The organism is Porphyromonas levii, from assembly GCF_018206105.1.
Taxonomy (GTDB): domain Bacteria; phylum Bacteroidota; class Bacteroidia; order Bacteroidales; family Porphyromonadaceae; genus Porphyromonas_A; species Porphyromonas_A levii.
The window spans coordinates 1-41981 of record NZ_JADRGN010000020.1 but is presented as its reverse complement, the minus strand read 5'-3'; the positions used below and the strand labels follow the sequence as shown (position 1 = coordinate 41981).

The window sequence follows — 41981 nt, the reverse complement described above, 5'->3', positions numbered from 1 at the left end:
ATTATTAGATCCAAATGCGCCACAGAATAATATTAACCGTAGCTACAATGATATTTTCTTTGTTGGGAAGATAGCTGGAAAAATGGGAATGTCGATGCATAATTTCAGCATTACTTCCGGGACACGCAGACCAAGTTTGGAAGACTTAAGCAATAATAGTTATTATTCTAACCAATTTGTGTCGTCAAATTCGAATCCGAACTTATTGCCTGAGAAGAATTACCGAATAGGGTATGAGTTTATTTACAGGATCCTTTATCTTGGTGTAAACTATCAATACTCGCGGGATCATATTGATAATTACATTCAGAAAAAGGATGATTCAACACCAGGTTATATCATATCCAAAACTAATTTTGATCATCATCATAGAATCCAACTAATGGGAAATATTGCTAAGAGTTGGGGCTGGTACTCCTTGAACTTATTGGGAATGGTCCAATTGGAGCAACTTGATGGTCGAAAATACGATTTGAATATTAAGCAAAAACCGTTATTCTATACTCGACTAACTCAAACGTTTACTGTACCTAGGTGGTGTGATATAGAGTTAAATTATTCATATCAAAGTCCGCTGACATCTGGAATTTTTGAAGCTGGACAGAAACATCAATTGGATCTTGAATTACGAAAACAATTTTTTGGAGGGAAAATGGATATTTCTATTCTTGGAACGGATCTCTTGAAAACAGCTTGGGATATAGGATCGACCAAAATAGAGGGGATTAGATTGTATGATAAGACTTACAGAGACACACGTAGTGTATCCATTCAGATCCGTTATCGATTTAATCAAAAGAATGTCCGCCAAAGGAAGAGTACTGCAATCGAATCGATAAGTCGACTCAATATGTAATATGAAAATATTATCTCAATAAGATGCTATGATTTGTGGACCATAGTGTTTAGCAATGATAACTAAACATATTGATCTACAGCTAATATCTAAGAGATACGGCGTGCTGTGCATTAACCAAGGAGCGAGACGCACTCCTTGGTTAATGCACAGCGGTTGAATCAATTGGCGTCAAAACAATCAGAGGAGAATCGAGGTTCAAGATGAACTTCCAGCACTACCAAACAGGTACTTTAGGGGATTACTCGTGCAGCACTGTAGATCAATGGCTTCTCGCCCGACATCATCCTTGAGTTGACTAGAGCGCATAAACTCCTGCAGCTTTTGCTTCTTGGCTTCTATCACTTTTGCAAAGTCTTGAATATTCATTGTTTGGTCATATTAAATTGTTTACGTACCTTTGTGGTGCGGGAGGTAGACCTGCGCAAGCAGGAGCGTCCCGTTCCAAGAATAAGCCACCTAAGTTAAGGTGGCTTATTTGATTATTACAAGCTCACTATCTATAATCACATAAATAGATTCAAATTCCAGATATTGCCTTGGGTCATCTTTAAGACCTTCATACAATAATAGCCCCCTTACAAAATCAATCTCTGAGTATTTAGAAGCATCTGGATAATATATTACTGCTACTTTTGTCTCTCGCTTAGATGCGCAATGCTTGAGTTTTTTTCTAATATTTTTAGCTGTGCCTGTCTCTGCAGCAGCTATTTCAAACTTTTTGCCGTTCCAAGTTCCCTCTGTAAACCTCTCACCAATATTTCCAAATTTCTCATTCTCCAAGATGACTTCATGCCCAGCTTTATAACCGACCTCTTGAACCTTCTTTTCGTACCAGCCCTTTTTGCGGTCAAAGTTGTGACCTATATGCGTTGCTTTTAGAGCTCCATTATTTGGATTAAATTCCACATTTTTGTAATCAGAATTCTTAATCAGCTCCTCATGTTTCTGTTTGCGATCTTTGATAAGTTTTGCGAGGTCTGTGTATTGCTCAGCCCTCTTGTGCATTTGGCATAGCTCGTCACCAGTGCCACCTGATGCTAGCCCCTGGCGGCGACACTCAGGGCAAGAGGCGTGACCTTGGTTTTTGGTGTAGGGGTGCTCGCTGAGCTTCACGAACTCTGCAGTCTTGCCGGGATTGTTTTGGAACACAGGAGGCACCTCCTCAGTGGTGATAGGCACATCGGTAGTGGGCTTATCGGTTGGTCTCCAGCTGCACTTGCAGTTCCACTCTACTGGTGGCAGGTGGGTATCCCACCACGGGTGATCGATAGGTAGGATCGTACCGACGAATTCGAGGTGCTCCTTGCGCTTATCCCTCGCAATGCTTTCGAGGTACTCGATATTTGGGTACATATCCTTAGAGCGGAGTGCGTCACGATAATTAGCTGCAGAGCGTGCAGAGCGCACCGCAGTGTTGTACTCCGTGCGTAGCCACTGCTCGTTCCACTGCACATTCACCCCTTTTACAGCCTTGCGGAATTGAGCAAAAGAGCGCAGGAACTTCTGTCGCTTTTCGCGTTTTGCTCCCAACACTATTGTGAACTCCTGAATACCATTGTTCGCTTATATCGAATAGTTTACGTACCTTCTTCGTGCGGGAGGTAGACCTGCGCAAATAGGAGCGTCCGTTTCGATGATGAGCCATCAATTAAGATGGCTCATTTGATTTTAGGAAGCACATCACCAACTATTGCATATTCTTCGAAGTAAGTAATAGTATGACCTTGCACCATTATTCCTATTTTCCTTTACTTTGATCTATGGGCGTGTCTTTGGGGAATTGCATACCTGTTGTCAGTGCCTCGCCTGAGGAAAGAAAGTCCCTCTGGGGAGGGACTCCAGTTCCTCCCCATATAAACTCCAGTTCCTCGCGGGAGAGACTCTTTGTAGACTAGGTAGGAGCAACTTGTCCTCTCCTAGTAGCTGCTAATTCTGTTCCCTATTTCGGTGATATCCTTATGTCTGTAGCGGATCTATTTCAACTCCCTTTTTGTATTGAGATATAGCGACTTCGAAGATTGATATATTTGGATAATTGAGGAATGTTTAGTACCTTTGTGCCTAATCAAAGTGTTGAGTGGCTTCACTGTGGTACTTCTCGAGGGTGCTAATGGTGGTAGCTAGTCAATGTTTTGTGGCTAGAGCAGCGGCTCTAGTTCTAGGGAGTTGCCCATTTGCCTATAAGTGGAAAAACGTACAGCAAGGGGTGCTTCGTGAGAAGTAATGAGTGTAAATATTGTCTGAGGTGCGGGCTAGAGAAGATGTATAGGCTCGACTTTCAGATTAATTTAACCAACTTTTTTATGACAGATCCAATTTCGGACTATTTGACTCGCCTGCGCAATGCTATCATGGCAAAGCACAGAGTGGTAGAGATACCTGCGAGCAACATCAAGAAGGAGATGACTAAGATCCTTTTTGAGAAGGGGTACATCCTCAATTACATGTTTGATGAGAATGGCCCACAGGGGAGTATCAAGATTGCGCTTAAGTATGATGTCGTATCTAAGCAGAATGCAATCAAGCATCTCGAGCGAGTTTCTCGCCCGGGACTTCGTCGTTATGTAGGCTACAAGGATATGCCACGTGTGCTCAACGGCCTCGGTATCGCTATCCTATCTACTAGCCAAGGTGTGATGACTAATAAGGAGGCAGCTGACCGCAAGATTGGTGGTGAGGTGCTTTGCTACATCTACTAATCACTTAATAGGAAAGGAACAGAAGTTATGTCAAGAATAGGTAAAATGCCAATTTCTATCCCTAGCGGTGTGACTGTTACTATTAAGGATGATGTAGTAACCGTAAAGGGACCAAAGGGTGAGCTAACTCAGAAGGTAGATCCACGTATCAAGCTGAACCTTGAGGATGGTGTGCTAACCCTTGAGCGTAGTGTAGATGAGAGAGAGGAGCGTTCGCTTCATGGCCTCTATCGTTCACTGCTCAATAATATGGTAGTCGGTGTGTCTGAGGGTTATACCAAGACACTTGAACTAATCGGTGTTGGATTTAGGGCTTCAAATGAGGGTCAGCTCCTAGAGCTTGCTGTAGGTTACTCTCACCCTATCTTTATTCAGCTACCAAGCGAGATTAAGGTAGAGACTAAGATGGAGCGTAACAAAGCACCACTAGTAACCCTTTCGTCTGCTGATAAGCAGCTTCTTGGTCAGGTGTGCGCTAAGATTCGTTCATTCCGTAAGCCTGAGCCATACAAGGGCAAGGGTATTAAGTTTGTCGGTGAGTACATCCGTAGGAAGTCAGGTAAGTCGGCAGCTAAGTAATCACACTTTTGGAAGGATAAGTAATCTATGATAACTAAGAGAGAAAGAAGACTAAAGATCAAGGCTCGTGTGCGCAAGCATACTTATGGTACAGCAGAGCGCCCAAGGCTCTCTGTATTCAGGAGCAATAAGCAGATCTATGCTCAGGTGATTGATGACGTGAATGGCAAGACCATCGCAGCATATAGCTCAAAGGGTATTGAGGAAAAGCTCACCAAGAGCGAGCTCGCTAATAAGGTAGGTGAGGGTGTAGCTCAGAAGGCTATCGCTGCAGGCATTGAGAGCGTGGTATTTGACCGCAATGGCTATCTTTATCACGGTCGTGTAAAGGAAGTAGCTGAGGGCGCTCGCAAGGGTGGATTGAAATTCTAATACTGACCATAAATAGTAAGTAATATGAAGAGAGTAAACTCCGTAAATGGCCTCGAACTGAAGGAGAGGCTAGTGGCGATCAACCGTGTGACTAAGGTGACAAAGGGAGGTCGTACCTTTACGCTTGCTGCTATGGTAGTGGTAGGTGATGAGAATGGAATCATTGGCTACGGTCTTGGTAAGGCTGGTGAAGTAAGTGTTGCTATCCAGAAGGCTACTGAGGCTGCTAAGAAGAACCTTGTAAAGGTGGCTGTGCACAAAGGTACTGTACCTCACGAGCAGGAGGCTAAGTTTGGTGGTGCACGTGTTATCTTGAGACCAGCATCAGAGGGTACTGGAGTAGTAGCTGGTGGTGCTATGCGTGCTGTGCTTGAGAGCGTGGGTGTGACCGACGTGCTTGCAAAGTGCCAGGGCTCTAGCAACCCACACAACCTTGTGAAGGCTACAATTGAGGCACTATCAGAGATGCGTGATCCTCTTGAGGTAGCTAAGGTACGTGGTATCTCGGTAGAGAAGGTATTTAAGGGATAATTGTAAGAGTACATATATTATATATGGAGACTATAAAGATTAAGCAGGTGCGTAGTCGTATCCGTTGCCCAAAGGATCAGAAGGCAGCGCTAGATGCACTAGGACTGAAGAAACTCAATAGGGTAGTAGAGCTCCCTAAGAATCCGGCTGTACTCGGCAATGTCCATAAGGTACGCCATCTAATTGCTGTAGTAGAAGATTAATCGAGTGAGCGACCGTGGGAGCTTCTACTCTCCTGATAAGCGAGTCGCTTGCGAATTTAGATCAAAAGAATTAAGACATTATGAGCCTAACAAATTTGAAGCCAGCAGCTGGTTCTACTAAGACTCGCAAGAGAATTGGTCGTGGTCCAGGTAGTGGTCTAGGCGGTACCTCTACAAGGGGTCACAAGGGAGCAAAGAGTCGCTCTGGTTATAAGCAGAAGTTCGGTTTTGAGGGAGGTCAGATGCCTCTTCAGAGGAGATTGCCTAAGTTCGGTTTCCGCAATCCTAATAGGGTTGAATATTCTCCTGTAAACCTTGGTAAGCTTGAGGAGCTAGCACAGAAGGGTATCACTGAGATTGGTGTTACTGAGCTTGTAGCAGCTGGTCTTGTGCACAAGGATGCTCGTGTAAAGGTGTTGGGTATGGGTGAGCTTACCAGCAAGGTGAAGCTTTCTGTACACGCAGCTTCTAAGAGCGCTAAGGAGGCGATCGAGAAGGCCGGTGGTGAGCTGGTGATTCTATAATAACTGAGTAGAGAGAGTAACCGATGAAATTAGTTCAGACACTCCGGAATATCTGGAAGATAGAGGATCTCAAACAGCGTATTATCACTACGGTGTGGCTGATTATTATCTATCGTCTGGGTACTCACATCGTTCTTCCTGGGATTGATACTTCTGCGCTTGTTAGCCTGAAGAGTCAGACTGCCGGAGGAGTGATGGCGCTTCTGGATATGTTCTCCGGAGGTGCGTTTAGTAACGCTTCTATCATGGCTCTTGGTATCATGCCATATATCTCTGCATCTATTGTGTTGCAGCTGTTGGCTATCGTGGTACCTACCATCCAAAAGATGCAGAGAGAGGGAGAGAGCGGCAGACGTAAGATCAATCAGTGGACTAGGTACCTCACCATTGCAATCCTTTTGGTGCAGGGACCAGTGTATTTGATTAACCTAAGCCATCAGTTGGCTGCTGCAGGAGCTTCTATGCCAAGCGGTTTTTGGTTTAGCTTCTCTAGCACCATCTTCATGGCTGCTGGTTCGATGTTCGCCCTTTGGTTGGGTGAGCGTATTACTGATAAGGGTATTGGTAATGGAGTTTCCTTTATCATCCTTGTAGGTATTCTAGCTCGTTTCCCATCTGCAGTGGTGCAGGAGTTCACACTTCGCTTCAATAACCCTGGTGGTATTTTCCTATTCATTATAGAGATATTAGTACTGCTATTGGTGATTGCTGGTGCTATCATGCTTGTACAGGGTACACGTCGCGTGCCTGTCCAGTATGCTAAGCGTACTGTGGGCAATAAGATGTACGGTGGCGCACGTCAGTATATCCCTCTTAAGGTGAATGCTGCCAACGTGATGCCTATCATCTTCGCTCAGGCAATTATGTTCATCCCTGTAACACTTTTCCCATCGATGACATCTACCTCAACCTTTTGGCAGGGCTTCGTGACTGGTCAGAGTTTCTGGTATAATTTCATCTTTGCATTCCTCATCATCGTCTTCACATACTTCTATACAGCGGTGACCATTAATCCTGGTCAGATGTCCGATGAGCTTAAGCGCTCAAATGGATTTGTCCCTGGTGTGAAGCCGGGTAAGGCTACCAAGGAGTACCTTGATAGCGTGATGAGTAAGATTACTTTCCCTGGAGCTATCTTCCTAGCGGTTGTAGCTATTCTACCAGCTTTCGCAAGGCTTTTCGGTGTGTCGGCAGGATTTAGTCAATTCTTCGGTGGTACATCTTTGATCATCCTTGTAGGTGTGGTATTGGATACCCTACAGCAGGTAGAAAGCCACCTTCTACAGCACCACTATGATGGTCTGTTGGAGACTGGTAGGATTAAAGGACGCTCAGGCAATCTGTATTGATAAGATGTCTAAAAAGGCAATTCATAAGCTATGATAGGACGTAGAGAGATATACCTAAAGAGTGCTGAGGAGATTGAGAAACTAGCAAAAGCTAATCAGCTTGTCGGCATGACTCATGGAGAGCTCGCTAAGCATATCAAGCCAGGAGTATCTACTAAGGAGTTAGATAAAATAGCGCACGAGTTTATTCTTGATCATGGCGCTAAGCCTGCCTTCCTTGGTTACAGTGGTTTCCCTGGTAGCTTATGTACTTCTATCAACGAATATATAGTGCATGGTATCCCCTCCGATAAGGTAATCCTTAAGGAGGGTGATATCATCAGTGTAGACTGCGGTACAATCCTTGACGGCTTTGTAGGCGATAGTGCCTTTACTTTCCCTGTGGGGGAGGTATCTGAGGAGGTAAGAGGTCTTCTGCGTACTACCTATGAGTCACTCTATGTGGGGATAGAGGCAGTGCAAGTTGGTCGCCGTATAGGTGATATTGGCAATGCTGTTCAGACCTACTGTGAGAAGCGTGGTTATAGCGTGGTTCGTGAGTTTACCGGTCATGGTATCGGTAGGAGTATGCACGAAGCACCTAATGTGCCCAACTATGGTAGGCGTGGCACTGGTGCCAAGATCGAAGAGGGTCTTTGTATCTGTATAGAGCCTATGATTAATCTTGGCAGTAAAAATGTAGTGATGTATGATGATGGTTGGACGGTACGCACCAAGGACCGTAAGCCATCGGCACACTTTGAACACTGTATCGCAGTCGTTGATGGAAAGGCCAAGCTTATGAGCACCTTCGACTATGTGGAGGAAGCCCTAGGAGGAATGCCTTTCTGAGAGACAAGTCTGTCAGTAATTAAATTATTTGAAGAGAGTAAAGAAAGTATATTTATGGCAAAACAACCCGCTATAGAGCAAGATGGAGTGATATTGGAGGCGCTTTCCAACGCTATGTTTAAGGTAGAGCTAGATAATGGGCATCAGATCACCGCTCATATTTCTGGCAAGATGCGTATGCACTACATCCGCATTCTCCCTGGAGATAGAGTGAAGGTGGAGATGTCTCCCTATGATCTTTCTAAAGGTCGCATCTCGTATCGCTACAAGTAATCATCTCAGAGCAGGTGCCATAGTACCTTGTGCAGAAGAGAGTTTCTCTCTTTTGGCTGATTAAGATAATAGAAAAGAGTAATACACACCTTTAGTGAGAGCTGGGGTATAGTACAAGAGTGAGAGAATATGAAAGTTAGATCATCACTAAAGAAGCGCACTGCAGACGACAAGATCGTTCGTCGCAAGGGACGCCTCTATATCATTAACAAGAAGAACCCTAAGATGAAGCAGCGCCAGAAGTAAGTATTACTTCTCGTGGCTAGCTTCCCTGAGTTTCTTCGAAGTTTTAGAAAGATAACGTAAGAGAGTTACACGTAACTAATAACTAAGTTTTATATGGCAATAAGAATTGTTGGTGTCGATCTCCCACAGAATAAGCGTGGTGCTATCGCCCTTACCTATATCTATGGTATTGGTCGTAGTGCAGCAGCTACTATTCTAGACAAGGCAGGTGTAGACCCAAACATTAAGGTGCAAGATTGGACTGACGATCAGGCTGCTGCTATCCGTGAGATTATTTCTACTACTTATAAGGTAGAAGGGGACTTGCGTAGCGAGACACAGCTAAATATCAAGCGCCTCATGGATATCGGTTGTTACCGTGGTATCCGTCACCGTAATGGTCTTCCTTTGAGAGGTCAGAGTACCAAGAACAATGCACGTACACGTAAGGGTCGTAAGAAGACTGTTGCGAATAAGAAGAAAGCTACTAAGTAAGTAAAGGAAGAAAGTATGGCAAAGAAAACTGCTATTAAGAAGAGGAAGGTGCAGGTGGATCCTATCGGGCAAGCTCATATCCACTCTTCCTTCAATAACATCATTATCACCCTTACCAATAATCAAGGTCAGGCAATTTCTCAGTCTAGTGCGGGTAAGATGGGCTTCCGTAGCTCTAAGAAGAATACCCCTTATGCTGCTCAGATGGCAGCGCAGGACTGTGCTAAAGTTGCTTTTGACGCTGGTCTAAGGAAGGTGACTGTGTATGTAAAGGGTCCAGGTAATGGTCGTGAGAGCGCAATCCGTACGATCCACGGTGCTGGCATCGAGGTCATGGAGATTGTAGACGTTACACCACTTCCACATAATGGATGTCGCCCTCCAAAGCGTCGTAAGCCTTGATTCCCTCAGGTACATACAGAAGAGAAATATATTAGAATGAGGCTGCTACGCAGTATCACTAATGGATGCACCACTCTGATGGTATTCCGACGCAGCTGTGCGTAGTGAGGCTTCATGGTTACTAAGCAAATTTCAATATTTTACAATGGCAAGATATACAGGTCCTAAAGCCAGAATTAATCGTAAGTTTGGCGAGCCTATCTTTGGCAATGCCAAGACTAAGAAGAATTACCCTGCTGGTCAGCATGGCAACTCACGCCGTGGCAAGACATCTGAGTATGGGTTGCAGCTGCGCGAAAAACAGAAGGCGAAGTACACTTATGGCGTTCTAGAGCGTCAGTTCCGCAACCTATACGAGCGTGCTTCTCGTATGCCAGGTGTGCGTGGTGAGGTACTTTTGCAGCTTCTTGAGCGTCGTCTTGACAACGTTGTTTACCGTCTCGGTCTAGCTCGTTCGCGCAATGCTGCTCGTCAGCTCGTTAACCATGGTCATATCGTGGTTGATGGTCAAGTAGTTGATATCCCATCTTACACAGTTTCAGAAGGTCAGACTATCGGTATTCGCGAGCGCTCTAAGTCGCTTGTTGTCGTTACCGAGGCTGTACAAACTTTCTCTCACAATCAGTATGCATGGCTCTCTTGGGATGCTGCCTCTATGAAGGGTACATTCCTACATATCCCAGAGCGTGCTGATATCCCAGAGACCATCAAGGAGCAGCTCATCGTTGAGCTTTACTCTAAGTAATGATGCCCCTTTTTACAATTAATTTTACAGAAGAGATATGGCTTTAATTGCATTCCAAAAACCAGAGAAAGTGGTGATGCTCGAGAATACTCCAACTCATGGTAAGTTTGAGTTCAAGCCTCTCGAGCCAGGCTATGGCATGACTATAGGTAATGCTCTTCGACGTATTTTACTATCCAGTCCAGAGGGTTTTGCAATCAATAGTATCAAGATTGATGGCGTAGAGCACGAGTTTGGAACTGTCCCTGGTGTGATTGAGGATGTAACTAATATCATCCTCAACCTCAAGAAGATTCGTCTCAAGCAGGTGACACCAGGTGAGGTCGCAGAAACCGCAGTAATCAAGGTGAGTGGTAAGGAGCATGATATCTTTACCGGCAAGGAGATTTCTGAGGGGCTTAAGAACTTTGAGGTGCTCAATAAGGAGCAGCTGATTTGTCGTCTTGATAAGTCGGCTACCTTCAATATCCAGCTAACAATCGACCAGGGTCGTGGTTGGATTCCCGCCTCAGAAATCGCTGAGACTTTCGATGATCCTATGCAGATTGCAATCGATGCCATCTATACTCCTATCACTAATGTAAAGATTTCGGTAGAGAATACTCGTGTAGGTCAGAAGACCGACTATGACAGGCTTCTCATCGAGGTGGATACTGATGGCTCTATTCAGCCAAAGGAAGCTCTCAAGGATGCTGCAAATACAATGATGCAGCACTTGGTTCTTTTCAGCGATGAGAATATCGATGTAGAGCTAGAGAGCGAGCAGGAGGATGACTCTTTTGACGAAGGTATGATCATGACTCGTCAGCTACTTAAGAATAGACTCTCTGAGGTAGACTTGTCGGTTCGTGCTCTCAATTGCCTCAGGTCTGCCGACGTTGAGACTATTGGAGACCTAGTGAAGTGCAGTCGTAGCGAGCTACTTAAGTTTAGAAACTTCGGTAAGAAGTCGCTAAATGAGGTTGATGATCTACTTGATCGTCTCGGTCTCACCTTTGGAATGGATGTTTCTAAGTACAAACTAGACAACGAGTAATTATAGACAATGAGACATAATAAGAAATTCAATAGCCTTGGTCGTACGGCTTCACACCGTCAGGCTATGCTCTCAAATATGGCAAATTCGCTTATCCAGCATAAGCGTATTTTCACCACCCTTGCTAAGGCTAAGGCACTAAAGGTATATGTAGAGCCTATCATCACTAGGGCAAAGAATACCGAGAGTGTACATGCTCGTCGCGTGGTATTCCAAAAGCTTCAGAATCGCGATTCTGTAGTAGAGCTATTCAGCACTATCGCAGAGAAGGTAGGTGATCGTCCTGGTGGTTATTGCCGCATCTTGAAGACTGGACGCCGTCAGGGTGACGATGCTATGATGTGCCTTATCGAGCTTGTTGACTTCAACGAGAACCGTGTGAAGGAAGATAAGAAGGCAGCTAAGGGTAGCAAGACCCGTCGTACCCGCCGTAGCAAGAAAGCTACCGAGGCACCTAAGGCAGATGCACCAGTAGTAGAGGAGACACCAGCAGAGTCTGCTGAGTAATAATCTCTACGTGTAACTCCTACAAAGGCTGGAAAGAATCTCGGAAGATTCTTTCCAGCCTTTCTCGTATCTTGTGGAGCCATTGTAAGTATAAATGACATAGTAACTTCAGGCTCATATTGAGTTTTTTAGTAGATTTGTAGCTGAATGATTGTGTACAAATATATAGTATAATTTCCCATGGAAAACTTTGTTCGTCGTATAGCATTAGGCGTAGTCGTTTTGGCTACTAGCGTAGTGAGCATCTATGCTCAGAACTCTTCTTCTAGGAGCGTTTCTATTTCTTGGAGCGGTAGCGACAATAGCGCTTATGAGCGGTTGGTGAGTCGACCACACGAGGTTAAGCTCAACTTGCTGAGCACTGCTTTACTTTTTCATCCCGAGATTGCCTATGACTACACCCTAAACCCCGATATTTCCTTCGGAGGACGTATGGCATATAGCTTTGATATAGTAGGCGTGCCTAATAGCCAGATGGGTAAGTTCACACTATCGCCCTATGCGCGTTGGCACTTCTATAAAGAGAGTAGAGGCAATTCCCTTAGAGGCTTCTTTGTGGAGGCCAATCTTGCATACAATTACTATGATAGTAGTTTAATGCTCAAGAGTGTCTATGTTGATGGCGAACGTGTTGCTTTGGAGGAGGGGCAGAAGGGTGGTGTTTCAGCCTTCGGTCTAGGTGTCGGTCTTGGTTATAGGTGGGTCACCACTAGAGACTGGACATTTGAGTTGGGCTGCATATTAGGTCGTAATATCGTGCATTCCGATCCTGTATCTATCTATGGTAACTTCGTCTTCTCTATAGGTAAGAGATTTTAGTACGATATGATAGGAGTTATTACTTGGACTCTAGATCCAATTATCTTTCAATTTGGAGGCATTAGAGTCGGATGGTACGGCGTACTGTTTGCTGTCGGACTTATTGTCTTCGGGGGTGGCATCTTAGGGAAGATGTGGAAACACGAGGGTCTTAGCGAGCAGTCCTACAATTGGCTTGTGGTCTATATTCTTGTTGCAACGGTCGTAGGAGCTCGCCTTGGGCATTGCCTTTTCTATGAACCAGCGTATTACCTGGCCAACCCTTTGGAAATCCTCCAGACTTGGAAGGGTGGTCTTGCTAGCCACGGAGGTGTAATAGGTATAATGGTTGCCGTCTATCTGTATTCCAAGAAGGTGAGCAAACAAAGTATGCTATGGACTTTTGATCGTCTTTGTGTCCCTACTGGGCTAGTCGCAGCGATGATTAGGCTTGGGAATCTTGCAAATCATGAAATATATGGGCATGCCACCGACGTGCCTTGGGCATTCCGATTTATCGAAAATATCCCACAGTGGCAGATGGGTGCAGAGCCTATCTTCACAGCACCCTCGCATCCGACCCAGTTGTATGAGGCATTGACATACCTCCTTACATTCGGAGTGTGCATGTGGTTGTACTGGAAGAAAGATGCCTACAAGCACGAAGGCCTTATCTTTGGAGTGGCTATGATTATGATCTTTGTGGCTAGGTTCTTGATTGAGTTCGTGAAGAATGATCAGGTAGGCTTCGAGGCCGATATGAGTCTCAATATGGGACAGTGGCTCAGTTTACCATTTATCCTAATTGGTATCGCTGCTGTTGTATTTAGCCTCAAGCGCCCAGTAAAAGAGTGTCAGCGTGGCGGCAATAGCATCTATGAGAAGAGATAATTTTTGAAACAGTTTACTATATCGTAATGAAGTATAATCTGAAGATTAATGAGTCGACCTACTTCTTTGGTCAAAATGATAGAACTAAAGCTTTCTTTGAGCACCTCTATCCACTACCACATGGTATGGCGTACAACAACTACCTCATCAAGGATGAGAAGAATGTATTGCTCGATACCGTGGATGTGGATATGTCTGAGCGCTTCTTCGGGCAGCTCGAGAGTGCCCTTGATGGTGAGCAGCTTGATTATCTGATTGTGCAGCATATGGAGCCTGATCATTCGGGTTCTATCGGTCTTGTCAAGATGCGCTACCCCAACGTAGTCATTGTGGGTAACAAGAAGACCAAAGGGATGCTCGAAGGTTACGGAGTATCTACAGAGGATTTCTTGGAGGTAGACGAGAAGACACCGCTTAATATCGGTAGCCGTGAGCTACACTTCGTCTTTGCTCCTATGGTACACTGGCCAGAGGTAATGGTGACTTATGACCCCAAAGAGAAGGTACTCTTCTCTGCCGATGCCTTTGGCGCTTTTGGCGCTATCGATGGTGGTTTTTGGGATTACCAGCATGACCTTGCTACATTTATGCCCGAGGCACATCGTTATTATACTTGTATCGTGGGCAAGTACGGTAGCTTTGTTCAGAAGACGCTTGATAGGGCGCTTCAGCTTGATATCGAAGTTATTGCTCCTGTGCATGGCGTGGTATGGAAGAAGCATATCCCTGAGATTCTTGAGCTGTACCGCAAGATGGCAACCTATGAGGCAGAGCCAGGTGTAGTGATGATCTACGGCTCTATGTATGGTAATACCGATGAGCTGGCCGAGATTATCGGTCGTTCGCTCGGAGCTCATGGTGTGGATAGAGTAGTGATGCACCACATGGGGCACTCCAGCGCTAGCCAAGTTATCTCCGATGTATTCAGGTACAAGGCTGTGATAGTGGGTTCACCTACATATAACAATGGTATGTGGCCAAGGGTTGAGGATGTGCTCCATCAGCTCAGCGAGCGTCAGATTCCTGATAGGCTATATGCAACATTTGGCTCAGGTACATGGAACCCCAATACCATTAAGCCTCTCGAAACATGGTGTGAGAAGCAAAAGAACTGGACTAAGGTGGCAGAGAGCCTCAAGATAAGCCAAGCACCTAGTGCCGAGGATAAGGATAAGGCTTGGGAGATGGGTCGTATCATTGCCCAAGCAGTGTTAAATAATTAAGACATAACGAAGAATATTCATAAGTATGAGACTGATTATTCAAGAGAATAAGGAGAAGTTGGCTACATGGGCAGCCAACTATGTGGCAAAGAGGATTAATGATGCTCAGCCAACTGCAGAGCATCCATTTGTTCTTGGATTGCCAACAGGTTCTACACCCCTTGGTATGTACAAGGAGCTAATCCGCCTCAATAAAGAAGGCGTAGTGACCTTCGAGCATGTGGTGACCTTCAATATGGATGAGTACATCGGCATCCCTCGCGACCACGAGCAGAGCTACCACACTTTTATGTGGGATAACTTCTTCGGGCATATTGATATCAAGCCAGAGAATACCAATCTCCTCGATGGCAATGCTAAGGACTTTGCGGTAGAATGCCAGAGGTATGAAGATAAGATAGCCAGTTACGGAGGTATTGACCTATTTATCGGTGGTATTGGTGAGGACGGTCATATCGCTTTCAACGAGCCAGGTTCATCGCTTACGTCTCGTACACGTGTCAAGACGCTTACCACCGATACTATAGAGGTCAATTCTCGCTTCTTCAATAACGATATCTCACTTGTCCCCAAGACGGCTCTTACTGTAGGAGTGGGAACCATTATGGATGCTAAGGAGGTGATGATACTAGTGAATGGCGCCAAGAAGGCTCAAGCACTGAAGCAAGGTGTGGAGGGTAGTATCAATCATATGTGGACTATCTCAGCCCTTCAGCTACACCGCCATGGTATTATCGTAACCGATGAAGCAGCGTGCGCTGAGCTCAAGGTGGGTACCTACCGCTACTTCAAGGATATTGAGAAGGACAATCTGTAACGAATGCGTGTGATGACGAAAAGACTATATAGTTTACTACTGATTATTAGCTTATTCGCCACCTCGGCAATGGCGGTAGAGAGTGCCAAAGTATACCCATCACGCCGTGGGGTGATGGCGGGTATGCGGCACTGCACCCTTGTCGCAATCCAGCTAGATAAGCCACTCAATAAGGGCGAGATACTACAGATTGACTATACCATCCCTCTCGAGAGCCAGAGACTAATTAAGGGAATGGAAGTGCTCGTGTCGGATTCTCTTGCCGTGCGTGATCTTGATGATTACAAAGGGCGAGTGAGCTATAAGAGCCTCCCGCTCAATAGTTGGCAAAGTGCTACAATTAGTCAGAAGGATATAGAGGAGCGTACCACTCTTTATATTGTGGCGAATCTTGCTACACCCGATCAGTTCAATATCCATGATATCCTTCGCTTCCGCATACATAAGGTGTCGGTCAATGGCGAAGAACTTAGTGTGGAGCAGGTAGGCGACGAGACTTTCCGCCGTTTCTTCAGAACTTACACTCCCCTCTTTGTGCCTGGTGATGGCGATAGTAAGAACTATCGTATCCCAGCCATTCATAAGACCCACAAGGGGACACTAATTGCATTGGCAGATAGGCGCAAGTTCAACCAGACCGATATCCCTGAGGATATTGATATCATCCAGCGTCGTAGCTTTGATAATGGTCGCACTTGGAGCCAGCCAGAAATCCTTATTGCTGGTACAGGGAAGGGCAAGGGCTTTGGAGACGCAGCGATAGTCCAGACCAATACTGGTAAGTTGGTGATGGTATTTATTGGAGGTCCCGGTCTGTGGGGTTCGCGTCCGGATGCGCCACAACCTACCTACATGAAAACCAGTGATGACGACGGAGCCACTTGGAGCGAAGCGGTAGATATTACTCACTTCCTGTATGGTAAGGATTGTGCCGATCCTATCCGGCGTAAGTGGTGGAGCGCTTTTTGCGCATCAGGACAGGGCGCGGTGACTAAGGATGGTCGAATCATGTTTGTCGCTGCCTTCCGTGTCAATGACCAGTACAAGCTCGATAACTACTTGATTTACTCCGATGATGAGGGAAAGACATGGAATGTCTCTGAGCTCGCTTGCAAAGGTGGTGACGAGGCTAAAGTGATTGTAATGCCCGATGAGTCCATACTCATGAGTGTGCGCAATCCTTCCAAGGGCGATCGTATCTTCAGAGTAAGCCAGGATAAAGGCATTACATGGCAACCTACTGCAGACTTCTCAGGTCTTCACGATCCAGCGTGTAACGGGGCGCCACTATTTATGCAGCAGAATGGCATGCCTATACTCCTGCACTCCTTGCCTTTCGGTCCTAAGAAGCGTTGGGATGGAGCTGTCTACGGTTACAATCCCTATACTAAGAGCTGGAGCGATGCCGTGATTATCAACCACGGAATGAGCGCCTACAGTGATATGATCGATCTTGGAGATGGTGCCATTGGCTACTTTGTAGAGGAAGACAACGAGATGTCTCTTGTCTACATCGTCTTTACTCTCGAGGATCTCCAAGCCATGCAGAGAGAAGAGTAAGAATCTGCGAGAGTCTCGGAAACTGGGCTCCCCTTTAATATTTAGCTAGATCTCCTCTATAGAAGCAAATAGCCTTCTATAGAGGAGTTTTTTTATTTCAACTATATAGCGCATTAATGCTTATAGAGACTGTTGCACGGTGGCGGACTACTGCGTTACTTTCGACATTCGGCTTCGGTCACGTACGTGAGTACGCTCCCGTCAGCCTCAGTCTCAGTGCCTTGTATTTCACCACCGTGCAACGTCTCAGCCGATTTGCTTACAAATCGGCGAGAATGGCACTTCGTGCAACATTCTCTTATAGCGAGCAGCTTTCGTGGCTCGCGCGAGCACCTAAATTTATTCCTAGGAATATATTTATTTTTCTGTACAAATAAATATATTTATCTCTAGGAATAAAATTATTTATTCCTAGGAATAAATTTTCCTGCTCGCCGTCTTTATTTTGTGTTATTACGCTACTGAAGGTGCGTTGTATTATGATTGGTTTGTGTCAGTGTGCATAGGGTGTAGTTCAAACTTTTTAGAAACGTAAAAGTCAAGTCGTGTAGACTTTGTTTTTTCATAGTTAATAAAAATATTTATTAATAATATCTTGGGTTTTAATGAAATATTGTAGTAGATTTGCAGAGCTATTATAAAAGGATTGATCAGCAGTTATGCCCTTATGTGGTGCAAGGTCTACGTTTGGAAGTAGGTATGCATGTGGAAATCATTTGCAGATTCTAGAATAGGGGAGGACAGACCACAATAAGTGCTTGCAATATTCCTTGAAGCGATGAGGATGTATAGTAAGAATGTGATTTGATATATATTATTTGTTGAACCAGGTATGAATTTATCTCAAAAAAGTTGGCTGAAGGGCATGTGCATATTGCTCCTAAGCCTATTGGCACCTGCGGCTTTTGCACAGACCATTACCGTTAAGGGAGTGGTTACAGATGCGACTCACAATGAGCCAGTAATTGGTGCCACTGTTATGCTAGTGCAGGATACCTCAAAAGGTATGCTCACCAATTTGGACGGGGCTTTTACTTTGTCAGGTGTGCCCTCCAATGGTACTCTTCGTGTGTCCTACGTAGGATACAAGACAGTTGAAGTTCCAATTAATGGCAAGACAACCATCAATATTGTCCTGCAGGAGGATAGTGAGCTTCTTGATGAGGTTGTCGTAACGGCTCTCGGTATCAAGCGCTCTGAGAAAGCACTATCTTACAATGTGCAAAAGATCAAGAGCGATGCGATTAACTCAGTAAAGGATGCTAACTTCATCAACTCTCTTAATGGTAAGGTAGCTGGTGTAAATATTACTAAGTCCTCTGCCGGTATTGGTGGTGCCACCAAGGTGGTCATGCGCGGTAGCAAGTCTATTACAGGTAATAATAATGTCCTCTACGTGGTAGATGGTATGCCTATCGGTAACCAGAATATTGCAGGAGATGGAGGTGCTTTTAGTGCTCCTGGAGGAGGAGAGGGTATCTCCGACTTCAATTCAGACAATATTGAGTCCATCTCTGTGCTTACTGGTCCTTCAGCGGCAGCACTTTATGGTGCAGCAGCAGCAAATGGAGTGATCATTATCAATACAAAAAAAGGCGAAAAAGGGGCATTGAAGGTTAACTTCTCCTCTAATACTGAATGGCTTAGCCCTAGTATTATGCCAGAGTTTCAGAATAAGTATGGTTCTGGTGGAGGAACCTACATGAGTTGGGGAGAGCTGTTGAAAGCACCATCTAGCTTTGACCCTAAAGCCTTCTTTAAAACAGGTTTTTCTACAATTAATACGATTAACTTTTCGGGAGGAACAGAGATGAGTCGTACTTTTATGTCTGTAGGTACTACTCACTCTAAGGGCGTTATTCCTAACAACGAGTATTATCGTTATAACTTTGATGGAAGAAATACCTCTTCATTTTTTGATGATCGCCTACATGTTGATCTCAGCGCAAGCTATGTTATTCAGGGTGACCAGAACATGATGTCGGGAGGTAGGTACTTCAATCCCCTTGTGTCTCTCTATCTTTTCCCTCGTGGGGATGATTTCGAGAATGTAAAACGCTGGGAGCGTTTTAGCCCTGAGCGTAAGATCTATCTGCAATATTGGCCTTATGGGGATGGAGGTATTGATTTACAGAATCCTTATTGGATTGTGAATCGTAACCTATTCTACAATAATAAGCATAGATATATGTTTAATGCACGTGTTCAGTATGATATCTTTGATTGGATGAATATTGCTGGTCGTGTTAGGATAGATAATTCTTATACAACCATTTCACGTAAGCTTTATGCTTCAACACCTTCTCTTCACGTAGGAGATACCGAAGAAAGACCAATGGGTAGCTTTAGATTGAATGAGGAGAAATATAAGCAGACTTATGCTGATGTAATGCTTAATATTAATAAGCCACTTGGTGAGGATTGGTTCCTCACAGCTAACATCGGTTCTTCTTTTGATGACCATTATACCACAGGTGTCATTGTGGGTGGGACACTCAGTCTTATCCCGAACTTTTTCTCAACGAACAATGTTGTGAAGTCTACAGCACCGAATGGTCAAAATTACAAGCGTACTCGTAATGTTGCAATTTTTGCTTCTGGTGAGCTCGGTTGGAAAAGAATGATGTATCTGACACTAACGGGGAGATCTGATTGGGCTTCTCAGTTGGTAAGTAATGGTAAGACTCCAGCTATTTTCTACCCATCTGTTGGTCTTTCAGGAGTTATTTCTGAGATGGTTAAGTTGCCAGATTGGTTTTCTTATCTTAAGGTTCGTGGTTCTTTCACTGAAGTTGGTTCTCCTATATCTATGACAGGAGTAACTCCGGGTACTATTACCTATACCATGGAGCCTTCTAAGATTAATCCTATAGCACTATACCCATTCCCTGAGTTCCGTCCAGAGCGAACCAGATCCTTTGAGGTGGGACTTAATGCGAAGTTCTTCAACGGAGACCTTTCTATTGATGCAACACTCTATCAGTCTAATACTCATAATCAGACATTTTTACAAGAACTGTCAGGTGGCTCAGCATACACAGGGTTCTATGTTCAGGCAGGAGATATTCGTAACCGAGGTATAGAAGCTGCAATTGGGTACCAACATACTTGGGGGGACTTTTATTGGGGTTCCAATCTAACCTATACACGTAATGTAAATAGGGTCATGCAGCTAGCGAAAGGTTATACTAATCCAATTGATGGTACTACCTTTGATATTGATCTTTTATCTAAGCCAAAGAGGATGAGTGTAGGAGATTCTATGGACGATATTTTTGTTCAAGGGATTCTTCTTAAAGGTCCTGATGGTAAATTGATAGAGGAAGGCGATGGCTTTAAGGTAGATCGTACATCACAAATTATCAAGGTTGGAAAGTCAGCTCCTGATTTTATGATGGGTTGGAGCAACAACTTTGCGTATAAAGGTGTAACATTTAACTTCCTAATTAATTCCCGCTTCGGAGGAGTCGTTACTTCAACTACACAAGCCATGCTAGATGCTTATGGTGTATCTAAGGTGTCAGCAGATGCACGTGATGCCGGAGGCGTGGTTGTTGATGGTGTGACTTATGATGCTGAGCGTTATTATAAAACGATAGGTGGAAAGTCTCCTCTATTGGCATACTATCTTTATGATGCAACACAAATAAAGCTTCAAGAACTATCTGTGGGGTACAGCTTGCCAAAGCAGTGGCTGGGAAATTATGTTAATAATGCTCACATTGCACTCATTGGAAGAAATCTATTTACGATTTATCGCGCTGCTCCATACGATGTTGATATGTCAGGAGGTGTTGGTACTTACTCTGGAGGAAGTGATAATTTTATGCCGCCGAGCACTAGAAGTCTTGGCTTTAGTCTAAAGCTAGGATTTTAAATAGTGGCGTCAATTAAATTTATTGAGAAAATATGAAGAGTATATTTATGAAGAGTATATTGAAAATAGCACTCATAGCATTTTCGCTAAGTAGCATACTTCTTATGACTTCATGTACTAAGGATTTTGAGAAGATTAATACTAATCCACTCTATCCTACAGATGATGAAATCATTAGAGATGATATTGCTAAGCTAGGAACTCATTTGCCTGCGCTCCAGATGGAGGTAGTGTTCCTTGAGAGTGCGAGTAACACTACAGGTCGAGTAAACGACTATCAGATCTTAAATAACCTTACTGCTGAAAACTGGGTGGGTTATATGGCTCCTGGTGAGAATAAGTGGCCTGGAAAGAGTCTGACTCAGTACTACTTTGATACAGGTTGGAATAATATGGGGTTCAATTGCCTTGTCCCTAGAATTCTTAATCCATGGATTCAGATAAAAAATGAGACCATGGTAGGTGATGCAAAGAATGAAAAAGTTTTTGCTATCGCACAGATTTCAAAGATTATGGGATTGCACAAAGCTACAGATATGTTTGGTGCACTTCCTTATTCAAAGGCAGGAAGTGGTTCGTTTACTGTAGAGTATGATTCTCAAGAGGAGATCTATACTTCTTTTCTTAAAGAACTTAAGGAAGCTGTAGACGTACTTTCTAACCTACAAGGTGCTACTGTACGTACAACAGATTATGTTTATTCTGGAAACTCTACCAAGTGGGTAAAGCTCGGGAACTCTCTTATGCTTCGTTTGGCAATGCGTATAAGTTATGTAAAACCAGAGCTAGCGAAAGAGTATGTTGCTATGGCATGTAATCACCCAGTAGGACTCATAGATAATGTCGCAGATCAAGCTCAAATAACAACTTTAGGGGAGGGAGGCGATTCATATAATGCATTGTCTCATATTGTAGAGAAGTATGGCGTGGATGCTCGTATGGGAGCTTCTATTCAGTGTTATCTAGCAGGGTATGGAGACCCTCGTCTTCAAAAATACTTTACTGGAAACGTCAATATAGCCATTCCTCCTGCTGTTCCATCAGTATCTCCAAACTATGAAAAGGCAGGAAAGCCTAATATCCCAGAAAAAGCGCCGACTGTCTGGATGCGTGCGTCTGAGGTGGCTTTCCTTAAGGCTGAGGCTATCTTAAAAGGATTTATTTCAGGGTCTGTTAAGGCGGAATACGAGAGGGGTATTAAGCTATCTTTTATTGAGCAAGGGGTAGATGAGTCTTTATATGAGTCATATATCGCATCTGTTAAAAAGCCTGCTGAGTTCAAGGATATAATTCATCCAAAGTATAGTTCGCCAGCACCGTCAAGTATTACTCCAAAATGGGATGAAAGCGCAGATGATGAAAAGAAACTGGAGCGTATAATCACGCAGAAGTATCTGGCTTTATTCCCTAATGGTCAAGAGGCTTGGTCGGAGTGGAGAAGAACCGGATATCCATTGTTAGTTCCCTCTGTTTCTACTATCTCAAACTACGGTGTCATAAAGTCTGATGGGCATAAGGATGGCGTTCGTTGCTGGCCTTACCCTCCTGTGGAGTTCAATTTGAATAAGGAGAACGTTCAAAAAGCAATCAGCCAATACAAGGGTGGTTCTAATGAAGCCAATGTCAATGTTTGGTGGGATGTGAAAGTAAAGAATTAATATAAGGTTGATTAATAGATATGAAAAGAATAATATTTCTTTCCCTGTCATTGCTCTCGATGTGTTTTGTAGCAGCATGTACACATCTTGCCGATGGCACAGGAGACTCCCCATATTTAGATAAGGAACAGGGTACGGATAATGGGGCCTACATGGAGAACATAGACAAGACTGGCTATGTCGAAGCTTACGTTCCAACTGGTAAAGGTGGGTTTGCTACGATTACACCTCGTATTGCTGCTCCGATCGACAAGGATGTGACAATAAAGGTAATAGCGGATCCTACTGTTGTCGCCTCTAACCCAACAGCGGTTAATATCAAGGCAAAAGGAATTCCTGCAAAGGATGTTGTGTTTATTGGTCAGGATGGAGCTGAACACAAAGGAGAGATTACTGTAACTATTCCGAAAGGCTCTGTGGCTGCACCTATTAAGTGTGGAGTAAGTGAACTTAATCCTGACAACTACCCTTTTAGGGATAAGTGGGCTGTAGGTGTTCGTATTATTTCTGTTGATGGAAGTGTCCCTTTGCTTTCAGAACCATTATCTACAGTTATTAAGTTCAATAGAGAGGTTAGAGTGGTTACTTCAGTAGCGGAGGTGACACTAGGTGGTTGGGGATTGAATATTCTTACGAATGAGCCCTTTACTAAAGAGTGGGATGAGTGGACAATCCAAATGAGTGTTGTCTTTCATTACTTAAGTGGTGAGAATATTAGTACTGGCTGGTTCTTAGAGCCTGCACCGGGATCTTCTATGTATACACGTATCCATTGGATTAAGGGTATTCAGATTAAGAGCTTGCACGAGAGGGAGGATTCATGGACAAATAAGCCTCTCAATACTGATGAGTGGATCAATATTAGCTATGTCTATACTCGTGATGGTGGAGCAGGTAAGATGAAGGTCTATGTCGATGATGAACTGCAAAATGAACTCGTTACTACCCCAATCTCATTCGCTGTAAACTCTACCAATACAGGTTGGAGTATAGGTAATAGTAACTGGAAACAAAACTATTTGCGTGAAGTTCGTATTTGGAATAAGGCTCTATCACAAGCTGAGATTAAGGAGAATCTAGAGCTTCCAATGGAACTTGATACTGATGGACTGGTTATGTATATGCCATGTACAAAGGAGTACTTCGATGAGGAGAATGGACTACCTAAGGTTGCCAAAGGTAATTGGCGTGTAGAAAAACCTAAGAAGGAGGGAGAACGGACCAAGTTCAATTTTATTGATAATGTGGTTTTCCCTAATAAAAAAGTGGTTATTGAGAAGCCAGAAACGAGTAACTGATAAGAATGGATTATGAATATCATGTATAAATACCTTGTTGCGGTTTTTGCAACTATTATAATAGCCTCTTCGTGTACCAAGGTTGTGCCATTAGATGTAGATGATGTGGCACAAGAAGAGCTCCTTACGAGGGATATGAAGCGTTGGGCAGAGGAAAAAGAGCTACAGAAAAAGCAAGACGAGTCTGATGCTGAATATCGCCAGAGAGTAGCTAAGATGTATGATGACTATTATGCTGCTTTGCGTGAGTATAAAAAGAATCCTGACCATAAAATTGTTTATGGATGGTTTAGGTCTGAGATGTGGAAAGCGATAGACAGCGAGCCCGGATCCTTTCTATTTAACCTTGCAGATAGTATAGATGTTGTATCTATTTGGGGAGGTATTCCTCAAGAGTTTGGTGAGGATGACCCTCGGTGGAAAGACCTCAAGCTTGCGCAAGAGGTAAAGGGCTTAAAAGTATTGTTGTGCTGGCAGACTGGCAGGTCTGGACTTGGATTGCCAGGTGGTGCACCAGCTTTTGATAAGCGTCATGAAGGTAAAAATAGCGTTGAAAAAGCTAAGGCATATGCACAAGAGCTTACCGAACATATCAAGCGTCTTAACCTTAATGGTTATGACATTGACTGGGAACCAACTGTAGGTGATCACAATAGAAGAGAGTGCGCAAATCTTTATAATAATTGTGATGATCCCTCAGGTGATTCAAGTGCTCCAATACGTGCATTTATAACCGAAATGGGGAAGAACTTCGGACCTAAGCAAGAAACAGATTATAATCCTAGAGGCACAGGTACTATGTTCTTGTTTGATTGCCAAATGAGAGATATGGAAGAGCGTTTCCCTGATCTAGGCGATTATTTTGATTACTTTGTCGAGCAGAACTATTGGCGAGTAGGCTCTAGTTATGAAAGCGGCACTAAGATTAAGGGCTGGAGCAATAAGAAACTTCTCTTGGCTGACGAGTTTGAAAGGTATGATGGCTATAAAACTGGAGGTGGTAAATATGGCAATGAGGCCAATTGTATTGCTAAAGCAAAGTATATAAAAGATAAAGACTTTGGAGGTTGGGCATGTTATCATATTGAACTGGATCCAGAATATAAGTGGTCACGCCAAGTAATCCAGATTATGAACCCTACTACAGCCTTTTTCCCAAAGGAGAATACCAAAAATAATCTTTTAGATAAGTAATAAGTATGAAGTCTATTTATAAAATTGTTGCATACTCCATCGGAGCAATACTTTTTGCTTCTTGCGCGAGAACAGAACCTGTTATTGTGGAGTCTGATTACAGTTATACTCCTACAAAGCCTAAGAAAGAGGATCGGAGTAAAATTACTCTACCCCAAGTGGATGTTTCTAATCAGTATATCTATTTTAAGGATAATGATCAGAAGAGAAAGCTTTATGTGATCGTAGGAGATGAAGGTAAAGAGGTGAAGCCTCTTGAGGATGTGACTGTTAAGGTGTCAACAGCTTTCCCCGTAAAAGAGGCTTTTGTGGCAGAGTTGCAGCTAATGACCAAAGAGGAGTACCCTAAAACGTACGCTCAAGTTGTTATGGAAGGTGCTCAGTTACTTTCTGAAGAGATGTTTAATCTTGAGGAAAAGAGTTTGGAATTTGCTGTCGGCGATCAAGTGAAGTCAGTAACTATTAAGTTTAATAGTGAAAAGATGGAGAACCTTAGTAATGAGGTGACTTACGTTATACCTTTAGTAGTTAAGGTTCCAGAGGGAAAGAGTGTTGGGCAGCATAATTTCTTCTTAGTAACTATTAATAAACAGGAGTTGAAGCGTATATCAGAAGGTGATAATATCGAGCTTCTAAAAAGACTTCCTAGTGGGATTGAAACTTTCCCTTCAGCCGCACTTACTTTCGATAGTAATACTTGTAAAGATAAATTGAATGGGTTAAAAGATGGTATACTTTATGATAGTTCATGGTGGTCAAAAAATCCTACTGATTATTTAACTGTCAGCTTTGACTATGCTTTAGTTGAGGGTATATATGTGTATGGTGTATACAGAAAAGAAATCAAGGATATCGAAGTACTTGTTACCATAGATGGTATTAACTGGGTTAGTCAAGGGAAGGTGACAAATGAAGGAAATCGTAACTTGCCAATTAAGTTTATCAGCCCTTTATCTATTCAAGGGATAAAATTAACGGGTATGACTCCTTACCAAAAAAATGAACCTTATGTTGATATAGCTGAAATTTCCGTGTGGAAATTCCAAAAACAATAGTAGACTCGTAAGTAATTATGTAAAACAGGAGTTAGTATTAGCTAGCTCCTGTTTTTATTTCTTTTTCGTAACACTCCCAAAACGGGGTGCTTTGTAACTCTCCCAAAACCGGCGTATTGCTGTGTTTTATTATTGTAGTCATATTTGCGATTAAAAGTTTTACGTATTAGCTGGCTGCGAATTTTGTTTAGTAACTCTATCATTACTATGCCCGTTTTTGGAGAGTGCCCTTCAGTATACTCCATTCCTCTAAGGGGATTATATTGTAAAGGACAACTGCTACCATCAAGCTTTTAGCTTGTTGGTAGCAGTTGCTTTAGTGAGTCGAGAGGGGGGCTATCAATAAAAAAGAACACTTCTCTCCATTATGATGTTTTTACGCACCCTCCAGTAGTGGCGTTTAGTTTAGAGTCGTTAGTCTGCTCCTTTGGCATCGGATTTATTCATCATGCTTTTAGGTTGGAATACCTGTCTATCCTTTATATTGACGACTCTCTTTGAGATGTTTACAAAGTACTATTCCAGTATTCCGTAACCTCTTTCCCATTCCTTCCTTTGAAATTATGCTTTTCGGTACGAACTACTTTCCCATTGCGCTTTCCTGTGAACACCCAATAACCACTTGCACTACTCTTCAAAACCGTAATTTTAACTCTAAATTCGCGTGCGCCTTGAGTTGTGATACTGTAGACCTTATGATCGCCTTTTTTGATGCTGGCATCATATTGCCTCGTATTATGAACTTTATCGCCGTCTTTGATTTGTGTAGCATCACCATCAGAGCTCGTAATAAAACTCAGGTTTGCATCGCCATCTGTTGCAAACACATCGAAAGTATATTCATAATTGTTTCGAGAACCTTGCTTTGGCAGATCGGCGTTGTGACAGCTCTGTATGGTGATAGCTATGAGGGTCACCATTACCCCAAAAAACATCTTTGTCATATCTATTCAATCTTTTAATTTAACAATTGTACGTTACAAAGGTATGATTTAAATCTTACTTGACTATGCAATGAATGTTAAAGTGTGTTTTATACGTGGTAAATAAAACACAAACACTACTAAAGAGCTAAGCTCAATAATAGTGCCTGTGTTTTTGAATTATTTGGGCAGAGATGTCAAGCGTGATACTAATGTACTTTTACTGCAAGTCTTGAGATTCTATCATTATCCTCTTTACACTTCTGAGCCTTGTTTCATGTACTCTCGCACACGCTTAATGCTTCTGCGCAAAGGTTCGTGTCTTACTCAGCTTTGTTATCGCTACCGAGTACGTTCTTGATCTTGTGGATATAGAGCTGCTTGAGGCTCTCTCGTGCTGGACCGAGGTACTTACGTGGGTCGAACTCAGCTGGGCTATCTACGAATACCTTACGAATTGCAGCAGTCATAGCAAGGCGACCATCAGAGTCGATATTGATCTTACATACTGCAGACTTAGCGGCACGGCGTAGCTGCTCCTCTGGGATACCTACAGCGTCCTTTAGCTTACCACCATGGGTATTGATGATATCTACCTGATCCTGTGGCACGCTTGATGAACCGTGAAGTACGATAGGGAAGCCTGGGAGCTTCTTCTCGATCTCCTCTAGGATGTCGAAGCGTAGTGGAGGTGGTATAAGGTGACCATTTTCGTCGCGTGTGCACTGCTCAGGCGTGAACTTATTAGCACCGTGGCTGGTACCGATAGAGATAGCTAGTGAGTCTACACCAGTGCGGGTTACGAAGTCGATAACCTCCTCAGGCTGTGTATATACGTGCTTCTCTGCTGATACCTCATCCTCGATACCTGCGAGTACGCCTAGCTCACCCTCTACTGTCACGTCGAACTGGTGTGCGTAGTCTACTACCTGCTTTGTGAGCTTGATATTCTCCTCGTATGGAAGGTGGCTACCATCGATCATTACGCTAGAGAATCCCATCTCGATACAGCTCTTGCAAGTCTCAAAAGTATCACCATGGTCTAGGTGAAGCGTAATCTGAGGTGCCTTAGCGCCTAGCTCCTTAGCATACTCTACAGCACCCTGAGCCATGTAGCGGAGGAGTGTCTGATTGGCATAGGCACGAGCGCCCTTAGATACCTGTAGGATCACAGGAGACTTGGTCTCCACGGCTGCTTGGATAATAGCCTGGAGCTGCTCCATATTATTGAAGTTGAATGCGGGGATAGCATAACCGCCATCTACAGCCTTTGCAAACATCTCACGGGTGTTTACTAGACCCAAATCCTTGTAGTTTACCATGTCTAAAATTGATAAAATGTTATCGTAATCTATTCTTACCACTACAAAGATACAAATATTTTCCTTTCATGGTTAGGGAAAATGAAAGTTCAGGCTCCCCTTGATTTATTGGTTGGTACCCTTGCTATATATAGGCACTGAATGATCTTCTACTGGCATGAACGGGTACCCAAATATGAGAGATGGAGGGGAAGGTACTATGGGTGGATGATATGGTACTGGAAAGGGCTATTGGGGGTGCACCAGCGGGCAAAGAAGTTGGACTGTTGGCGGGCGTAGACACGGCTGTTCTTAGCTATTTGTTGCCCCGCTTGCTCTAGAGTAATGTTACCATCCAGATAAGCGAATATTTCTTTGTAGCCGATGGTATTAAGAGCATTGAGGTGACGATAGGGGTGTAGGGCTTGGACTTCATCTACTAACCCACGTTCTACCATAAGCGCCACGCGGCTATTGATTCGGCGGTAGAGTTCCTGTCGAGGGCGATCTACCAAATGCAGCTCTACTTCAAAAGGGAAAGTCTTTGCTTCTGGCGTAGTATGATAGCTACTGAATGGGCGCCCGGTTGTTTGCCACACCTCCAGCGCACGGATGATACGCTTGTGGTTGTTGGCGTCGATGCGCTCAAGATATTGAGGATCTACTTTTAGGAGATCTGCCCTAAGTGGCTCCACTCCTTCCTCTTCAAATAGTCTCCAAAGTGCTTCTCGCACTTCGGGCTCTGGAGCAGGCACATCGTCCATTCCATAGAGAAAGGCCTGCAGGTACATCATGCTACCACCCACCATTACGAGCGTAGGATAGTGCTGCATCAAGTTCTCTATCAAGCCTAATGCCTCAGTTGCCCATTCCGAAGCACTATAGGGGTACTCTACATCACGGCTCTGTATAAAATGATGAGGCACCAATGCCCGTTCCTCTAGGGAAGGGGCATCGGTGCCTATCTCCATCCCTCGGTAGACTTGCCGACTGTCTGCCGAGATGATATGTGTATGGTATTGTCTTGCTAGCTGGAGGGCGTATGCAGATTTGCCTACTCCTGTAGCGCCAATCACTACGATTAGCTTACCCATAGTGTGTTAGTCAAGACTATCCTCAGAGATATCAAAACCCTCAATGTCTAGTTCGTTGATATCAAAATCGTCCGAACCGAATTCATTGATATCGTCGTCATCTTTGGTAGGAGCGGGTGCTTTGGCTGGCTTCTTGGGCTTAGCGGGAGCTTCTAGTATCTCCATGACGTCAGAGAGTTGCTTAGGGGCATCTCCCTTTTTGCGTGTACACTGTGGCTTGGAGAGCTGTTCCCCTAGGATAACTTCCTTGAGCTCTATATAGAAATAACGGTCTCCAAGTTGGTCGAACTGGAAGAGTAGCCTATCTCCTGCATCTTCCAAGAAGTCATCAAGATAGGTATCGTCCATAAGATAATACTCCTCGTCCGTCCCATGCAATCCCATATCTATTAAGAGGATCTCCTGCTTGGGCTTCCAAGATTTGTCTGAGATAAAGAAGCTCGTAATCTGATCGTTCGAGAAGCCAACGGCATCGAGGATGGCATCCTGTAGCTCACGGAAAGTGGCCGTACCATCGATCCTTACCTCTCTAAGGAAGTTGGGAGCCTCATCGCTCACCATTACAAAACGGTATATCATATTCTTTAATTGCTTTCAGGTGTTAGTCTACCGAACCGCCACGCACAATCCCTCTCTGAGAGTTGCGGAGGAAGTCGAGGATAATTTCCTTTTCGGGCATCTCTTCGTATTCCTCTTGGATAACCTCAATCGCTTTAGTGTTATTCAGTCCACGGTTGTATAGCGTACGATAAATATCATTGATGAGGTAGATTTGCTCCTTGCTGTAATTGCGACGTCTTAGTCCTACGATATTGATACCGCAATACATAGCTGGCTCGCGACCGATAAGGGTGTAAGGAGGGATATCCTTGGTCACACGAGTGCCACCTTGAATCATTGCATGAGCACCTATACGGACAAACTGATGGACAAGCGTGCCACCACCGAGAATCGCCTGGTTGTCGATCTCCACTTCGCCTGCCACCTGGCTCGCATTGCCAATAATAACTCGGTCGCTCACCTCACAATCATGTGCCACATGGGCGTATGCCATAATTAAGACATCGCTGCCCACTTTGGTAAATCCTTTGGAAGCAGTACCGCGGCTAATGGTTACATATTCACGCAAAGTAGTGCGATCACCTATGATAGCTACTGAGTCTTCGCCTTTAAACTTGAGATCTTGGGGTTCACCACCGACTACAGCATAAGGATGGATGGTACACTCCTTACCGATTCTAGCGCCATAGCGTAGGATGGCACCGCTGAGGAGCTTTGTACCGTCGCCAACCTCTACATTGTCCTCTACTATACAAAAAGGACCTATCTCAACTCCATTGCCAATCTTGGCATTGGGGTGCACAATCGCTAGAGGGCTAATACTATTATTATTGCTCATAATCAATTACTGTGCATTTCTTACAATCTGCGCCATGAACTCTGCTTCACAGACTAGTTTCTCCCCTACAAATGCCAAGCCCCTCATGTTGGCAATACCACGACGTACAGAGCCAAGGAGGCTTACTTTTGCTACCAAAGTGTCGCCTGGTACCACTTTATACCTAAACTTGACATTATCTATTGTGAGGAAGTAGGTAGAGTATTCCGATGGGTTTTCCAACTGATTAAGAATCAATACGCCACCAATCTGTGCCATGCACTCCACCTGAAGTACACCTGGCATAACAGGTTCGTCGGGGAAGTGTCCGATAAAGAATGGTTCATTGTGGGTCACGTTCTTAACTCCTACGATATGGTCTGGTCCAATCTCGATAATCTTATCGACAAGGAGCATAGGATACCGGTGTGGGAGTAAAGACTTGAGGTCTTGAATCCTGAGCACTGGCTCTTCATTTGGGTTATAGACAGGCGATTGGCTTTCATTAAGGCGGATATCCTTACGAATGAGCTTCGCCATCTTGGTATTGATAGAGTGCCCCGGACAAGTAGCAATAACGCGCCCCTGTAGCTGTCGACCAATGAGAGCAAGGTCTCCAATCAGATCAAGGAGCTTGTGACGGGCAGGCTCATTATTATACTTAAGCGGCTTATTATTGATGTACCCTAGTTCGTTGGCTGGCTTGCTTACCGTACCCATATTAGCCGCGAGCTTATCCATCTTGTCTTGGGAAAACTCTTGGTCGTAGATAACGATAGCATTATCGAGGTCTCCGCCCTTGATTAAGTCATTGTCTAATAGAGACTCAATCTCCCTCACAAATACAAAGGTGCGCGCTGGTGCAATTTCATCGGCAAAGTCCGCCACATCCTGAAGGGTGGCAAACTGATTGGAGAGGACTTTGGAATTGAAGGAGATCAAGACGTGTACGCCAAAGGAGCTATCAGGAAGTATGGTGATCTGAGAGACACCCTGCTCATCCTTGACCTCTATCTTAGACTTGACGACATAGACTTCGCGGACAGCATTCTGCTCTTTGATTCCCACCCTGCGGATATGCTCTACATAGATAGATGCGCTACCATCGAAGATGGGCAGTTCTGGGGCATTGACCTCGATGAGACAATTATCCACCCCCATAGCGTAGAGCGCTGAGAGAGCATGTTCTACAGTGCTTACTTGTAAATCCTTATTGGAGAGTACGGTACCGCGCTGTGTCTTGGTTACAAATTCCGCAAGAGCTGGGATAGTGGGTCTATTGGGAAGGTCTACACGGCATATCTTGACACCATGCCCCTCGCTAGCTGGGCTAAACTTTACTTTAATGCTCAATCCCGTATGCAGCCCCTTACCTTCTAGTTCAAACGAACTAGCTAGTGTTTGTTGCTTCTGGGCTCCGTCACTCTTATTACTCTTCGCCATGTTTCTTTATATTATTAATTTCAGCTTTCAGAGCGTCTAATTCTCGTCTGAGAGCATAAATCTCTTTGTCCATTTCGGGCAATCGTATAAACTTGGCAGAGGCCTTCATCGCCTTGAGATGTGGCTGAGCCGGATAGCCAAACCATACGCTTCCCTTCTCCTTGATGTCGCTTAGCACGCCTGTCTGTGCCGCTAGCGTCACATGATCCGTCGTCTTGAGGTGACCTGCGATACCTACCTGCCCTGCTAGCACGTTCCAAGCGCCTATCACAGTGGAGCCAGCTACGCCGCTCTGAGCTGCAATAGCAGTATGCTCCTTCACCTCACAATTGTGTGCGATCTGCACAAGGTTGTCTATCTTCACCCCCTTGCGAATAATCGTAGCATCCATTACTGCTCTATCGATGCAGGCGTTGCAGCCAATCTCTACGTCGTCCTCAAGGATAACCTTACCCGTTTGTGGTATTTTGTGGTAACCATCGGCATCTGGAGCAAAGCCAAAGCCGTCACCACCTATTACTGCGCCTGAGTGAATGACACAGCGAGCACCCACTTCACTACGATCACACACAACTGCCATAGGGTATACGCGGCTGTTTGCCCCTATATACACCTCCGCTCCTACGTGCGCTTGTGGATAGACCCTCACACCTTCAGCTAGGACAGCATCACGCCCAACAAAGGCTAATGGACCCACATAGCATCCTTCTCCGATCTGAGCCGTAGGGTCTACTACAGCCAAAGGTGAGATGCCGATAGGCTTCTCCTTGCCAGCATTCCTTAGCTTGAGGAGCTCCGCAAGAGCGGTATAAGCATTGGGCACCTTGATCAGTGTCGTATGCACCTCCTGCGAGGGAGTAAAATCATGATTGACAAGAACAGCACTACTCTTGGTACTATAAAGGTACTCCTCGTACTGCATGTTGGAAAGGAAAGAAAGAGCGCCTTCATGCCCTTTCTCTATACTACTAAAATCACTGAGTAACACATTGGGATCACCCTCAACTGAGCCCCCCAAATAGTTAGCAATCTCTGCTGCTGTAAACTTCATGCAAACTCTCTTTCAAATACCTGCATATTGGCTCAGGTAGCCACTCATCTCTTCTTGTAGTTCGCGTGCCTTGGCGCCTGCTACTTCGGCGAAATCCTCACCTTGACTAGTGAAGATAATCCCTCGAGAACTATTGACGAGCAAGCCGCACTCTGGTGTCATTCCATACTTCGATACCTCCTCGAGCGAACCGCCCTGAGCACCTACACCTGGCACCAATAGGAAGTGGTCAGGTACAATCTTGCGGACATCCTCTAGAAATTCAGCCCGTGTGGCTCCCACAACATACATCATGCTCTCTTTGGTCGCCCACTTCTGAGACGTACGCAACACCTGCTCGTAGAGTTTACCACCCTCAATCAGATCTAATTGCTGAAAATCAGACGAACCGCTATTGCTCGTAAGCGCAAGCAGTACCACCCACTTCTCGGGATAGCCAAGGAATGGCTCCACGCTATCGATTCCCATATAGGGTGCCACGGTAATCGCATCTACACCCATCTGCTCAAAGGCAGCACGAGCATAAAGCCCCGAGGTATTGCCGATATCACCACGCTTCGCATCCAAAATCACCATACACTCTGGATAGTGGTTCTGCAGGTAAGCCACAGTCGCCTCTAGAGCTTCTATCCCTTTGCTCCCCATTGCTTCGTAAAAGGCTGCATTGGGTTTATAAGCCACAGCATAAGGCGCAGTGGCATCAATTATCGCTTTATTGAATGCTAGCACCCCATCACTATCTTGCGCTATGTGCGCAGGTAACTTGAGAGGGTCGCTATCAAGCCCTACACAGAGGAAACTCCTCTTCCTCCGAATTTCAGAAATAAGCTTTTGTCTATTCATTAGCTATCTTGGTTGGTTCCGAATAATCGTGCAAATATCGCCATTTTTACTCAGATAGCTTCAATGCTGCCCCAGCCAAAGAATAAATGCTGGGTGGCTCACCTTCAAGCCTGCGCCTTGAATAGGCGTCAGTAGCCCAGTAGAGGCATCACGCTGATAAAACTCTACTTTATCCCCTCCTCTACAAGCTACAGCAAGCACGCTTCCGTCTGGACTAATGGTAAACTGGCGTGGCTTCTTGCCTACCTTTTGCTTGCCTACTTGGGTCAATGTGCCGTCTCCCTTATCTACCTTAAAGATAGAAATCACATGCTCCCCATCGGTGTGGGAAGTATATAAGAATCTGCCATCGTCACTTAGCGCTATGTGCTGTCCGTGAGCGCCTGAAGCGAGACGAAGACCGACTTCTTGCACAAGCTCCAATGCGCCATCGTGATGCTCGTAGACGAAGATCTTTGGGACCTTCTCTGCAATCACATAGGTATATTTGCCCGACCTATCCATTATTATATGCCTTGGTCCTACACCAGAAGGCAAACTCGTAGTATTTATTCCAATCGTAATTGGAGGGTTGCTATTGGCGTTTACGTTGAAGTGAAACACCTTATCCATCCCGAGGTCTGTAACAAAGAGTTCTTTCCCGTTTGGGCTAAAGATGGCAGCATGAGGATGCGAAACCCTCTCTTTCCCGAGCACGATGCGCCAATCTGGTTGTCCTAGCTCTCCTTTGGCATTAACCTCGAATAGGGTAATAGACCCTCCGCTATAATTAGCCGTCACTACCTTATTCTTGCTATCGGTGGCAATGTAAGCGGGACCATCGCCTAGTGTATACGAGCTATTGATCGCAGAGAGCCTCCCATTGCGTGTATCCAGTTGAGCGGAGGTCGCCATTGGATGTTCGTTATCTTCGTTCGCAATGTAGACAATTCGTTTGCCGCCATCATACGCTAGGTAAGTGGGGTTCGGCGTGATAAAAGTACCTGTATGCTTAAACTCCAAACTTCCGATCTCTGCAGTGTAAGAATATACTCCCTCCGAACCAGCATCTGTATAAGTGCCAATCAGCATTATCTGCTTATCAGTAGGTACACCCTCATGTGAGGTATTACTGCCCCATGCACCTCGCCCCATAGAAAGCAAACCACAAGAAGAGGCCAAAAGAGCTACTACGGCAGTAGCTATGGCTGAAAATAAATATCGTTTCGACATAATTCTTTCATCTACAACATTCTATTTCAGTGCAAGATAATAATTTCCTACCATACCTCCAAGAATAGACTCACAATACCTAGGCGATATCTATTCCTCAAGTGGATGTAAGTACTCGAATGTAATAACAATAGGATATGCGAATTGTACTTATAACGACAGATTAATTTACACTACAGCATGGTTTGTCGAGCGAAATATAAGCTAATAACTTAACATAAGGACGGGATATAAAATAAATATATGTGATAATATAGGTGTATACGCAAATAAAATAACGTTCAAATGTTAAATATGATAGCTATTCTTTGTAGTTAGAAAAAATTGAGTATGTTTGGAGTCGAATGATAAAAAGAGGTTGTTTTAAATGGAATTAACAACACCAAGCTTAACTTCATACAATAGGAAGAAAGGGGATCTAGGGTAGGGAGATACTATATCCGCTTTGGCAACACAGAAGACTAGAGACTGAGACATACACTAAATAATAAGGGACAACAGACAAGAGATAAATTATAGGTATTAACAAACAAGATGAATGGTATGAAAAGTAAAATTCTATTGCTTATCACCCTACTCCTCGTGACAGCAGGGACAGTCTTGGGACAGACCATCACCGTAAAGGGTGTGGTACAAGATGAGAAAGGAGAACCTATCACGGGTGCTACAGTTCGTCTGAAGAGTGACCCAAAGGTCGGTAAGATGACAGGACTTGATGGAGACTTCACCATCAATGCGAAGAAGGGCGAAATAATCGTTGTTAGCTACGTAGGCTATATCACACAAGAGGTAGCAGCGGCACCTAGTATGGTCATTAAGCTAGCATCCGACAATGAGATTCTGGATGAGGTGGTAGTCACTGCAATGGGTATCTCTAGGCAGAAGAAGTCTATTGGTTACGCCTCACAAGAGATTAAGGCTGATGCGCTACAGACTACACGCCAGACCGACCTCAATAATGCCCTCGTGGGTAAAGTATCTGGCGTCCGCTTCATGGGTGGGTCAGGTTCTAAGTTCGATGCTGGGAAAGTAGTTCTTCGTGGTACTTCCTCTCTCACCGATGCAGTGGGTAGCGAGCCTATCTATGTAGTCGATGGAGTGATCACCAATGCCAATGCCGTAAATATGGACGATGTAGAGAGTGTCAACGTACTAAAAGGTCCAGCGGCAACCTCTCTCTATGGTTCACGTGGTGGTAATGGAGCCATCATTATTACTTCTAAGAAAGCAAAGAGTGGCAAGGCTACTATCGATATTAGCCATACATTTACTGCCGAAATTCCTCTATCACATACCAAGATACAGAAGGAGTATGGTGGTGGTTATCTAGGTGCTTCTACACCTCTTGATGTATTCAAGTGGGACGACACCATGCCAAAAGAACTCAAGCAGTTTGATGGACGTAGAATGTATGACTACTGGGACGACTCCAGCTGGGGACCAAAGTTCGATGGTAAGCCTTATATGCCATTCTATGCCTGGGATCCTACCGACCCTCGTTTCGGACAGCAAGCACCATGGGAGTTTGGAATGGACATTACCAAGCTTTATCGTACGGGATACAACAATACTACCAATATCGCATTCTCCAAGGCAGGGGAGGGTTACAATACTCGTATCTCCTTTACCAATGTAGACCGTAAGGGTGTTCAATACAATTCAGACGCCAAGCGCCACTTCCTGAGTGTCTACTCAGGTTTCGAGGTCACCCCTAAGTTGAGTGTAAAGCTAGACTACAAGATGACCTATCGTCTCAATCACAATGCGGCTGTTGAGGGTTACGGAGAGTTTGGAGAGTTCCTACAATCCTACCTCCAATGGGGAAATACCAACGTCAACATTGAAGCACTCAAGGATTATAAGCGCCCCGACGGCTCTTTTCGTACTTGGAATATCAATGGCGTCAATGATCTTTCTCCAGCATTCCACACCAATCCATTTGCACTACAAAACGAAGTCAATAATACTTCAGAGTACATTTGGAATGTATTCAGTGGCAATATAGAGTATTCTATCATCGAGGGGCTCAAGATAGGTGCCAATGTCAATGGCAATATCCGCTCCGAGGTCAATGAGAATAAGATTCCAAAGGGACTCCTCACTACAGAGCGGTTTAGAACTGCACAATCCTCTCTCAAGGATATGCAATATCAGGGCTATGCTTCCTATAGCGATAAGTTTATAAACGATCGTCTATCTCTCGATGCTATGCTATTCGGAGAGTATCGTACCTACGACTACAAGTGGGTAAGAGGCTTTACGCGCGATGGTATGTTCCTCAACCGCTTCTGGAATCTCTCAAGCTCTAACGGTCTTCCTGGAGGAGAGAATGAGCTAGTTCAACAAAAGAATCAAAGTGTATTCGGTACTGCTACTCTAGGTTTTGACGATACCTACTACCTTGACCTCAACCTACGTAACGACTGGACCTCTACACTACACCCTGACTACAATAGTTTCCTCTACGGTGGAGCTAGTGCATCTGTGCTTTTGCACAACCTCATCAAGGCGCAATGGCTCAACTTCTGGAAGATTCGTGGCTCAGCAGCGCAGGTAGGATCAACCATGAAAGAGTACCAGATCAACCAAATTCTCTTCACAGAGAAAAAGTACAATGGTCGTACCACCATGCGTACCTCTCGTAACCTCCTTGACCCAGCAATTAAACCTACGATCTCTACCTCTTACGAAGTAGGTACGGAGTTCCGTATGTTCCAGAATCGTTTCTGGGGAGATATCAACTTCTACAACAGAGACTCTCGTAATCAGATCATCGATAAAAACGTAACGCCAGCTAGTGGTTATACCACTCGTAAAATCAATGCCGGTCTTATCCGCAATAGAGGTATCGAGGTCTCTCTCGGTGGTCGCCCTATCGAGACTAAGAATGTACGCTGGGATGTCAATTTCAATATCTCGCGCAACGTTAATACCCTCGTAGAGCTCGAGAAAAACGACAAGAATGACGATAGCTATCAGATCTACTGGACTAAGTTCTATACCCCTATCTCTATCAATGCTATTGAAGGTCGTCCTATCGGAGTGATCAAGGGCAATGATTGGCAACGCGACGACAAGGGCAACCTTATCCTCGGCTACCTCAAGAACGGTCAGCCTCGTCCTTATGCTGATAAGTCTAAGGATATTGAGCTTGGTATTGCTCAGCCAGACTTTACCGGAGGTTTCAATACCACTCTCGATCTCTACGGCTTCTTATTCGGTATGTCTCTCGACTACTCTATTGGCGGTAGCCTAGTATCTTGGACCAACTACTGGGGTAAGGGCTCTGGTATCCTTCAGGAGACTGTCGGTCTCAATGATAGAGGCAAACCGCTCCGTGATCCTGTAGAGCAGGGTGGAGGTCTCCATCTAGTAGGTGTTGATAAGGATGGCAAGCCAGTAGATGGTTACATCGATGCTCAGACCTACTATCAGGATCTATCTGCACAAATCTGGAAGGAGTCTGTATACAACGCAAGCTACGTGAAGCTCCGTGAAATCTCTGTGGGTTACAACTTCAAGAAAGAGCTCCTCGATAAGATTGGTATCGGACTCTCCGCAGCCCGTATCTCCTTCGTAGCTCAGAACCCATGGCTCATCTACTCTGGTACTCCTAACATCGACCCATCTGAGACCAGTGGCTCCACTCGTGGTTACATAGAGGGCGGTCAGTCTATCTCTACTAGGTCTTATGGTTTCACCATTGGTCTTACCTTCTAACCATTAGCATGATTATACGATATGAAAACAATTAAATATGCCCTATTGGCAGTCGCATCGCTGCTGCTTCTCAATGGATGTGGTAAGTTTGGCAACATAAATGTAGACCCTAATAATCCTAGCACCAAAGATACCCGTTATCTATTCTCACGTGCTATGCAGGGGGTTACCTTTGCGGTCTACACCTCCTCTCCAGCGCCATCTGTAGATATGTATGATCCATTCTCTCAGCTCTATCCACATTACTTTGCTGAGGCTAAGAATGTACAGTACACTCAGTTTGGTATCAAGGACTTCAATATGACTGCCTATTACACTACATTCCTTAAGAACCTCCATCTCATCAAGCAGATGAATACAACAGAGGGTGTTAAGGACTCTGAGGCAGTAAGCAGCATGGGCGCCAATAATGTGCAGTTGGGTATAGCCATGACCCTAGAGGCATTCTATTACATGCACATGACCGATATCGTGGGAATGATCTACTACGATGAGGCACTCTTAGGTGACGATGGCAACTTCACCCCTAAGTTTGAAACCCAGGAGCATATCTATGCGGAATTAGATAAGAAGCTCGTGGAGGCTTACGCGCTTCTAGGAAAGGGTGGTGCTATTAATAACTACTACGACATCCTTTATGGTGGCAATCTAGCTAAGTGGCAGAAGCTCAATGCTTCTCTCCGTATGCTTATGGCTATTAAGCTATCCGACGTAGCCCCTGAGGTAGGTAAGGCTCGCTTTGCCAAGGCTTATGCTGATGGCGGTATCGCTACCAATGCCGATAACTTCAGCTATCAGTACACGCTTGAGGACGACAACATGAATCCTATCTACAGTAACTATTATGTAGATAAACGTAAGGACTTCTATCCATCGGCTACGCTAGTCGATAAGTTCATCGCACTCAAGGATCCACGTGTTTATACTTACGCTAAGCCTACTGCCGCTGGCGAACTCTTTGCGGTGCCATTTGGTACGCCACGTGCTAAGATTGGCGACTACACTGGAAAGGTATCTGAGCTACACCCATTTATCACTCAGAAGGATGCCAAGATAACCATCATTTCTGCTACTCGGATGCTACTTGTAGAGGCAGAGGCGGCAGTGAGGGGATGGATTACGGCAGACGCTAAAGCCCTTTATGCTGAAGCTATTAAGCTATCATTTGAGAACAAGCAGGTGAAAACAGCCATCGAGCAACTGACTGCCGACGGTCTATTCGACGCCCTCCAAGGGAAGTACGCACTTACTACTACGGTAGCTGATTATCTAGCTCAGGATGCAGTGAAGCTACAAGGCTCTAACCAGGAGATGATCAATCAGATAGCCCTACAGAGATGGCTTGCTGGATTCAACGAGAATGGTATTGAGGCATGGAGCGACTGGCGACGTCTCAATTACCCTAAGCTAGAGGTAGGTGAAGCTGGTGCTATCAACGTATCGCACATCCCTTATAGGAGATTTTACTACCTCAATGACTACGAAACCAACCGCGAAAATTACGATAAGGTGATCAAGACTCAGGGTCCTGACAACTTTGATACACGTGTTTGGTGGGATGTTGCAGACAATAAGTGAGCAATAGAACATAGTAAATAATGTATGACTTCTAAGAGGGGTTGGCACCGAGAGGAGTCAGCCTCTCTTAGTTTGCCTTGAATATTACCAATAATTAGTACATTTGCCGCAATCTTATTGATAACCATGTAACTACAATTATAACAATACATACGCCATGAGAAGCTTCGCATCCGACAATAATTCTACAGTACATCCACGTGTGATGGAGTCCATAACCGCAGCCAATGCAGACCATGCTTTTGGTTATGGCGATGACCCATGGACAGACCAAGCTACAATGATGGTAGAGGCATTGTTCTCTCGCCCCTCCGTGGCACTATTCACTTTCAATGGCACGGGTAGTAATACCATGGCACTACAGTTGCTCACTCGCCCCTATCACATCATCTTCACAGCCGAGACAGGGCATATAGCTGTAGACGAGTGTGGTGCGCCAACGAAAGCTACTGGTTGTATTACTCGACAGATTCCTACCCCCAACGGCAAACTTACGCCAGCACTCCTACAGCCCTATATGATCAACTTTGGTATAGAGCACCACTCTCAGCCGGGAGCCATCTATCTCAGTCAGTGTACCGAGCTGGGCACCATCTACACCCCCGAGGAGCTTACCGAACTTTGCGACTTTGCGCATCAATATGGGATGAAAGTGCATCTTGATGGTGCGCGAATAGCCAATGCCGCTGTCGCCCTCAATAAGTCTATCGATGAAGTCTCCGCAGCCTGCGGTATTGATTCCATGGTACTCGGAGGGACCAAGAACGGACTCATGGGCGCAGAGTGCGTGGTTATTTTCGACCCTTCCCTCGCTATAGAAGCAAGGTATGCCCGCAAGCAAGCTTGCCAATTGGCTAGCAAAATGCGGTATATATCGGCTCAATTCGTCGCCTACCTTACAGATGATCTTTGGAAAGAGTGCGCTACACGAGCCAATGTGATGGCACGCAAACTCGCCGATGCCCTTAGTCAAAAATCCTACGTACACTTCACCCAAAAGGTGGAGAGCAACCAGCTCTTCCTCACCCTCCCTCGAGAGGTCAGCAAAGAGCTAGAGAAGCACTTCCACTTCTACTATTGGGACGAGGTAATAGGCGAAATCCGTCTTGTTGCTTCCCACGACACTTCAGACGCCGATATTCACAGCTTAATCAATATCTTACCATGAAAGTCTTCATGAATACTATTGATATTCACGTAGAAAGATAAGTAAAACGGAAGAGGAGATTGACTAGGTCGCCCTTGGAAGGGCGAGGCATCAATCTCCGCTAGGAATCCCATTACCGTGCTCGCCTAAGTAGATGACCATTTAGAGAATGTTGCACGAAGTGCCATTCTCGCCGATTTGCAAGCAAATTGGCTGAGACGTTGCACGGTGGTGAAATACAAGGCACTGAGGCTGAGGCTGACGGGAGCGTACTCACGTACGTGACCGAA

General features: G+C 44.7%; 40 protein-coding genes. 29 read left to right on the top strand and 11 right to left on the bottom strand.

Annotation, left to right across the window (positions count from 1 at the left end; all coding sequences use genetic code 11):
* On the top strand, nucleotides 1-856 hold an 856-nt coding region (locus IX315_RS05690), incomplete at its 5' end, for an outer membrane beta-barrel protein (RefSeq protein ID WP_211837263.1).
* A gap of 198 nt (nucleotides 857-1054) precedes the next feature.
* On the opposite strand, the gene IX315_RS05685 is transcribed toward IX315_RS05690, so the two are convergent.
* Complete coding sequence (locus tag IX315_RS05685) at nucleotides 1055-1225, bottom strand: hypothetical protein (RefSeq protein ID WP_211635876.1); 171 nt, start codon at nucleotides 1223-1225, stop codon at nucleotides 1055-1057.
* A 105-nt stretch (nucleotides 1226-1330) separates the two neighbouring features.
* The gene (locus tag IX315_RS05680; protein ID WP_211635879.1) at nucleotides 1331-2389 is read right to left on the bottom strand and encodes a phage head morphogenesis protein; all 1059 of its coding nucleotides are present in this window, start codon (nucleotides 2387-2389) and stop codon (nucleotides 1331-1333) included.
* Nucleotides 2390-3162: 773 nt separating this feature from the next.
* Between IX315_RS05680 and rpsH the strand changes: the two genes are divergently transcribed.
* From rpsH to IX315_RS05555, 25 genes are all read left to right on the top strand, one after another.
* Nucleotides 3163-3558, top strand: a complete 396-nt coding sequence (rpsH, locus tag IX315_RS05675) for a 30S ribosomal protein S8 (protein ID WP_026215557.1) — start codon at nucleotides 3163-3165, stop codon at nucleotides 3556-3558.
* A 27-nt stretch (nucleotides 3559-3585) separates the two neighbouring features.
* Nucleotides 3586-4137: a 50S ribosomal protein L6 gene (rplF, locus tag IX315_RS05670; protein ID WP_026215558.1), complete on the top strand. Its 552-nt coding sequence runs from the start codon at nucleotides 3586-3588 to the stop codon at nucleotides 4135-4137.
* 27 nt (nucleotides 4138-4164) lie between these two features.
* Nucleotides 4165-4509 carry a 50S ribosomal protein L18 gene (gene rplR, locus IX315_RS05665; protein ID WP_018357761.1) on the top strand — a complete coding sequence of 115 codons (345 nt, stop codon included), beginning with the start codon at nucleotides 4165-4167 and terminating at the stop codon, nucleotides 4507-4509.
* A 24-nt stretch (nucleotides 4510-4533) separates the two neighbouring features.
* On the top strand, nucleotides 4534-5040 hold the full coding sequence (rpsE, locus tag IX315_RS05660; protein WP_018357762.1) for a 30S ribosomal protein S5: 507 nt from the start codon (nucleotides 4534-4536) through the stop codon (nucleotides 5038-5040).
* Between the two features lie 23 nt (nucleotides 5041-5063).
* Nucleotides 5064-5243 (top strand): 50S ribosomal protein L30, encoded by a 180-nt coding sequence (gene rpmD, locus IX315_RS05655; protein ID WP_018357763.1) that lies wholly within the window; start codon nucleotides 5064-5066, stop codon nucleotides 5241-5243.
* 80 nt (nucleotides 5244-5323) lie between these two features.
* Nucleotides 5324-5767 carry a 50S ribosomal protein L15 gene (gene rplO, locus IX315_RS05650; protein ID WP_018357764.1) on the top strand — a complete coding sequence of 148 codons (444 nt, stop codon included), beginning with the start codon at nucleotides 5324-5326 and terminating at the stop codon, nucleotides 5765-5767.
* Nucleotides 5768-5790: 23 nt separating this feature from the next.
* Nucleotides 5791-7116 carry a preprotein translocase subunit SecY gene (secY, locus tag IX315_RS05645; protein ID WP_018357765.1) on the top strand — a complete coding sequence of 442 codons (1326 nt, stop codon included), beginning with the start codon at nucleotides 5791-5793 and terminating at the stop codon, nucleotides 7114-7116.
* Between the two features lie 30 nt (nucleotides 7117-7146).
* A complete protein-coding gene (gene map / locus IX315_RS05640) occupies nucleotides 7147-7947 on the top strand; it encodes a type I methionyl aminopeptidase (RefSeq protein WP_134849731.1) in 801 nt (266 codons plus the stop codon).
* A 54-nt stretch (nucleotides 7948-8001) separates the two neighbouring features.
* Nucleotides 8002-8220: a translation initiation factor IF-1 gene (gene infA, locus IX315_RS05635; protein WP_018028987.1), complete on the top strand. Its 219-nt coding sequence runs from the start codon at nucleotides 8002-8004 to the stop codon at nucleotides 8218-8220.
* Between the two features lie 129 nt (nucleotides 8221-8349).
* Nucleotides 8350-8466 carry a 50S ribosomal protein L36 gene (gene rpmJ, locus IX315_RS05630; RefSeq protein ID WP_018357767.1) on the top strand — a complete coding sequence of 39 codons (117 nt, stop codon included), beginning with the start codon at nucleotides 8350-8352 and terminating at the stop codon, nucleotides 8464-8466.
* A 93-nt stretch (nucleotides 8467-8559) separates the two neighbouring features.
* Nucleotides 8560-8940, top strand: coding sequence for a 30S ribosomal protein S13 (gene rpsM / locus IX315_RS05625; RefSeq protein ID WP_018357768.1), 381 nt, complete (start codon nucleotides 8560-8562; stop codon nucleotides 8938-8940).
* Between the two features lie 15 nt (nucleotides 8941-8955).
* Complete coding sequence (gene rpsK, locus IX315_RS05620) at nucleotides 8956-9342, top strand: 30S ribosomal protein S11 (protein ID WP_211638804.1); 387 nt, start codon at nucleotides 8956-8958, stop codon at nucleotides 9340-9342.
* Nucleotides 9343-9487: 145 nt separating this feature from the next.
* Nucleotides 9488-10087: a 30S ribosomal protein S4 gene (rpsD, locus tag IX315_RS05615; RefSeq protein WP_018357770.1), complete on the top strand. Its 600-nt coding sequence runs from the start codon at nucleotides 9488-9490 to the stop codon at nucleotides 10085-10087.
* 37 nt (nucleotides 10088-10124) lie between these two features.
* Nucleotides 10125-11123, top strand: a complete 999-nt coding sequence (locus IX315_RS05610; RefSeq protein ID WP_018357771.1) for a DNA-directed RNA polymerase subunit alpha — start codon at nucleotides 10125-10127, stop codon at nucleotides 11121-11123.
* A 9-nt stretch (nucleotides 11124-11132) separates the two neighbouring features.
* Nucleotides 11133-11630, top strand: a complete 498-nt coding sequence (rplQ, locus tag IX315_RS05605; protein WP_134849730.1) for a 50S ribosomal protein L17 — start codon at nucleotides 11133-11135, stop codon at nucleotides 11628-11630.
* Between the two features lie 180 nt (nucleotides 11631-11810).
* On the top strand, nucleotides 11811-12449 hold the full coding sequence (locus tag IX315_RS05600) for a DUF3575 domain-containing protein (RefSeq protein WP_211638805.1): 639 nt from the start codon (nucleotides 11811-11813) through the stop codon (nucleotides 12447-12449).
* Nucleotides 12450-12455: 6 nt separating this feature from the next.
* Nucleotides 12456-13319: a prolipoprotein diacylglyceryl transferase gene (gene lgt / locus IX315_RS05595; protein ID WP_211837262.1), complete on the top strand. Its 864-nt coding sequence runs from the start codon at nucleotides 12456-12458 to the stop codon at nucleotides 13317-13319.
* 26 nt (nucleotides 13320-13345) lie between these two features.
* Nucleotides 13346-14542 (top strand): FprA family A-type flavoprotein, encoded by a 1197-nt coding sequence (locus IX315_RS05590; RefSeq protein WP_211837261.1) that lies wholly within the window; start codon nucleotides 13346-13348, stop codon nucleotides 14540-14542.
* 25 nt (nucleotides 14543-14567) lie between these two features.
* Nucleotides 14568-15359: a glucosamine-6-phosphate deaminase gene (nagB, locus tag IX315_RS05585; protein WP_018357488.1), complete on the top strand. Its 792-nt coding sequence runs from the start codon at nucleotides 14568-14570 to the stop codon at nucleotides 15357-15359.
* Between the two features lie 12 nt (nucleotides 15360-15371).
* Nucleotides 15372-16919 carry a sialidase family protein gene (locus tag IX315_RS05580; protein WP_211837260.1) on the top strand — a complete coding sequence of 516 codons (1548 nt, stop codon included), beginning with the start codon at nucleotides 15372-15374 and terminating at the stop codon, nucleotides 16917-16919.
* Nucleotides 16920-17751: 832 nt separating this feature from the next.
* Nucleotides 17752-20796, top strand: a complete 3045-nt coding sequence (locus IX315_RS05575; protein WP_211837259.1) for a SusC/RagA family TonB-linked outer membrane protein — start codon at nucleotides 17752-17754, stop codon at nucleotides 20794-20796.
* A gap of 47 nt (nucleotides 20797-20843) precedes the next feature.
* Nucleotides 20844-22454 carry a SusD/RagB family nutrient-binding outer membrane lipoprotein gene (locus IX315_RS05570; RefSeq protein ID WP_211835038.1) on the top strand — a complete coding sequence of 537 codons (1611 nt, stop codon included), beginning with the start codon at nucleotides 20844-20846 and terminating at the stop codon, nucleotides 22452-22454.
* A 20-nt stretch (nucleotides 22455-22474) separates the two neighbouring features.
* Nucleotides 22475-23752: a LamG-like jellyroll fold domain-containing protein gene (locus tag IX315_RS05565; protein WP_211837258.1), complete on the top strand. Its 1278-nt coding sequence runs from the start codon at nucleotides 22475-22477 to the stop codon at nucleotides 23750-23752.
* Nucleotides 23753-23764: 12 nt separating this feature from the next.
* A complete protein-coding gene (locus tag IX315_RS05560; RefSeq protein WP_211635896.1) occupies nucleotides 23765-24946 on the top strand; it encodes a glycoside hydrolase family 18 in 1182 nt (393 codons plus the stop codon).
* Between the two features lie 5 nt (nucleotides 24947-24951).
* Complete coding sequence (locus tag IX315_RS05555; protein WP_211837257.1) at nucleotides 24952-26001, top strand: DUF1735 domain-containing protein; 1050 nt, start codon at nucleotides 24952-24954, stop codon at nucleotides 25999-26001.
* A 506-nt stretch (nucleotides 26002-26507) separates the two neighbouring features.
* Here the strand turns inward: IX315_RS05555 and IX315_RS05550 are convergent.
* From IX315_RS05550 to IX315_RS05510, 9 genes are all read right to left on the bottom strand, one after another.
* Complete coding sequence (locus IX315_RS05550; protein ID WP_134849605.1) at nucleotides 26508-26945, bottom strand: hypothetical protein; 438 nt, start codon at nucleotides 26943-26945, stop codon at nucleotides 26508-26510.
* Between the two features lie 302 nt (nucleotides 26946-27247).
* On the bottom strand, nucleotides 27248-28246 hold the full coding sequence (locus tag IX315_RS05545) for a class II fructose-bisphosphate aldolase (RefSeq protein WP_134849606.1): 999 nt from the start codon (nucleotides 28244-28246) through the stop codon (nucleotides 27248-27250).
* 197 nt (nucleotides 28247-28443) lie between these two features.
* The gene (gene miaA / locus IX315_RS05540) at nucleotides 28444-29319 is read right to left on the bottom strand and encodes a tRNA (adenosine(37)-N6)-dimethylallyltransferase MiaA (protein ID WP_211837256.1); all 876 of its coding nucleotides are present in this window, start codon (nucleotides 29317-29319) and stop codon (nucleotides 28444-28446) included.
* Between the two features lie 6 nt (nucleotides 29320-29325).
* Nucleotides 29326-29898: an IS1096 element passenger TnpR family protein gene (locus IX315_RS05535; protein ID WP_211837255.1), complete on the bottom strand. Its 573-nt coding sequence runs from the start codon at nucleotides 29896-29898 to the stop codon at nucleotides 29326-29328.
* 22 nt (nucleotides 29899-29920) lie between these two features.
* Nucleotides 29921-30718, bottom strand: coding sequence for an acyl-ACP--UDP-N-acetylglucosamine O-acyltransferase (gene lpxA / locus IX315_RS05530; RefSeq protein ID WP_018358637.1), 798 nt, complete (start codon nucleotides 30716-30718; stop codon nucleotides 29921-29923).
* Between the two features lie 6 nt (nucleotides 30719-30724).
* Nucleotides 30725-32140, bottom strand: coding sequence for a bifunctional UDP-3-O-[3-hydroxymyristoyl] N-acetylglucosamine deacetylase/3-hydroxyacyl-ACP dehydratase (locus tag IX315_RS05525; protein ID WP_211830659.1), 1416 nt, complete (start codon nucleotides 32138-32140; stop codon nucleotides 30725-30727).
* Entirely contained in the window at nucleotides 32127-33191 is a 1065-nt protein-coding gene (gene lpxD, locus IX315_RS05520; protein ID WP_211635917.1) for a UDP-3-O-(3-hydroxymyristoyl)glucosamine N-acyltransferase, read from the bottom strand. The genes IX315_RS05525 and lpxD overlap by 14 nt, the downstream gene beginning before the upstream one ends.
* A gap of 12 nt (nucleotides 33192-33203) precedes the next feature.
* Nucleotides 33204-34034 (bottom strand): orotidine-5'-phosphate decarboxylase, encoded by an 831-nt coding sequence (gene pyrF / locus IX315_RS05515; RefSeq protein ID WP_211635923.1) that lies wholly within the window; start codon nucleotides 34032-34034, stop codon nucleotides 33204-33206.
* A 60-nt stretch (nucleotides 34035-34094) separates the two neighbouring features.
* Entirely contained in the window at nucleotides 34095-35246 is a 1152-nt protein-coding gene (locus tag IX315_RS05510; RefSeq protein ID WP_211635933.1) for a lactonase family protein, read from the bottom strand.
* 543 nt (nucleotides 35247-35789) lie between these two features.
* Here IX315_RS05510 and IX315_RS05505 point away from each other — a divergent pair.
* From IX315_RS05505 to IX315_RS05495, 3 genes are all read left to right on the top strand, one after another.
* A complete protein-coding gene (locus IX315_RS05505) occupies nucleotides 35790-38966 on the top strand; it encodes a SusC/RagA family TonB-linked outer membrane protein (RefSeq protein WP_134849613.1) in 3177 nt (1058 codons plus the stop codon).
* Nucleotides 38967-38987: 21 nt separating this feature from the next.
* Nucleotides 38988-40544, top strand: a complete 1557-nt coding sequence (locus tag IX315_RS05500; protein ID WP_211640853.1) for a SusD/RagB family nutrient-binding outer membrane lipoprotein — start codon at nucleotides 38988-38990, stop codon at nucleotides 40542-40544.
* Nucleotides 40545-40701: 157 nt separating this feature from the next.
* Nucleotides 40702-41712 (top strand): threonine aldolase family protein, encoded by a 1011-nt coding sequence (locus IX315_RS05495; protein ID WP_211639827.1) that lies wholly within the window; start codon nucleotides 40702-40704, stop codon nucleotides 41710-41712.
* Nucleotides 41713-41981: the final 269 nt, after the last annotated feature.

Bases quoted from the DNA above. Each gene is read 5' to 3' on its own strand.
- IX315_RS05685 (WP_211635876.1), bottom strand. From the start codon at position 1,225: ATGAATATTCAAGACTTTGCAAAAGTGATAGAAGCCAAGAAGCAAAAG.
- rpsH (WP_026215557.1), top strand. From the start codon at position 3,163: ATGACAGATCCAATTTCGGACTATTTGACTCGCCTGCGCAATGCTATC.
- rplF (WP_026215558.1), top strand. From the start codon at position 3,586: ATGTCAAGAATAGGTAAAATGCCAATTTCTATCCCTAGCGGTGTGACT.
- rplR (WP_018357761.1), top strand. From the start codon at position 4,165: ATGATAACTAAGAGAGAAAGAAGACTAAAGATCAAGGCTCGTGTGCGC.
- rpsE (WP_018357762.1), top strand. From the start codon at position 4,534: ATGAAGAGAGTAAACTCCGTAAATGGCCTCGAACTGAAGGAGAGGCTA.
- rpmD (WP_018357763.1), top strand. From the start codon at position 5,064: ATGGAGACTATAAAGATTAAGCAGGTGCGTAGTCGTATCCGTTGCCCA.
- rplO (WP_018357764.1), top strand. From the start codon at position 5,324: ATGAGCCTAACAAATTTGAAGCCAGCAGCTGGTTCTACTAAGACTCGC.
- secY (WP_018357765.1), top strand. From the start codon at position 5,791: ATGAAATTAGTTCAGACACTCCGGAATATCTGGAAGATAGAGGATCTC.
- map (WP_134849731.1), top strand. From the start codon at position 7,147: ATGATAGGACGTAGAGAGATATACCTAAAGAGTGCTGAGGAGATTGAG.
- infA (WP_018028987.1), top strand. From the start codon at position 8,002: ATGGCAAAACAACCCGCTATAGAGCAAGATGGAGTGATATTGGAGGCG.
- rpmJ (WP_018357767.1), top strand. From the start codon at position 8,350: ATGAAAGTTAGATCATCACTAAAGAAGCGCACTGCAGACGACAAGATC.
- rpsM (WP_018357768.1), top strand. From the start codon at position 8,560: ATGGCAATAAGAATTGTTGGTGTCGATCTCCCACAGAATAAGCGTGGT.
- rpsK (WP_211638804.1), top strand. From the start codon at position 8,956: ATGGCAAAGAAAACTGCTATTAAGAAGAGGAAGGTGCAGGTGGATCCT.
- rpsD (WP_018357770.1), top strand. From the start codon at position 9,488: ATGGCAAGATATACAGGTCCTAAAGCCAGAATTAATCGTAAGTTTGGC.
- IX315_RS05610 (WP_018357771.1), top strand. From the start codon at position 10,125: ATGGCTTTAATTGCATTCCAAAAACCAGAGAAAGTGGTGATGCTCGAG.
- rplQ (WP_134849730.1), top strand. From the start codon at position 11,133: ATGAGACATAATAAGAAATTCAATAGCCTTGGTCGTACGGCTTCACAC.
- IX315_RS05600 (WP_211638805.1), top strand. From the start codon at position 11,811: ATGGAAAACTTTGTTCGTCGTATAGCATTAGGCGTAGTCGTTTTGGCT.
- lgt (WP_211837262.1), top strand. From the start codon at position 12,456: ATGATAGGAGTTATTACTTGGACTCTAGATCCAATTATCTTTCAATTT.
- IX315_RS05590 (WP_211837261.1), top strand. From the start codon at position 13,346: ATGAAGTATAATCTGAAGATTAATGAGTCGACCTACTTCTTTGGTCAA.
- nagB (WP_018357488.1), top strand. From the start codon at position 14,568: ATGAGACTGATTATTCAAGAGAATAAGGAGAAGTTGGCTACATGGGCA.
- IX315_RS05580 (WP_211837260.1), top strand. From the start codon at position 15,372: ATGACGAAAAGACTATATAGTTTACTACTGATTATTAGCTTATTCGCC.
- IX315_RS05575 (WP_211837259.1), top strand. From the start codon at position 17,752: ATGAATTTATCTCAAAAAAGTTGGCTGAAGGGCATGTGCATATTGCTC.
- IX315_RS05570 (WP_211835038.1), top strand. From the start codon at position 20,844: ATGAAGAGTATATTGAAAATAGCACTCATAGCATTTTCGCTAAGTAGC.
- IX315_RS05565 (WP_211837258.1), top strand. From the start codon at position 22,475: ATGAAAAGAATAATATTTCTTTCCCTGTCATTGCTCTCGATGTGTTTT.
- IX315_RS05560 (WP_211635896.1), top strand. From the start codon at position 23,765: ATGAATATCATGTATAAATACCTTGTTGCGGTTTTTGCAACTATTATA.
- IX315_RS05555 (WP_211837257.1), top strand. From the start codon at position 24,952: ATGAAGTCTATTTATAAAATTGTTGCATACTCCATCGGAGCAATACTT.
- IX315_RS05550 (WP_134849605.1), bottom strand. From the start codon at position 26,945: ATGACAAAGATGTTTTTTGGGGTAATGGTGACCCTCATAGCTATCACC.
- IX315_RS05545 (WP_134849606.1), bottom strand. From the start codon at position 28,246: ATGGTAAACTACAAGGATTTGGGTCTAGTAAACACCCGTGAGATGTTT.
- miaA (WP_211837256.1), bottom strand. From the start codon at position 29,319: ATGGGTAAGCTAATCGTAGTGATTGGCGCTACAGGAGTAGGCAAATCT.
- IX315_RS05535 (WP_211837255.1), bottom strand. From the start codon at position 29,898: ATGATATACCGTTTTGTAATGGTGAGCGATGAGGCTCCCAACTTCCTT.
- lpxA (WP_018358637.1), bottom strand. From the start codon at position 30,718: ATGAGCAATAATAATAGTATTAGCCCTCTAGCGATTGTGCACCCCAAT.
- IX315_RS05525 (WP_211830659.1), bottom strand. From the start codon at position 32,140: ATGGCGAAGAGTAATAAGAGTGACGGAGCCCAGAAGCAACAAACACTA.
- lpxD (WP_211635917.1), bottom strand. From the start codon at position 33,191: ATGAAGTTTACAGCAGCAGAGATTGCTAACTATTTGGGGGGCTCAGTT.
- pyrF (WP_211635923.1), bottom strand. From the start codon at position 34,034: ATGAATAGACAAAAGCTTATTTCTGAAATTCGGAGGAAGAGGAGTTTC.
- IX315_RS05510 (WP_211635933.1), bottom strand. From the start codon at position 35,246: ATGTCGAAACGATATTTATTTTCAGCCATAGCTACTGCCGTAGTAGCT.
- IX315_RS05505 (WP_134849613.1), top strand. From the start codon at position 35,790: ATGAAAAGTAAAATTCTATTGCTTATCACCCTACTCCTCGTGACAGCA.
- IX315_RS05500 (WP_211640853.1), top strand. From the start codon at position 38,988: ATGAAAACAATTAAATATGCCCTATTGGCAGTCGCATCGCTGCTGCTT.
- IX315_RS05495 (WP_211639827.1), top strand. From the start codon at position 40,702: ATGAGAAGCTTCGCATCCGACAATAATTCTACAGTACATCCACGTGTG.